Raw genomic sequence first — 40,494 nt, forward strand, 5'->3', positions numbered from 1 at the left:
CCCCACTGATTATTAGTTGAACCAATCGGGCATTTACGGACAGTTGATCTCCCACCTAACTTCCTTGCCCAGCCAATTTTAAGGTGAGAGTTTTACTGCCCGTTTATGCGGGATAAATATGCATAACGCATCAAAAGACCTGACAAAAGAAAGGGGAACTACATGAGTACGCAGATGTTAACTTTAACTTCTATCTCTATTTACATGCTCGGGATGTTAGTAATCGGCTATTTCGCCTACAAACGAACGTCCAACTTAACAGATTATATGCTTGGCGGGCGTACACTAGGCCCCGCAGTAACAGCATTAAGTGCTGGAGCATCCGATATGAGTGGTTGGCTTTTAATGGGATTACCCGGTGCAATGTTTAGCGTTGGATTAAGTAGTAGTTGGATTGCGATCGGCCTAACACTAGGCGCATACGCAAACTGGCTTTATGTTGCTCCTCGCTTACGTACCTACTCAGAAATTGCAAACAACTCTATTACTATTCCAGAATTTTTGGAACACCGTTTCCACGACAAATCTCATATGCTACGCTTAGTATCCGGACTTGTTATTATGATTTTCTTTACTTTTTATGTAGCTTCAGGATTAGTTTCAGGCGCTGTATTATTTGAAAATTCATTTGGCATGAACTATCATGTTGGATTATTCATTGTAGCAGGCGTTGTTGTCGCTTACACATTATTTGGTGGTTTCTTAGCAGTAAGTTGGACAGACTTCGTGCAAGGAATCATTATGGTAGTTGCTCTTATTCTTGTTCCTACCGTTACAATTATGAATGTAAATGGACTTGGTCCTGCATTTAGTACAATTAAATCGATTGATCCAACATTATTAGATATTTTTAAAGGCACTTCTGTATTAGGAATTATTTCATTATTCGCATGGGGCCTTGGTTATGTTGGACAACCTCATATTATCGTACGCTTTATGGCGATTTCTTCTGTAAAAGAAATTAAAAGTGCACGACGAATTGGTATGAGCTGGATGATTTTCTCTGTTGTCGGAGCTATGTTTACCGGTCTGATCGGTATTGCATACTATTCACAACAAGAGTTGACATTATCTAATCCAGAGACAATTTTCCTTGAACTTGGGAAAATTTTATTCCATCCACTTATTACTGGATTTTTATTAGCGGCCATTCTAGCAGCGATTATGAGTACAATTTCATCTCAGCTACTCGTTACTTCTAGTGCTGTAACTGAAGATTTATATCGTACATTCTTTAAACGTTCTGCATCTGATAAAGAACTTGTATTTGTCGGTCGTATGGCTGTACTTGTTATTGCATTAGTTGGGTGCGCATTAGCGCTTAAACAAAATGATACGATTTTAGCTCTTGTTGGATACGCTTGGGCTGGATTTGGTTCTTCATTCGGACCTGCTATTTTATTAAGCTTATATTGGAAACGTATGACGAAGTGGGGCGCACTTGCCGGTATGATTTCTGGTGCCGCTACTGTTATTATCTGGACTCAGTTTGAATTCTTAACAAAATTCTTATACGAAATGATTCCTGGTTTCACTATTAGTTTACTAGTAATCATAGTTGTTAGTTTACTAACACAACCTTCAAAAGAAGTTGAAGAGCAATTTGAGGATTTCGAAAAACAACATCGTCATAATTTATAAAAAAAGCTCTGCTGTTATCGTAACAGCAGAGCTTTTTACAGTTCGACAATCTTCTTATCAAATTTAACAAATTCTTTATGTTTCGTTAAATTTAACATAACACTACTCCTTTATAGTATGAATATCAGCACTTATACAGAAAGGGGACTCCAATATGTTAGCAGCTTTCCAGCAACAACAAACACGAAAATTTTCACCTATCACAAATACTTCTGCGTCTTGTTTAAACATGCAACCTAACCCGCCTAAAATTTCAATTGCTCCTTCTGTTATTTCAGTCATCGGTGTTCATATGGAAAAGCATAAATTAAAAATAAAAACGGGACAAAATATTGTTTTATCAGCTTCCATTTTGCCAATACAAGCAACAAATAAAGAGCTTATTTGGTCAAATATGAATTCTGATATCATCACCATATATCCAAAAGGTGACACCGTGACGATTACTGGAAAAAGTGCAGGTAGAGCAGTCGTAATTGTCACAACTGCTGAAGGCAAATTCCGTGACCTATGTGTCATTCATGTACAACCTTATATGACAAATCCAAAGTAAAAGAGTGGCTTCGTAGCCACTCTTTTACTTGATTTCAATATTTGAGTTTTTACTTTTTACAAGATTAATAAATTGTTCTTTATTTCTTGGAGAAATAATTTCTGTTTTATGTGTATCGTAAACAATTTCAAGTCGATCGAATGATAGAGCATGAGCTGCTATTGGATTTTTCGTATTTGAAATTTGTTTTATATCTCGTATAAAAATACGTTTTTTAATAAAACCTGACCTAATGATAATCATTTCCTCTTCCACAATATATTTGGTTGAAAACCACCCAAAAATAAATACTATGGCTAACGGAATCGTAAAAAATAAAAGAAAATATTCTCTCTCTGCAAATATAGGAGCAAAACACGCTCCTATGACAACAAAAAAAATCGGATATAACCATACATCTTTTTTTGATGGAAATTCCACTAAACTTTCCCCCTCTTGATTTAAGTCAATGAATCTCCTCCTCTTCCCTATTACAATGAAAACAATATTAGAAAAGGAGGACGTATTATGACTGAACGAAAGTACGCCTTATTTGCTGGTACCTCTCTTCTTGTTATGGCATTCATTGCATTTTTTTCTTACGGTTTTGTTCATGGAAATCTCGTTATACAAGGAGATGCGAGTACAACATTCCATAATATCCAAACTTCAAATTCACTTTTCAAAGCAGAAATCTTCGGGTGGATTACCATTTTTATTACTGATATTGTCGCCGCATGGGCTCTTTATTTCTTTCTAAAACCAATTCATACTAGCCTCTCATTACTAGCAGCTTAGCTTCGTCTTATGTATACAGCTATACTTGGGATTGCTATATTCAATCTAATATTGGCATTGTTGCTTTCAAAAAATACAATTGCGAATCCAGAAACATATACGATGTTGTTTCTCAGTGCATTCGAATACATTTGGTCTGTAGGATTGATTATTTTTGGATTGCATCTTTTCGTTTTAGGATATGTAACTTTTCTCTCTAAACAGATACCAAAGTTTATTAGTATACTGCTGTTCATTGCTGCTACCGGTTATATGCTAATTCACGTCATGAATACAATGTTTACACAATACGATACAATGATTTCAATCATACAATCACTATTCCAATTACCTATGATTGCAGGTGAATTAGGACTTGCGATATGGCTACTATTGAAAGGTGGTAAACACTCTAATTAAGCCGTTTCTTAATTCTACTTAATGATTCTGGTGTCATGCCAAGATAGCTTGCTAGCTGATATTGTGGAACGCGATTAATTAAATACGGGCGTTTTCGTAACAATGTTTTATATCGTTCTTCTGGTGTCGATGAGATAAATACAGCAAGTTCATCTTGTACTTCACCGAAATTGTACTCGATCATTTTACGCGTCATTTCTTCTAATTGTGAATACTTATTATACATGTCCTTTTCACTATGTAGATCACCAACAACTACAATACAATCTTCTAAACACGTTAACGTATATGATGAAGATTTATCTTGTTTATGATGGTTGAAATTCGAAATTGCCTGTTCTTCTGTATAAAAATTTGATGTAACTTCTTTCCCTGCTTCATCTATACTATGTTGCCTAACGCATCCTTTTAATACAAAATAACATTTTAACGGAACATTTCCTTGTCTTAGGAGCACTGTTCCTTTTTTATATTCTTCAATTTGTAATTCACTGAGGATCATTTGCTGCTCTTCTTCACTTAATGTTGTAAGATTCTTCATATACTTCTTTAATATCTCTGCCATTTCCCTCCCCCTTCTACGCCCGTATTTCTATAAAACAAAAAGAGAAGTATCACAACTTCCCTTTTCTCCCCTAACACTATAATTCCTGTGTATACACCGGCTCGTTTACGACATTTTTTGATGTTCGCTTTTGTTGCTGTAATAAGAAAACAGATACACCAAACAATACGAGCATGCTACCGATAATTTGCATTGCGTTTAATTTTTCTCCAAGTAAGAAGAACGCAAGTATAGATGCTCCAACAGGTTCTCCTAAAATACTCATTGAAATTGTCGTTGCATTTACATAATTTAATAGCCAGTTATTAATTACATGTGACACTGTCGGCACAACCGCAAGTAAAAGAAAAACGGTCCAATCCCACTTCGTATAACCTGTAAAGGGTACTTGCAATATGACATTATAAATCCCCATAAAAAGACCTGCGAATGCAAAGACTGTAAAGCTATAAATCCAGTGTGATACTTTCTTTACTGTCGTTTGCCCGATAAATAAATAACCGACAACTGCTATTACACTTAGAAAGGATAATATGTCTCCATAAATTGCTTGCTTACTTAAACCTAAATCTCCCCAACCAATGCACATTACGCCTAGAATAGCGATTCCCATCGTTGCAATGGCTGAATATGTTGTTCTTTCTTTAAACAGAAAAAAACCTCCAACTAAAGATACGATCGGTTGAAGTGCCAAAATAATTGTTGAACTAGCAACTGTTGTATGCTTTAAAGATTCAAACCATAAAAGAAAATGAAGTGCTAAAAAGAAACCAGATCCAATTAAAAAGCCCCAATCTTTCATTTGGATCCTATTAAATTCCTCTCTTTTTTTCCATACGATAGGCAGCATAATAAGTACGATAATCCATAAGCGGTACATACTTAATATTGAAGATGGTGCTGAGGACATCTTTACAAAAACTGCTGCAAAGGAAATGGCAATTATAGAAATAGCTAATGGTAGTGCGATTGATTTTTCTTGTTTCAAACCCTGTCTCCCCTCTCACCTGTCAAAAATCCCACTTCATTATATCCGTTTTCTTTCATAACTTAAATACTAATTTTTTAGATTCTTCGTACCATTATGGTAAAATAGAAATTAAGGCACCAATTAGTGAATAATTATTTCCTTTTTCACTACAAGCGTCGCTCTTACAATCGTTACAGTAAATTTTTATTTAGGGGGATCTACATGAGTCAAACAATAGGGAGAATTGAAGAAATTTCATTTTATAGCGCATCGCTTCAAGAAGACGTTACTCTTCTCGTTTATTTACCAGTAAATTACACACCACTGCACAAACATACAGTTGTAATTGCACAAGATGGTAGAGATTATTTTCAGCTCGGTAAAGCGCACCGTGTAATTGAGCGCCTTCGTGAAACTGAAGAAATTGACCGTACAATTATTGTCGGTATTCCATATAAAAATGTACATGATCGTAAAGAAAAATATTTCCCAAATGAAGTAAAAAATGCTGCATATATTCGTTTCCTTGCTCATGAACTTGCACCGTATATTGATGAAAATTATCCAACGTATCAAATGGGAAAAGGTCGTGTTTTAATTGGTGATTCTCTTGGCGGAACAGTTTCCTTTATGACTGCACTTATGTATCCGCATACATTCGGTAAAGTCGTTATGCAATCACCATTTGTGGATGAGACAGTGATGAACTTAGCAAAAGACTTCAAAGATCCACAAGCATTAGAACTGTATCACGTCATTGGCACAGAAGAAACGGCTGTAAAACGTACTGATGGACAAGTATCTGATTTCGTAGAACCGAACCGTGAGTTAAATACGCTTCTTATAAATAGAAATTTCATCACGCATTACGAGGAGTTTGAAGGTAATCATACTTGGAAATATTGGCAAACTGATTTACCGAAAGCCTTCTCTCATATTCTATCAATGAAATAATAGAGAGCAGTATTCAGAATAATTTGATATAATAGATAAAGAGATTTATTTATCTCAAAATCTAACTAGACTTACAAAGGGAGGAATTGGAACATGAAATTAGGCATTGTAATTTTTCCATCTAAAATGATTCAAGATAAAGCGAACGGATTGCGTAAGCGTTATGACCCGCACTACGCATTAGTTCCGCCACATATTACATTGAAAACACCCTTTGAGACGCAAGATGAACAATTAGAATCGATTGTAAACGAGCTACATACAATCGCAGGTAAAACGAACCCTTTCACCCTTCATGTTGGGAAAGTTGGTTCATTCGCACCTGTTAATAACGTCCTTTATTTTAAAGTAGAAAAAACACCTGAACTTACTTTCTTAAATGAAGAAATGCATGGCGGGTTATTCACGCAAGAACGCGAATATGCTTTCGTACCTCACTTAACAATCGGACAAGGCTTATCAGATGCAGAGCATGCTGATGTATTAGGTCGATTACGTATGAAAGATTTCTATTATGAACAACCAATTGATCGTTTCCATCTTCTATATCAATTAGAAAATGGAACATGGACTGTACACGAAACATTCCACCTTGGAAAGGAGAACAACTAATTTGCACGCACAGATTGTACAAACGGACGAACAACTAAGAGATGCATTCTCTGTACGTAAACAAGTGTTTGTAAATGAACAACGTGTCTCTGCTGAAGAAGAGTACGATGAGTTTGAAGAAACTTCAACACACGTTGTTATATATGACAATGATGTTCCAGTTGGTGCTGGACGTTTTCGCACCCTTGATGGTATCGGAAAAATGGAACGCATTTGCGTGCTAGGTTCCCATCGAAAAAAAGGCATCGGAAAAATTGTTATGGATGCGCTTGAAGCGTATGCAAAAGAAAATTCGCTACCAAAATTGAAACTTCATGCTCAAACACATGCTGAAGATTTCTATAAAAAACTTGGATATGTAACGAGTTCTGATGTATTTATGGAAGCAAATATCCCGCACGTCGTAATGATAAAAGAATTGTAATTTGAAAGCAGGAGGTGACCCCTCCTGTTTTTTACATTGCTATTTTCTTTTTCTTCCGCTAAAGTTAAATGTTGATGCTATAGTTTTGAAGGTGAACATATGACACAAGAAAAATTTTCACAAAAATCGTTAACACACGCTGATATTCCGCGTGCGACATATCATATTCCGAAAACATCTACCCATTTAATTATGGAAGAAGATGTAGATGCGGCTTATTTCCGCGCTCTCGAACAACAAAATGTTTTTTTAAACGAAAAACAATTAGAAGCCGTGCGCACAACCGAAGGTCCTGTTCTCACACTAGCTGGTGCTGGAAGCGGGAAAACATCTGTTTTAACAACTCGCGTTGGTTATTTAGTAAATGTAAAACAAGTTCATCCACGAAATATTTTATTACTTACATTTACACAAAAAGCGGCTGAAGAAATCCGAAGTCGTGTTGCGAAGTTACCAGGTATGAATCATGCAGCAAGTAGCTACGTTGTTGCTGGTACATTCCACTCTGTTTTCTTAAAATTGCTTCGTAGTCAAGGGTATAATCAGCAAATTTTAGCAAATGAAAAACATAAACAAATTATGATAAAGAAAATCTTAAAAGAATTGCGTTTAAAAGACGATTACGATGCGGAAACGATGCTTGCGATGATTTCACTTGAGAAAAACAAATTAAATCGTCCGAAAGATGTAAAAGCGAAAACACCAGTGGAGCAAGAATTTAAAGAAGTATATGAACGTTTTGAAGAAGTAAAACAACGATACAATTATATTGATTTCGATGACATCTTATTAGAAACATATTATATGTTAGAAAATAATGCTCCTTTACTAACTCAATTACAACAACGTTTTCACTACATTGAAGTAGATGAGTTTCAAGATACATCGTATGCACAATATGAAATTGTAAAATTGTTAGCCACGCCAAGAAATAATTTGTTCATCGCAGGTGATGATGATCAAGCTATCTATGGCTGGCGAGGGGCAAGTCACCAAATTATTTTATCTTTTCCAAAAGAATTTGATAACACAACAATCATTGCACTAAATACGAATTATCGATCCAATCCCTTTATCGTCGGGCTTGGAAATGAAGTTATAAAATTAAATCAAGAACGTTTTGATAAAGAGCTATACTCCGTTCGTGAGGAAGGTGTACAACCTTTTTATGCAAGACCTGCTACAACTCTTGATGAAGCAAATCAAATTTTACAGCTCATTCAAGAAAAAGTAGATAGCGGTGAACGAAACTATAAAGATTTTTGTTTACTGTATCGCACACATTCTGTAAGTCGTTCGTTACTTGATCAACTTACCATTCATAAAATCCCGTTTATTAAACACGGGGCAAGCCAATCATTTTATGAACATTCTTTAATTAAGCCTGTATTAGATCATTTACGACTCGTGATTGAGCCGTTTCGACTAGAATCACTTTCAAACATATTACCGACGATGTATATCGGACGTGATGATTGTATTTCATTTATTGAACGTGAACAATGGAAATATGGTGAAGGCCGTTTTCCTTCTCTTCTTCATTTCTTACTATTAAATCCGATCTTAAAACCTTTTCAAGTGAAAAAGGTAAATGAACGTATTGATTTTATTAAATTTATTAAAGAGTTAGAACCGAAAAAAGCATTAAAAGAAATCATTCATGGTAAAGGAAAATATTTAGAGTACTTACAAAGTAACGATCGTTCTTCCTTTACGATGCATAAAGACATACAAGAAGAAATGTTGGAAGAATTAATGGAGTCTGCAACTCGTTTCACCGATATTCCAGCTTATTTACAATTTATTGACGAAGCGATTCAAGGTCAAAAAGAAATGGAAGCATTAAAAACAATGCCGCAAAAAGATGCCGTTTCACTTATGTCAATTCATAACGCAAAAGGCCTTGAATTTCCATGTGTCTTTTTACTTGGAGCGAGTGATGGGATCCTGCCGCATACTTCTTCTTTAAAAGATGCAAATGATCGTGTTACGGAAACTTCTGAAGCATTAGAAGAAGAACGCCGATTACTTTATGTCGCCATTACACGTGCGAAAGAAGAACTGTACATTTCTTCTCCGCAATTTTTCAGAGGAAAGAAATTAGATATATCTCGTTTTTTATATACTGTGCGAAAAGACTTACCTGAAAAGACATCCACTAAATAAGGATGTCTTTTTTTTTATAATGTGTTATGTACATCCCTCCTATATAAATTCCTTGTTTTTATCATAAGAATTAACGTAATATCAGCCATATCCCACTCATATTGTAATAGTGTATGTCAGAACTCACGAGAAGGAGTGAACATAATGAGCTGCAATTGTAATGAAGATCATCAACATGAGTGTGATTTCAACTGTGTATCGAATGTCGTTCGTTTTATACATGAACTGCAAGAATGTGCAACAACAACATGTGGATCTGGTTGCGAAGTTCCATTTTTAGGTGCACATAACAATGCATCAGTAGCTAATACACGTCCTTTTATTTTATACACAAAAACTGGAGAGCCTTTTGAAGCATTTGCACCATCTTCAAGCCTTACTAGCTGCCGATCTCCAATTTTCCGCGTAGAAAGTATAGATGATGATGACTGTGCTGTATTGCGTGTATTAACTGTAGTTTTAGGTGATGGTACCGCTGTACCACCTGGTGACGACCCAATCTGTACGTTTTTAGCTGTACCAAATGCAAGACTAATATCAACCTCCACTTGTCTGACTGTTGATTTAAGTTGTTTCTGCGCGATTCAATGCTTACGCGATGTTTCTATATAAAACTAAATACTGATTTAAGCATGGATTGGGTGGCAGAATTATCTGCCACCCAATCCATGCTTAAAGAGTATTATTATGTAAATTTCTTAAAATTGGGAACTTGTCTAGAACATAGAACCTGTCCTTTTCATTAACTGAAAGTAGAAACAGATAAAGGAGTGAAAAACATGTTCTCTTCTGATTGCGAATTTACTAAAATTGATTGTGAGGCGAAGCCAGCTAGTACACTACCTGCCTTTGGTTTTGCTTTCAATGCTTCTGCACCTCAGTTCGCTTCACTATTTACACCACTATTATTACCTAGCGTAAGTCCAAATCCAAATATTACTGTTCCTGTAATCAACGATACAGTAAGTGTCGGAGATGGCATTCGAATTCTACGAGCTGGTATTTATCAAATCAGTTATACATTAACAATTAGTCTTGATAACGTACCTACTGCACCAGAAGCTGGTCGTTTCTTCTTATCATTAGGTACACCAGCTAACATTATTCCTGGATCAGGTACAGCCGTTCGTTCTAACGTTATTGGTACTGGTGAAGTAGACGTATCCAGTGGGGTTATTCTTATTAACTTAAATCCTGGTGACTTAATTCAAATTGTACCAGTTGAGTTGATTGGAACTGTAGACATTCGTGCTGCAGCATTAACAGTTGCACAAATTAGCTAGTAAAAAGCGGTATTTCTAATACAGAAATACCGCTTTTTATATATAATAAAAAACACTCACAGTAGCATGAGTGTTTCATTCTTCATATTGTTTTATTGTGTTCTTCTTTTTCCCACAATTGCATCCCTTTTTCTTCACAAATCCTTGTTGTTGTAATTGTTCTTGATATGCCTGTTGTTGTGCTTGGTGTTGTTGCTGTATATGATACCACTGCTGCAGGTCATATGAATTCTGCCTTGGATTATTGCTCACAGCAAACATCTCCTCTACTGTCAATTCTGTCTATTTACTATATGAACAACTCTTTATTTCCGTTCCCTCATTCTTTTAAACTCCGCTTTTTCTCGTATTATGAAAATATATTATTCTCCCATAAAATATCCTGTAATTGTTTCAATGATTGCTGCTGCTCCTGCAATGGCTAATAATGCAAGTAACGGCTCCGCAACGATAGGAATCCAATTATATAAAACTAATAAAAAAGCACTAACCCATACACCTGTACACCAATAACAGCTTAATAATTCGCCAATCCACTTTCTTAATCCATTACCTTTTACTTTTGTAAACGTTGATACACTTCCATCCGGCTCCGTAATCTCTAATTCATCAATAAATGGTCTTCGCAAAAAGGCTGTTATTTTATCATATACAATTAAACGAGTGAGCCTAAAAGCAGCTAACGCAAAAATAAAAAATAAAAGCCAGCTTGTAAACAGCATAATTCCACCTTCCCTTATCCTCTTTCGCCTATTTAAAAAAAAAGGTCTTGAGATTGTGACCAAATCTCCTCGACTCCAATATCTTATTAATGTAAATACAAACAAGAAGATAAGGAGTGACATTAATGAGTTGTAACGAAAATAAACACCATGGCTCTTCTCATTGTGTAGTTGACGTTGTAAAATTCATCAATGAATTACAAGATTGTTCTACAACAACATGTGGATCTGGTTGTGAAATCCCATTCTTAGGTGCACATAATACTGCATCAGTAGCAAATACACGCCCTTTTATTTTATACACAAAAACTGGAGAACCTTTTGAAGCATTTGCACCATCAGCAAGCCTTACTAGCTGCCGATCTCCAATTTTCCGTGTGGAAAGCGTAGATGATGATAGCTGTGCTGTGCTACGTGTATTAACTGTAGTATTAGGTGACGGTACTCCGGTACCACCTGGTGACGATCCAATTTGTACGTTTTTAGCTGTACCAAATGCAAGATTAATATCTACAACTACTTGCCTTACTGTTGATTTAAGCTGTTTCTGTGCGATTCAATGCTTACGCGACGTTTCTATCGTAAAGTAAACTAAAAAACTATTGGGGTGGTAGAAGCTTTCTACCACCTTTACATATTTAAAAGCCGGCCATACTAATCGATTGGATATCATCTATAGACAACCTAATATCTCTCATACTATTTTGCGGCATAATAGATACAATGCCATTACGATACGATATGATCGATCCAATATAAGAAACTGTAGCTGTTTTTATTCTGCACCTTACTTTCGGAATGTAATGAGGGCGGTTTAGTAAAAAATGAATTTTTTCATCATTATTCATATCCTTAAATGATTTATTATACGGGACAGTTCTTACTGGTTCTGGTTCTTGCTCTTCTTGTTCTGCATGTTCTTCTTTTTCCTCTTCTTCTATTTTTTCTTCCACTTGCTGCTCTTCTTGTTGTTCTTGCTCTAATACCTCTTCCACAGCACTGCTTACAATATTTTCTTGTCTATTACTTTGCTCTTTTTGATCTTCATTTTCAAAGTTTGTCAGGATAATCCTTTTTATTTTCGGTGCAGCAAGTTCTAAACTTACTTGCGCAATATATAACAACGGTTTTCCAACTGTTGAACTTTTATTTTTATTCTTCACACTCGTCCCTCCCACTTCCATACGTAGCTGAATAAATCGTGTACTATTATAGTTATATTCATCACGTGGTAAGAACTTTCGTTAAAAATCGTTCTTTCTCAGAACAAATAAAGAGGACAATCTCAGCATTTAGAGATTGTCCTTTAAAAATTAATATTATATTTATCCTAGGATATGATACCCTGAATCAACGTGAATGTTTTCTCCTGTTACTCCACGTGCTAAATCACTGAATAGGAATACTGCTGTATCGCCAACTTCTTCTGGAGTTGTTGTACGACGAAGTGGTGCGCGCTCTTCAATTTCTCTTAAGATTGAGTTGAAATCGCCTACACCTTTTGCAGATAACGTACGAATTGGTCCTGCAGAAATAGCGTTGACGCGAATACCATGTTGACCTAAATCGTTCGCTAAATATTTCACGCTCGCTTCTAATGAAGCTTTCGCAACACCCATAACGTTATAATTTTTCACAACGCGCTCGCCGCCAAGGTATGTTAATGTTAAAATATTTCCGCCTTCTGTCATTACTTTCTTCGCTTCTCTTGCTACAGCTGTTAAAGAGAATGCACTAATATTTTGTGCAAGTAAAAATCCATCGCGAGAAGTATCTACAAATTCACCTTTTAAGTCATCGCGATTTGCAAAAGCAATACAATGTGCTACACCGTGAATAGTACCTACTTCTTGTTTAATTGTTTCAAAGCAAGCTGTAAGTTCCTCATCATTCGTTACATCACAAGGTAATACAAGTGATTCTTGTCCTTCTAATGTGTCCGCTAATTCACGAACATTTCTTTCTAAACGTTCTCCTGCATATGTGAATATTAATTTTGCACCTGCATTATGCAAAGAGCGAGCAATTCCCCATGCAATACTTCTTTGGTTCGCAACGCCCATAACAACAAATGTTTTCCCTTGTAATAGTTCCATGATATATCCTCCCAGAAATACTTATACTTGTTATTAGTACCTGATACTATAATTATAGTAACATAAAACCGCTTAAAGGCAAACAAAAAAGTCATTAACAGAAATTTGTTAATGACTTTTGGTTTCTATAAAAAACCGCTCTAATCCTTCTTCCCAAGACGGCATTTGTAAAAAACCATTTAATCGTAGCATGTTATGTTGAAAGATAGAATATTTTGGCCTCGCAGCTGCAGCCCCGAATTCTTCCGTTGAAACAGGTAATACATTCACTTTCATATTTGTATACGAAAATATCTTTTGTGCAAATTCAAACCAAGAGCATGAGCCTCTGTTTGATACGTGGTATGTACCGTATAAAGAAGTATGAATGAGCTTATTAATAACCATATTTAAATCCGCCACATACGTAGGCGAGCCAACTTGATCCGCTACAACAGATATTTCATCTCTTTCTTTTCCTAATCTCATCATCGTTTTCACGAAATTATTTCCATATTTACCATATAGCCACGATGTGCGAACGATAAAATATTTATTATGTAACTCTTTGACGAACTGCTCCCCCGCATACTTAGAGGCTCCATATATATTTATCGGCGCTGGACTATGAAATTCGTCGTATCCATCTGGTCTGGTACCTTGAAATACATAATCAGTACTAATATAAACTAGCTTCGCTCCTACTAATTGTGAAGCAACCGCTACATTTCGAGCTCCAATTGCATTTATTCTATATGCAAGATCCTGTTCTTTCTCCGCATGATCTACTTTCGTATAGGCAGCACAATGAATAATTATATGTGGTTTTATTTCTTGTACCACTTGTTGTATTCGGGATATATTTGTCACATCTAATAACTTTTTATCAAATGGATATATATCATATTCTTCAGAATCTAACTCTTCAAATAGTTGCTTTCCTAATTGACCGTTTGCTCCTGTTATGATAACCCTCTCTTTCATTTAACATGCCCCTTACTGGTCTTTTAGTGGTTTCCACCATTCCTTATTCTTTTCATACCATTTCACCGTCTCTTGTAATCCTTGTTCAAACGTATATTTCGGTTCCCAATCAAATTCATTCTTCATTTTCTCTGCATCAATCGCATAACGACGATCGTGCCCTAAACGATCTGTAACATATTCAATGTCTTTTTTTGTTTTTCCTAAAAGAGTAATAATTTGTTCCACAACTTCTACATTTGTTTTTTCATTATTTCCACCTATATTATATACTTCTCCTACACGTCCCTTATGCAGAACAACGTCAATCGCACTGCAATGATCCGTTACATGTAACCAATCTCTTACATTTAAACCATCACCATATAACGGTAGTTTTTTTCCTTCCAGTGCATTCGTAACCATTAACGGAATTAATTTTTCTGGATACTGGTACGGCCCATAATTGTTAGAACAACGCGTTACTATAACCGGTAATTGATATGTTTTATAGTAAGATAAAGCTATCATGTCCGCGCTCGCCTTACTTGAAGAATATGGACTATTTGGAGCTAACGGCGTTATCTCTGTGAACTTCCCTGTTTTCCCTAAAGAGCCATACACTTCATCCGTTGATACTTGCACAAGTTTTATATGCGAATATTTTTTAACTAGTTCTAATAAAGTGACCGTCCCAATTACATTTGTATCATAAAAAGGAATCGGATTTTCAATACTACGGTCTACATGTGATTCAGCTGCAAAATTTACAATCACTTGTACGTCTCGCTCTTTTATAACGTGTTCTAATAGCTCTCCATTTTGAATTTCTCCTTTTACAAAAGAGTAATTCGGGTGATCTTGAAGAGATTTTACGTTATTTAAATTTCCACTATATGTTAATGCATCGTAATTAATAATTTTATATGTTTCATAACTTTGTAGCATGTAATGAACGAAATTACTTCCAATAAATCCAGCCCCACCTGTTACTAATATATTCATAAACAACGCTCCTACTTAAAAACTATCTTCATATTCCTCTAGTAATGGTAATATCTGATCCTTACCAGACAAGATAGGATCGGTTACTGGCCAAGGAATTGCTAACTCTTTATCTTCCCAAAGTAATCCTGAGTCATGCTCTGCGCTATAATATTCATCTACTTTATACATAACGATAGTATGCGGGACAAGCGTGCAAAATCCATGTGCAAACCCTTTTGGCACTAGTAATTGCCGATGGTTATCTGCACTTAAAATATACCCTTTCCATTGTTTAAATGTTGGTGATTTTTTTCGTAAATCAACGATAACATCATAAATTGCCCCTTGCATAACTTGAATGAGTTTCGTTTGTGCTTTCGGTTTTTTTTGAAAGTGTAGTCCCCGAATCGTTCCTGCCTTAGCCGAATAAGATACGTTATCCTGTATAAACGAATACGTAATCCCTAATGTTTCTAGCACCTGCTTATTATAGCTCTCTGAAAAAAAGCCACGCTCGTCTCCAAATAACCTCGGTTCTAACAATTTCGCATCGGTAAAATTTGTTTCTACAACTTTCATATTCTCACCTATTCTCCGTTAAACTGTTTCCCAAAGTTAATATCCCGCGCTAACGTATTTGCCTTTTGAAGAGAAGCATGAGTTCCCGCATCAGTCCACCAGCCGCTCATTTCATTGTAAGAAAGTACCCCTCGTTTTAAATACCAATTATTTATATCTGTAATTTCAAGTTCTCCCCTTGCGGAAGGTTTTAACTCTTTTATATAAGAAAAGACTTTCGAATCATACAAATAAATTCCCGTAACAGCATAAGAACTTTTCGGCTCTTTCGGCTTTTCTTCAATTTCAACTATTTTTCGGTTTTGAATATGTGCTACGCCAAATCTTTCGGGATCTTCTACAGATTGCAATAGCACTTTCGCACCTTCTTTTTGATTTGTAAACTCTTCAACATACGGAAAAATATCATCTGAAAAAATATTATCCCCTAATATAACTACCATTCGATCATTCCCGACGAAATCTTCACAAAGCCCTAACGCCTGTGCGATCCCGCCCGCTTTATCTTGCACACGATACGTAAAGGACACGCCAAATTCATGACCACTCCCTAAAAAGCTAACAACATCCCCCATATGCTCTTTACCTGTAATAATCATAATATCTGTAATATCGCATTGTTTTAGCTTATATACCGCATGATAAATCATCGGATACCGACCAACAGGAAGTAAATGTTTATTCGTTACTTTCGTTATTGGATATAATCTCGATCCAGTACCACCTGCTAAAATAATTCCTTTCACCCTGCATCTCTCCTTTATGATGGAGATAATATATCTTTGTAATGTTCTACAAACACTTTCCGGTACTTCTCATATGTATCCGCATCAAACTCATCCCCGTTGTAATGAATACACCATAAATTTGCTTGATTTGGGATACCGATTAAATAACCAGCTTTTTGAAACTCTAAAGACTGTGACACATCATAAAAGTGAAACCCTTGAAACAAATCTTCTCGCCACGGAATATCATACTGCGTTGCCATTAATAAACCATCAATTGCCTGAACTGACAAAAATGGTTGATTTCCATAAAAAACCTGATTTAAATTTAATAATTGATAATTCTGTCTTCTATACTCAATCACTTGCCCTACTAAATTTTCCCCTTCCCACCATATCCCATTATTCGGTAAAAACTGAGCCCCAGCGACTCCTATTAAACCAAGCTTTTCATTTTCTTTAAAAAGAGATATAAGTGTATAAAACATATCTCGATTAATAAGATACGTATCTTGATGTATATATACTTTGTATTTCGCTGGATATGAAAGGGCTCGGTTATATGCACTTGCCATACTTTTTGCATCTCGTATCGGAAAAATTTGCACGACATAACCAGGGGGAACAAAAATGTTTCTTATTTGGCTCTCACATTGTTTGAAAAGCTCTTCATTATTTACACAAACAACGACTACTATTGTATGATCTTTCATTTTTGTCCCCCCTTTATTCTTCCTTATTTACATCTGACATATAGTGTTCCACAAATATTTTCCGATGCTTTTCATAGTTCGTCATATTCACATCAAAATGATAATGGATACACCAAGCATCCCGCTGTACAGGTACACCGACTGTATATCCTGCTTTTTTAAATTCAAATGATTGAGATACATCATAAAAGTCAAATCCGTCAAATAAGTCTTCTCGCCACGGAACATCATATTGTGTCGCCATTAATAAACCGTCAATACATTCTACAGGAATAAATGTTTTTGATTCGTGATACGGTTGTTCTAAACTTGCCATATAAAACAAATCATTCATATAACCAATGACCTTTCCTACAATCCCATGCCCTTCGTTCCATACACCAGTTGGAGGAACATATTGCGCTCCAACCATCCCAATCATACCAAGGTGTTCATGTTCCTCAAATAGTTGAAGTAATCCGTATAAAAAGGCTCTATTTATAATAAAAACATCTTGATGTAAATACACTTTATACTTCGCTGGATGCGAAATGGCTTGATTGTATCCACTCGTCATACTTTTCGCATTTCGAATCGGCATAAATTGGACAATATACCCTGGAGGTACTAACAATTGCAATATATGTCGCACGCAGTTTGCATACAATTTCCGATCATTTATACATGTAACAAATAATATTGTTTTGTCTGCACCACTCATAATTGTGATTTTTCAGCTTCAATAATATACTGAAATACAACTGTCTCAGCCATGAAGCCACTTCCAAGACGATATTTTTTACAAATTCCATATAACTCCTCAATGAGCGGCTCATACATTTTATGATCAATATATACACGATCTACTTTACTAATTGAATATCCTGCTTTTAAAAACATTCTTAGCATTTCATTAAATGTAAAGAAACGAATATGCGTTTTATCTAATAAACCATATTCTGTATACGTCCAATTTCCAGCAAGTAAAGGCGCTAATACTGAAATATGAGCAACGTTCGGTATACTAGCTAAAATCACACCATTTTGCTTTATATATGGCTTAACCTTTTCAATCACAGCCCACGGATTAAATAAATGCTCTAATACATCTCCAAATATGACGCAATCAAATTGCCCTTCCTCATAAGGAAGATCCATCGTTTCTATATCACCTAATATCACGTGATCCAATCTCTCTCTTGCCTTTTCTGCCGCCTCTGGAAATGCCTCCACTCCTGACACACGTGTACCATTTTCTTTAATAGCCGCTCCCAATGCACCACTCGAGCAACCAATATCAAGAACCTCTTTCCATTCCTTTTTTATATGCTTTAATAAATTCGGATTCGCTGCATTATAATAATGTTCAGATTTTTCTTCATATAAAGAGCTGTTTTCCCGATTCATTTCACACACTCCTTATGCAATTTGAATTTGAAATATAAATCTCATATGAATTCTATAAAGTGGCACTTTAATCAGTGATTATTTTGTTCCCCCCACTGATTATTAGTTTTCATCAATCGAACGTTTACGAGCAGTAGGACTTCCCACCTAACTTCTTTGCTCCAACCTAATTTTGAGGTGGGAGCTTTACTGCTCACAAATAACGGTATAAAAGGTGTTACCTGTATTGGTTACATGACTGATACTCTAATATATAACCAATCTATTAGAGTTAGAATAACGATAAATCATTTCTAAAAAAACGAAACCTATTACACTTTATATTGTTTATCAAAAACTCCACGAAAATATTTACGGTTATATTCAATTGCAGCATTATTCGGAACATAAGAAGCTGCTAATTCATTGTAATAATACGCTTTATCCTGCTCCCCTAACCTGCTATAACAAATACACATTTGTAAATAGGGTAACCATGTGTAGCTAGCTGGACTATGGAAAGGACTCTCCGTTGCCATTGGTACTTCCGTTGCAAGTTTAAACCAGAATATCGCTTCATTATATTTTTCTTGTTCCATATATATATATCCTATTCTTGTACAATTCTCTCCCCTAGGGACATCATACCGAAACGACTTCACACAAGATTCGATTGCCTTCTCCCACATTCCGAGCTTCGCATAGCAATCTCCTAACTTACCACATGCATAAATTTTTTCTTCATACCATCCTTCGTCTTGATTAAGAAATGTTTCATAAAGAAGAATTGCATCATCATATTTTTGATTATCTGTAGATTCATTTGCGTAATAAAATAAATCCCTCGAACTCAACTCTTCTCCTGCAGCTACAGTGTTTTGAAAAATTTTCAAATTACGATCTGTTACTTTTTTTTCTTTTTTATGTGTAATAGCAACTTTACTACTAAAAGTCTCACCAGCAATAGCTAAATACTCGTGAACCTTTCCAAACCATTGAAATTGTTTTTCACGCTTTACAAGACGATTTCTTTTTGTACAATATAAAGGTTTCCCGTTAGAATCCATCGTAAGATGATAAGGCATCGAAACAGCATCAAATTTAGGATCTAATTCTCTTTTTAAGAGTTTCAATGCTTCTTGAGCATCTTCTAATAATACGTCATCTGCATCTAGCCACAATATATACTCTTGCGTCGCTTTTGAAAAAGAAAAATTTCTTGCTGCCGCAAAATCATCAATCCACTGGAAATCATATATGTTAGAAGTGTATTTCTCTACGATTTCTTTCGTTCGATCGACGGAACCTGTATCAACTACTATAATTTCATCCACAATTTTCTCAACTGTATCTAAACAACGAGCTATTGTCTCCTCCTCATCCCGAACAATCATACATAAACTAATTGTAATCCCTTGCTTGTTCAACATAATCACCCTCTTCCAAATCAATCATATGTTATACATATACTAAACTTTCCATTTTTTTAAATTGTTCAAGCAGTTTAAGATTTCTTTTCAATAATTCAAATGTCCGTGTCATTTTCTTTCGGTTTTGCATCTACTATATAATGAACGCTTTATGGAGGTGAATTTATGTCAAATAATAATTATTCAGATGGATTAAATCCCGATGAATCTTTATCAGCTAGTGCATTTGACCCTAATCTTGTAGGACCAACATTACCACCGATACCGCCGTTTACCCTTCCGACTGGACCTACCGGGCCTACCGGGCCTACTGGACCTACTGGACCTACCGGGCCTACTGGACCATCCGGACTAGGGCTTCCAGCAGGATTGTATGCATTTAACTCCGGTGGGATTTCATTAGATTTTGGAATTAATGATCCAGTACCATTTAATACTGTTGGATCTCAGTTTGGCACAGCAATTTCTCAATTAGATCCTGATACTTTCGTAATTAGTGAAACTGGATTCTATAAAATCACTGTTATCGTATATACTGCGGCAATAAGTCTATTAGGAGGACTTACAATCCAAGTAAATGGGGTATCTGTTCCAGGTACTGGGGCCACTTTAATCTCAGTTGGAGCACCTATCGTTGTTCAAGCAATTACGCAAATTACGACAACTCCATCATTAGTTGAAGTAATTGTTACAGGGCTTGGGCTATCATTAGCTCTTGGTACGAACGCATCCATTATTATTGAAAAAGTTGCTTAATTTTTTACTTAGCAGTAAAACTGATATCAGTTTTACTGCTTTTTCAATTTCAAATTCAATCATGAAACATTCGCTATCTACATAATCATATTGTTGTATGACATTTTGCAGGAGGCACAAATATGGAAAGTAAATCTGCTGTTCAGCTTTATCTCGAATTGCTAAAGAAAACAATTTTATTTGAAATATGGTTAGAATATGAGGCATACTTACCCGCATCTCTACATATTTCGAAAGAACTAGAATTCGAACCAGTTACAGTCCCCCTCCCTTTATTCATTAAACAATATGCCGAAAACCATAACTTAAAAATTGTAAAACCAAATGTTTCAAAAAGTGAACGTCATGATGGAATGGATTGGCCAAGAGCAGCACATAGCATGATCGGTCGAGAACGTATGAACCAATTACAAGAGGCAATGGAAACCGTTGTTCGTGAAAATATAGAAGGAGATTTTATTGAAACAGGTGTATGGCGCGGAGGATCATGCATTTTTATGAATGGTTTTTTACAAGCAAACAACATTACGAATCGTAATGTTTGGGTCGCAGATTCATTTGAAGGTTTGCCAGCACCGAATCTAGAACAATATCCAAAAGATTACGGTGATTATTTACACACATTTGATTACTTGCGCGTCTCTTTAGAACAAGTACAAGAGAATTTTAAAAAATATGATTTACTAAATAATCAAGTAAAATTTTTAAAAGGTTGGTTTAAAGATACTTTACCAACAGCACCAATTGAAAAAATAGCAATTGCACGGCTTGATGGTGATATGTACGAATCCACCATGGATGGTCTCGTGAATTTATATGATAAAGTTTCTAAAGGTGGCTATATAATTATCGATGACTACGGGCTACCGCCATGCGCTGAAGCTGTGACAGACTTTAGAAATCAACGAAATTTAAAAGCCCCTATTACTAAAATTGATGTATTTGGCGTTTATTGGAGAAAAGAATAAAAAAGATTTAATCTATAGGAGATTCCATTTTCACTCATCCTTCTCTCACTTCTAACCCAATAAAGTATTTTTTCGGAATCTCCTTACATATAACAATCGTTTTCCTGTGTTCTCTCACTACAAATTGAAAATTTTATTAATAGAGTTACTGCAAACAACTGGATAAAACAGATACTGTTTACTGCATCTTTTTACACAAGAAAGGGGCATATTCATGAGCGAACTTGACAAAGAAATAACTTTACTCCCCCCTCCTGAACTCGTCCAATATGTAGGTGGCGACTTCAAAAAGGTTGGAAAAGAGTTCCTAAAGCATTTTATTCAAATTGGCGCTTTAAAATCAAACGAAAAAGTATTAGATGTAGGCTGCGGCGTCGGCCGAATGGCTGTACCATTAATGAATTACTTAACTGCTGATGGAGCGTATTATGGATTTGATTTGTTTAAAGATGGGATTACTTGGTGTCAAAATAACATTTCAACTATGCGTAATAATTTTCATTTTGAACATGTTGACATATACAATCAATTCTATAATCCAGAGGGTAAAGAAGATGCCTCTCAATATCGTTTCCCCTATGAGGACGGGACATTCGATTTTATCTTTTTAACTTCTGTATTTACGCATCTTCTCCCAAAAGAATTAGAACATTACGTATCTGAAATTGTACGTGTATTAAAAAAAGATGGGAGATGTTTCATTACATTCTTTCTAATAAATCCTGAATCATCCTATTATTTAAATGCAGGACAAAGTACATTAGGTTTTTATGATCGAATTGAAAATTGCTATGTTGTAAATAAAGATATTCCCAACTTCGCAGTTGCTTATCCTGAGACAGATATTTACAATCTATTGAATAAGTACGGCCTAGAAGTAATCAATAAGCCGCATTATGGTTTATGGTGCGGCAGACATGAATATACAAGTTACCAAGATATTGTTCTTACAAAAAAAAGCTTCTGAAAGGAAGTTATGTATGACGAGTGAAAAGGATCTACCTCTCGTTTCTATCCTTATTCCCACTTATAATCGACCCCATTATTTCAAAATCGCTCTAGAAAGTGCATTGGCACAAACTTATTCAAATATTGAAATCATCATCGGTGATGATAGTACAAATGATGAAACAGAAACTTTAATACACGAACAATACTTACCAAATTATAAAAATATAACATACATTCGAAATCTACCTACTCTAGGACAATTTCACAATGACCTTATGCTCATAGAAAAATCAAATGGTGAGTATATAAATTTTTTAATGGACGATGACGTGTTTTATAAGCATAAAATACAAAAAATGATGGCCTATTTTGAGCAAGATTTCAATAAAAATCTTGCTCTTGTTACTTCTTATCGAGTACGTATTGATGATCATGGAAATCTAATCGGTGATGCCCATCCAACACAAAGGTTATATAGTGAAGACACCCCTTTAAACGGGATATTTTTAGGCAATTGGATGTTAAAGGGCGGGCACAACATTATCGGTGAGCCTACAACTACTTTGTTCCGAAAAGAATTGCTCACTGAGCCTTTTGGCACCCTTAAAGAGCGACAATATTCTTGTAGTGTTGATATGGCCTCATGGATTTCTTTGCTTTCTAAAGGAAATGCAATATACATTTCTGAGCCTTTAAGTCAATTTCGCTACCATGCAGGACAACAAATACACAATAAGCTCCTTCAAGGTTGTGAGGATTTCACACACCTCGTTATAACAGCAAAAGAATATGGCTTTTTACAAAATACTACGGACTATAGAGCAGCTCTATTTAGTGCTTACCAATGGTGTAAAAGTTCCTTAAAATACTATCTTCATCAATTAGATATTTTTCCTGACGCACATGTACGCCTTTCCCATTGTTTGGATATAATTATTAAAGAGTTAAAGAATTGAACTACCCTGCAAAATCAAAAGTGTATGGACTATATGTGAATCATTCGTATAGTTCATACATTCTTTCTCATACTATAAAATCCATTACTATAAAGAGCAGTAGAAAGGAATACCTACATTGAAAGATCCAAATTCTCAATATCAAATAGACTACGTATTACTATTCATTTTATTTGCCATTGGGATTGTTAGTTGTTGTGCTATTGCAAGTGCACAAGCCTCTTTACCGCCATTTTTACAAAACGTCAATTTTGTACTAAAGCAAATCCAATGGTACTTCATTGGATTTATAGCCATTGGTGTTATTATGATTATTGATTTCGATCGTTATCAAAAAATTGCTTGGTATTTGTATAGCTTTGCAATGGTACTACTTATTGGACTAGAACTTCAAGTACCAGGTGCTGTTACAATTAAAGGCGCTACCGCTTGGTACAGGCTCCCAGGTATCGGAAATTTTCAGCCTTCTGAAATTATGAAATTGTTTTTAATTATCGTCATTGGACGAATTATAGCAAATCATAATGAGAAATATTTTTCTCGAACAATGCGTGACGATTTTTTATTACTTGGAAAAATATTTGCGACAAGCTTGCCACCACTACTACTTATTGCAAAAGAACCAGATTTAGGAAACACAATGGTCATTTCAGCGATGCTTGCAGCAATGATACTAGTTTCTGGCATACGATGGCGTTTTATTTTCGGATTAGTTTCAGGTACTTTCGTGGCTGGATCTACATTAATATATATTTTTTTTACTCACACAGATTTCTTTAAAGCACACATTTTAAAAGAATATCAATTAAATCGCTTCTACGGATGGTTAGCACCTTACAAATATGATGCGCAAGGCTATCAATTAAGACAAGCATTCTTAGCGACTGGATCCGGAGAAATGCAAGGAAAAGGGTGGGAAAATGGACAAGTATATTTTCCGGAACCACATACAGATTTTATTTTCACTAATGTCGCTGAACAATTTGGATTTCTAGGCGCAAGTGTCATTATTTCACTTTTTTTCTTACTCATTTTTCGAATGATTCATATCGCTTTAGAAAGTAATGACCCTTTCGGTAGTTACATTTGCGCTGGTACAATCGGAATGTTTACTTTCCAAGTATTCCAAAATATCGGGATGACAATCGGATTACTTCCCATTACAGGGATAACATTACCTCTTATGAGCTACGGAGGAAGTTCACTGCTTACATACATGATTGCGATTGGATTCATTTTAAATGTTCGCTCAAGAACGAAAATCTTTATGTTTAAATGAACAACAGAAAAACGCTATATTTTTATCTCTATCTTTTTTTAGATATACTAATGAAAAATACGATGGAGGTTTAAATATGAAATATGACATTATAGGAGATATTCATGGATGCTTCCAAGAGTTTCAAAATTTAACAGAGAAGCTAGGATATAACTGGAGTAGCGGTCTACCGGTTCACCCTGACCAACGTAAACTTGCATTCGTTGGCGATATTACAGACCGTGGTCCTCATTCATTACGTATGATCGAAATTGTATGGGAACTTGTCATACATAAAAAAGAAGCTTATTACGCTCCTGGAAATCACTGTGATAAACTATATCGATTTTTCCTTGGACGTAATGTAACAATCGCTCACGGACTTGAAACAACTGTTGCTGAATATGAGGCACTTCCTTCTCATAAGCAAAACATTATAAAAGAAAAGTTTATCACTCTTTATGAGCAATCACCGCTCTACCACATACTAGATAAAAAAAGAGTAATCGTATGTCACGCTGGGATTCAGCAAGATTACATAGGAAGACGAGATAAAAAAGTACAAACCTTTGTATTATATGGCGATATTACAGGAGAAAAGCATGCCGATGGCTCACCTGTCCGTCGCGATTGGGCGCAAGAATACAAGGGGCAAGCTTGGATTGTATATGGACATACACCAGTAAAAGAACCTCGATTCGTCAATCAGACAGTCAATATTGATACTGGTGCTGTATTTGGAGGCAAATTAACCGGATTACGTTATCCTGAAATGGAGACTATCTCTGTCCCTTCTTCGTTACCTTTTGTCGCTGAGAAATTCCGTCCAATTTCATAACTACCTTACTTAGCGAGAGATTACTGTATTATTTAGGCAGATTTCATATAAAACTAGGTAAAGTAATTAAAAAAAGATGCAATAAAGTGCATCTTTTTTTAATTACCCTACATATAATGTCGCAGGAGGTGACAGAATGAAGAAAAAATCTTCTAAACAAAAAAGAAAATTTCCCCCTTTATATCTGCCCATGTACGGAATTAACAACTGGTGTAGTATTCGGGCTGCAGCGATAGAAGAGCTGGAAGAACAAGAGTCATCAAAAAAAAGCAAAGTAAAACCAACATATGTCTCTTTAGAAAATGCTGTGATGAGCCGCATAATCGATCGTAAAAAAATAAAGATGCAACAAAAAAATAAACAGCTCTCAAATCAAGATGAACAGGTACTACATTCTAACCAAACAGAAGAAAAGGCGGAAGAAAATATTTCTGCAGCAATAAATAAAAAAGTGGAACCAGAAATTCCAGCTGCTATTATAAACAAAGTAAAAAAAATAAAAGAAGCATTAGCTTCATCGAATGATATACAAACTGAAAAACCACTCATAATTGAGACACCTACACCTGAAAATACAAAAGTTAAAAGGGGCGGCCGATATGCATATGCGGAAGGGCTTCACTCTCATGCGGAGGGCATGGCAGCACATGCGGAAGGCTTATTAACACACGCAAAAGGTTCTTTCTCTCATGCAGAAGGATCAAACTCAAAAGCAACTGGACATAGTTCGCATAGTGAGGGAAGTGAAACGACAGCAGGCGGTGCTTATTCTCATGCGGAGGGTAAACAGACGATTGCTTTAGGCGAAGCAGCACACGCAGAAGGAACCGCAACTATCGCTAACGGATCCTCTTCTCATGCGGAAGGTCATCATACATCAACAGCTCATTTTGCAGGTAGCCATATTATGGGGCGCTTCGGCACTGCAGAAGAAGCTTATTCTTGGTTTATTGCAAATGGTGTAAACGACACCGACCATAATATCGGTGCTAAATGGCTTGCCCATAATGGAGAAATGTACATTGAGGGCGCGTCTTACAATGCAAGCGGAACGGATTTTGCACAAATGTTTGAAACAGAAGACCATAAACCTATTGATATCGGTTATTTCGTTACATTTAGTAGCGAAGAAAAAATTCGGATAGCTACTTCACACGATTCATTCATTTTAGGAATATCTAGTGCAACCCCTGCACTTATAGGAAATAGCGGGGCTTTAAGTTGGCAAAAACGTTATAAAACAGATAACTTTGGAAAACGCCAATATGTATGGACGGAAACAGAAGAAATACAACCTCTTTTAAATACAGAATGGGATCCAGCTTGTAAATATGTAGCCAGAAAAGATCGCGCCGAGTGGCTTCCTGTCGGATTAATTGGGCAAATGTTAGTACGTGATGACGGCACTTGCGAAACGCATGGATATTGTCGTCCAAATGACAATGGCATTGCTACAAAAGCCGAAAGTGGATTTTTCGTTATAAAGCGTACGGGTGAAAACCAAATTTTAATATTATTCCGCTAAGAAAAAAGGGAACAAAATTCTTTATAATATAAGAATTTTGTTCCCTTTTTAAGCATTCCTAAGTAACTCTTGCATATCGCTTGGAATCTTTATAGTGAAAGACATTTCTTTCTCTAAAATAGGATGATAAAACGTCAAAGATTTACTATGAAGTGCTTGCCGTTTCATTTCATCCCTTCTTCCTCCATATAAGTTATCACCGAGTAATGGATGTCCTATATGAGCCATATGCACACGAATTTGATGCGTTCTTCCTGTCTCAAGCTCCAGCGCTACATGTGTCTTATCATATGTACTATCAATTACTTTAAAATGAGTAACTGCCCTTTGTCCATCCTCACAAACCGTTCGCTCAATAATGCTATCAGATTTCCGACCAATTGGTGCATCAATCATTCCTTCTCGTTCTACCATCTCACCATGAACAATTGCTTCATAAGTTCGTTTCACAGCTTTTTGTTGATGCTGCTTCGATAAAAGATGATGCACGAAACGATTTTTTGCAATAAGCATAAGCCCTGAAGTATCACGATCTAACCGTGTTACAATGTGCACTGTACTTGCCAGATGCTGCTTATCATAATGAGATAAAATCGCATTGGCAACACTCCCTGTCGGATGTTCTCTAGACGGAATCGTTGACATGTTCGCCTCTTTATTAATAATAAGAACCGCATCATCTTCATATACAATGCATAAAGGGATATCTTCTGCCATCATCCCTTCACTTCTTTCCTCCACTGGAAAAAAGACACGTAATTCTTCACCAGCGCGCAACTGATGACGAACACTCGCATGTTGACTATTTACTTCAATTGCCCCGCCGTGAAACTTTATATCCGTTAAAGCGGCTTTAGAAATACCTTTCGTTTTCAAAAATTCCCTAACTAAAGTTCCCTCTTCAGCCAGCCCTATATCCCATTTCAATCTAAATCTGTTCAAATATATAACCCTTTCTATTTATCTGCAACAAACGAGTCACGAACTCGTTTCCAGAACGGGAACGGGCGGAAACGAACAAATCGTACTTTCTCGTTTGCGACGCGATACTGGATTGATTTCACATCTTGATGAACCATCGTTAAATGATCCACTGTAATTTGTAAGTTCATTCCTGCAGCCGGCTTTAACACACATGTATGATGCTTCGGCAATACGAGTGGCGATCCTACAGTACGAAACACACGATTGTTAATGGACGCCATTTCTGCAATTTGAATCGCTTCAATAGATGGGTGAATAATTGCTCCGCCAAGCGCTTTATTATACGCAGTACTTCCTGAAGGAGTAGAAATACAAAGGCCGTCCCCGCGGAATGTTTCAAAATATTCTCCGCGTATTTCTACTTCTGTTACTAATGTACCTTCTGCACTTTTTACAGTCGCCTCATTCATCGCTAAATACTGTGACTCTTTACTTCCATTCACATAGCGAATAATAACTTCTAAAAGCGGATATTCCACCACTTGGAATGGTGTTTTTGCAATCGCAATTACTAATTTCTCTACTTCTGTCGGTAACCAATCTGCATAGAAACCTAAATGTCCTGTATGTACACCAACAAATGCTGTTTCATCCAATCGATTATAATAACGATGAAACGCATACAAAAGCGTTCCATCTCCCCCAACAGAAATTACAATATCGGGTTCCTTTTCATCCATTATAAATCCAAAATCTAGCAAGTACTCTTTCATCGTGCTTGCCAGTGTATCTGATGATTGATCTCCCTTTGACATAATTGTAAATTTCATCGCCCAACACCCTTTAGTTTATGATTCGGAATCTTTCGTTTCTTGCTTTCTTGAAAAAGCCTTTTGCGCTTCTTGAATTTCAAGACGAATAGAAGACATTTCTTCATCTAATAAAAACGCCGCTTCAGCTGCACGTTGCAAGCGTATTTTAATATCTTCAGGAAAACGTCCACTATATTTATAATTTAAAGAATGCTCAATTGTTGCCCAAAAGTTCATTGCTAGCGTGCGTATTTGGATTTCTACCAATACTTTTTGTTCACCCTGAATCGTTTGAACAGGATAACTAATGACAACATGATAAGAACGATAACCGCTATCTTTCTTTTGCGTGACATAATCACGTTCTTCCACGATTTCAAAGTCATTTCGTTTTCGAAGATATTCTACAACAGGCTTAATCTCATCAACAAATTGACACATCATTCTAAGCCCAGCAATATCCTGCATATCTTCTCTCAATCGGTCTAGCGGTACATTTCTCTTCTCCGCTTTATCAATAATACTTGCAACCGACTTTACCCTTCCTGTTACAAACTCAATTGGAGAATGCTCTGTTAACATTGCAAATTGAGTACGCATTCCTTTTAGTTTCACTTTCAGCTCTGCCACCGCTTGGTGGTAAGGTGCTAAAAATTCTTCCCAATTTCGATTCATTTCAACCACCACCAAAATCAATCCATTTGCTTATAGAAATACTTTTTCTACAGCAGTTACTAGTTCTTCTCCGTAATTTGCATTACCTTCAATATTTTCAACTAAATATTCTACTTCTTCTTTTAATCCTTCTAATTCCATTTCAATGTCATTCACGCGGACGAACATGACCACATCATTATTCATCGCTTCATGCATTGCTTCCCAGCATGTGTGCGGAATACTTACATAAATGAAAGATGATTCGTTTTCTAAGATATATAAAAATGATAAATTGTCTGAGTCTACAAGTACGTGATTACGCGCACTTAACTCCTTTACCTCTATTTCACTATTTTCCGCACAAAAAATAAGAGCATTCTCTCTCTTTTCTACGCTCTTAACTTGGATTTTATTTTGCATGCTCTAACTCCTCCATCTCAACTTCCTGTCTTACTTAACAGTATTATTGTATCATAACATGGACGCAAACAAATAAAACATTGAACCAAATTTATGAAAAAGCGATAATGTGTAAAGAATTATTTTTCAAAAGGAGATCATACAATGACACAAGAAATTGAAATTGAATTCAAAAATATCGTTACAAAAGAAGAATTCGATACATTATGTAAATCGTTTTCTATTGAAGCATTTACGAAACAAGTGAATCACTACTTTGAAACACCTGACTTCTCTTTAAAAGAAGCTGGCTCTGCACTTCGTATTCGTCATAAAGGAGAAACTTATACGTTAACGTTGAAACAACCTGCAGAAATCGGCTTATTAGAAACGCATCAAGTCGTAACAGAAGACGAAGCAAAAATGATGATGGAAACAAACACAATCATTCAAGGAGCAGTAGTAGATCAACTACACAAATTACAAATTCCTGTTTCTGCTTTAACATATATGGGTAGTTTAACAACAGAAAGAGCCGAAACATTATTTAAAGGTGGAACGCTTGTCTTTGATCATAGTTTCTATTACAATCACGATGATTATGAAATTGAATTTGAAGTGCAAGATGAAGAAACAGGAAAAGCTGCATTTATTCATTTATTAACGCAACATAACATACCTGTTCGTCATACAAATAACAAAGTAAAACGCTTTTTCCTTGCCAAACAAAACAAAGCACGCTAAAGTGAAAATTCCACTAGTGAATATGTTTCGCTAGTGGATATACCTCACTAAAAAAATTTACATCCGTAGAATAAGCAAAGAATGTTTGAGAAGGCTGTTTATTTGCCCTCTCGAACATTCCATTGCTACAATAGATATACATTTCATGGAAAAAGGAGTTTATAAAGGATGAGCAAGCAACCGATGACACCATTTGAAGCAATTGGCGGTGAACAATGCATTGCAATATTAGTAGATACATTTTATTCCTATGTCAGTAAACACCCTGACTTATCTCCCATCTTCCCGGAAGATTTAACAGAAACCGCTAGGAAGCAGAAGCAATTTTTAACACAATATTTAGGTGGTCCTAATTTGTACACTGAAGAACATGGTCATCCTATGTTAAGAGCACGCCATCTTCCGTTTGAGATTACTCCAAAACGAGCAGAGGCTTGGCTATCATGTATGGAGCAAGCAATGGACGATACTGGAGTGCATGGTCATATAAGAGAGTTTGTTTTTGAACGTTTAGCATTAACCGCTCAGCATATGGTTAATACTCCAAACGAAACAGGTGAAGTGTAATGGATAAGCAGGAAGCAAAGCATATAAATATGCCATCTCCTTCCGCATGCGAGCATAAGTCTGTAGAAGCATATTTATTTATTGATCCACTTTGTAAAGATTGCTGGGAAATTGAGCCTTTTATTATTAAACTATGGCTTGAATACGGGAAATACTTCTCTATTCGTCATATCGTAACAGGAAAAGTGGATGGAACGAACGCTTCCTCACACAAATGGAATAAACCTGCTAATATTCGATTTGTGTGGGAAAAGACAACAAGTTTACAAGGTTTTTCATGTGATGGAAAGGTACATATGCAAGAAGCATCGTCAACACCATATTTAGTTTCGATGGCAATTAAGGCAGCGGAGTTACAGGGCCGAAAAGCAGGTTCGAAGTTTTTGCGAAAACTCCAAGAATACATTTTCCTTGAAAATGTATCAAACCCTGACTGCGAACTATTACTTGCATGTGCGAAAGATAGCAATATTGATGTAGAAGAATTTAAAAAAGATCTACATTCTGCTAGTGCAAAAAAAGCTTTCCAATGTGACTTGAAATTCACGAATGAGATGCATATTACAGAAATACCCTCCCTCGTCTTTTTTCATGCGAATTCAGATGAAGAAGGTATTAAAATCGCTGGAAATTATTCCTACGATGTATACGTACAATTATTAAAAGAACTTGTAAAATGTGAAATTGAGCCAGAACTATTACCACCTTTAGAAGTGTTACTAGAAGCAACACAATTTATATCTTCAAAAGAAGTAGCATTTATTTATGACTGTTCGCAACAAGAAATTGAGCGCGAACTTAAAAAATTACAACTGAAACGAAAAGTACAAATGATTGAAGTAAAATGCGAACGTTATTGGAAATGGATAGCAAAAGAAAAAGACCTGGTGTAAACACCAGGTCTTTTTCTTTACGGCTTATAAAAATATTAAAGGGGATGGGAGAAATTTTCACGTTCAAACAAAGGGGTATATGTTTGTATGTGAATTCGTTCACGCTTATTATATTACAAGATTCGACGCCAGATGACAACCCCTTTTGTCGAATTTCACACTTTTGTCACATTCTAAACGTTTTCATTTTTGAATAAGCTATAAAAAAGGTCATTTAGGGGGTTTATTTATGAAAAAATCTTATATTGCTCTTCTCTTTCTAGCTGTCATCGTTTCTTTTTTCTTGTACATCCTCTCTCTACTACAAGCTTTTCCTAAAATTATTGCCTTACCTCTTTTATTCGGAATCATCGTGATCACTCTCTCTTATTTCAATCATAAAAAACGATTCAAAGGGTTTTAATTTCAAAAATCAGCCGTAAAACTGTCCTTTCAGTTAGAAAAAACAAAGAAATTCACCTTGTTTTTTCGACAAATATCGACATTTAATCTATTCAACAAAAAAGACGAGGGTACAATCCCTCGTCTTTTTTCATTACTTTTCTTCAAATAATAATGCTTCTAACTCATTTAATTTCTCTTCAAATACTTGTAATGCCTCTTTTACTGGTTCAGGAGATGCCATATCTACTCCTGCTTTTTTCAGCACTTCAATTGGATAATCAGAGCTTCCTGCTTTTAAGAACTCGTTAATATAACGTTCTACTGCTGGTTGTCCTTCTTCTAAAATCTGTTTAGATAGAGCTGTCGCTGCACTAAATCCTGTTGCGTATTGATATACGTAATAGTTGTAGTAGAAGTGCGGAATACGAGACCATTCTAAACCAATCTCTTCGTCGATTACTAAAGCCTCACCGAAATATTTCTTATTTAAGTCGTAGTAGATTTCCGTTAGCATATCTGGCGTAACTGCATGTCCTTCTTGTACTTTCTTATGAATAATATGTTCAAACTCTGCAAACATCGTTTGACGGAATACAGTACCACGGAATCCTTCTAAATAATGATTTAATAAATATAGACGCTCTTTCTTATCTTCTGTCGTTTTTAGTAAATAATCATTTAGAAGCGCTTCATTACAAGTTGATGCCACTTCTGCTACGAAGATGGAATAATCACCATATACGTGCGGTTGTGTTTTTCTTGTATAGTAACTATGCACCGAATGACCAAACTCATGAGCAAGTGTAAATAAATTATTTACATTATCATGCCAGTTCATTAAAATATACGGATTTGTTCCATATGCACCAGATGAATATGCCCCGCTTCGTTTTCCTTTATTCTCATACACATCTACCCAGCGATTTTCATATGCTTCCTTCAAAATATCAACATATTCATCACCAAGTACGTTTAAAGATTTTAATAAAAGGTCTTGCGCTTCTTCGTATTTCACATTCATTTTCACTTCTGGTACAAGTGGTGTATATAAATCATACATATGAAGCTCATCAAGTCCTAATGCACGCTTACGAATATCGATGTAACGGTGTAATAAATGTAAATTGTCATTTACCGTTTCAACGAGTTGATCGTATACTGCTTCCGGAATATTATTATTGCTCAGTGCAGCTTGGCGAGCAGAATCATATTTACGAACACGTGCATTGAAATTATTACGTTTTACTGCTCCGCTTAACGTACTTGCGAATGTGTTTTTAAATTTCCCATACGTTTCATATACAGCTTTAAACGCATCTTCGCGAACACGAGGATCATCACTTTCTAAAAACTGAATGTAACGACCATGTGTAATTTCTATTTCTTCTCCGTCTTCACCTTTAATAGATGGGAATTTTAAATCCGCGTTATTCAACATACCGAATGTATTGCTTGATGAACTCATTACTTCAGATGCTTCCGCTAATAAAGCTTCCTCAGCTTCTGATAATACGTGCGGGCGTTGACGTGTAATTTCTTCTAATGCATGTTCATATACACTTAAATCTCTATTTTCCTTCAAGAATGTTTGCAGTGTATCTTCTGAAATCAATAAAATTTCAGGCACAATATACGCTGTGCTACTAGATACTTGTGAATATAAATTTGTTGCGCGATCATTTAATGCTTGATATACAGAGTTTGTTGTATCTTGATCGTAACGCATATGAGCATATGTATATAGCTTACCTAATCGCATTGAAATTTCATCTTCATATTGCAATGCCTCAAGTAAATTGTCCGCAGAGTCACCAAGTTTCCCTTTAAATTCAGTTAACTTCGGTAATAGCTCTTTAATAGCCTGGAATTCTTTTTCCCATTCTGCATCCGTTTGGAAAATATCTTCTAATCGCCACGTACTTGCTTCTTCAATCTCGTTGCGATCTGGTAATGCTTTCGCTTTGTTTTGTTCAGACATCCTTTAAGCCCTCCTTTAAATATCTCTACTTAAGTACAATTCGTTTTTTTCTTATGTAATTCCTTCACAATCATTCTTTATTATATCCCCTTTTCCTCCTCTCATGTTAAAATTTGCCTCAAATAAAGATAGCGCATGTATTAAGCAAATCTCATCATGTTTCATAATTTCCTCCTCTGTTTTTAACATCACTACACCCCTTATTTTTCGGTACGTATAAGTTCCCACTTTATGCAATACACCTATATAGCATAAAAATGTCATATATTCATTAACTGCCACTTTCCATGTTTGCTGTGAAAAGTACGGAAGTATCCGCCTTTTCGTATACCTTTTTACATAACTACACACGTATTGAAGAGAAATACACTCTCCTACTGCAAGCTCCCCTATACACTTCATATATAGAAAAGCTTGCCATATAAATGGGTTTGTTTGAAAAGCAAATCCAGAAGGAAGTGGAACACCAATTTCAGAAGGAAAGCTCGCTGGGGTACATTTAAATTGATATAAGAGGCGTAATAATGACTTATAATTATAATTCCAAATCGGCAGGGCATTTTGGCGAAAGTATTTCTTTCTCTTCTTCCACTCTTCCCTTAGTATCTCTTTCTCGAAAGGAACCGGAGAAAAAAGCATTTCAAAAGTAGTTTTATCGGTTGGTAAATATACAGTATGCGTGAAAAAGATGTTTGTAGAAAATGGAGTGACAAATGCACATTTCATAAATGATTTTTCTTTCGAACAGAAGAAAATAAGAAATGGTTGAGGATAAGATTGTAAGGAGAAAGCCATAAGTGAGGAGAATTTCATCCAATATGCAGATTGCTTTTTCAATTGATTTCCACCAGCGATCCAAATGACCTGTATACCAGCTTGCCAATACGAATATGTTCTTTTATACAGCTGCTCTATAGCGAGGTTTGCGCATTGGTATTCAATTGCAATTTTTCTGCCCGCCCTCTCTACAAAAACATCTGGTCGTTGCTTAATTTCTGGAAGGTAGTACTCTATATCCACCTGAAAGTTTTGATGTTTGAACCATCTATATAACAATTCTTTACCGTGCATATGATACGTTGATTCCGCTTCATAAAAGGCAAGACATGAATCCACTTTTTTATGAGCAAAATGCCAACTTTTTTGTTTTCCTAATTTCATTTGCACTTCCTTTCCACAAGCTACACAAAAGAATCGTTCCTGTTGGCGCATACGGCGCAAAAGCTCTTCATTACAATTATAGAGTAAATGAATTTTTTCTCCGGTTTCTCTTTTAGCGATAAATATCGTAATCACACCCTTTCAGCTCCTTATATTCTACAATTTGTTACAAATTCCTTTTAAAAAAGAGATGTCCCAATTTCGGACATCTCTTTTTATAATAAAGGTGATAATAACCGATACGTTGATTCAACAATTCGTCTATGAAGACGTCTTTTATGAAAATGATCAACATGAATTTCACTTGATTCTTCTAAGTCATCTTTAAAGTCTTGAACAAGTCTTTTAATGCTATCTGTATCATATAAAAAGGCATTTACTTCAAAATTCAAATGAAAACTTCTCATATCCATATTAGCTGTCCCAATTGAAGCTAAATCAGAATCAACGATGACAATTTTACTATGAAGAAAACCTTTTTCGTATTCATATATCTTTACTCCTGCGTCTAAAAGCTCTGGGAAGTACGATCTCGATGCGTAAAAGACAGTACGCTTATCAGGTTTACTCGGCATTAATAAACGAACATCAATACCAGCAAGTGCAGCAACCTTTAATGCGGATAAAATATCATCATCCGGAATAAAATACGGCGTTGCAATCCAAATAGATTTCCGAGCAGAAGCGATCATTGCGAAATATAAATGCTTAATCGTTTCCCACTTATTATCAGGGCCACCTGCGACTAACTGCACTCCTCCCCAATGATCACCCTCAACTGCTTTTGCTTGTAAATATTCAGGGGCTAGCACAGCCTCTCCAGTCATATAAAACCAATCTTGAAGGAAAATAAGCTGTAAACTTTGAACCGCTTCACCACGTAAATACAAATGCGTGTCTCGCCAGAAGCCAAAATATTTATTTTTCCCTAAATACTCATCACCGATATTTAATCCGCCTACAAACCCTTCGTTCCCATCAATCACAACAATTTTCCTATGATTTCGATAATTAATCTTATCGTTTAAAATCGGAAAGCGCACAGGAAAGAACGGAATCATTTCTACACCTGCATCGTTTAATTCATCAATATACGATTTCGATAACTTAAAACTTCCAACCGCATCATATAAAAAGCGAACAACAACGCCCTCTTTTGATTTTTGTATTAAAATATCTTTAATTTCTGTTCCTAATTTATCATCACGCACAATGTAATATTCCATATGAATGTGATGTTTCGCTCGTTTTAGCCCATCTAAAATAGCCCGAAACGTTTCATCTCCATTTGTTAATGTTCTTGTTTCAGTTTGAAATGAAATATTTAAAGCACCTAATCGATCTGCTAAACGAAATAATAGCTCCTGATGTTTGTGATTGCGCAAAATTCGTTCTTCATGATCTTCATGCCCTTTATATTGTAAAAATGCCTGTTCATCGAGTAATGCCTTCTTTTGAAACATTCTTTTTCTCCGAAAATTTTGTCCAAATAATAAATAAGCAAAGAAGCCAAATACCGGAAAAATACCTAACACAATTAACCATGTAAGTGTTTTAGATGGATGCCGATTTTCTAAGAAAATAACACAACCAATCAAAAATGCAGATACTGTAAACAAAATACTAATAATACCTAAAATCGAAACATCTTTTATCCCAATCACATCTGAATAAAATGCTACATCAATAAACATACGTAACGAAACAAATAATGCGAACAATAGCAGGACAAAGAAGATCAGCTTTAACGTATTTTTCATCTCTTACCTCCTAACTAAGAAAGCTTTCCTATTCTTCATATAAAAAGCCGATTTCATACTACAGAAATCGGCCTACGTTTTAGCAGGAAAATTATTGCGAATCGTTTCAAGCGCATGCTCTTTCACAATTTGTTTCCCATACTCACTTACACGATGAATTGTTAAAGTTGATTCTTCTCCATATTCTAAAATAATACTTAAAATACGATCGATTTCTTCTTCATCATGTAGCACTTCATCGAATTCCACATATACATAATAGCGGTCCTCAAATGAATGCAGCTCATCTTTTATATCTTCAAAGATAAGACGATGACTTAATGAAATGACATCTTCAAAATCATTAAATTTAATTAAAAAGCCAAACGTACCATCTTCATTAAAGTTTGTTCCTGTTTGTTCTTCTACCTCTTCGACTAATTCTTGTTGAAATAATGATTCGATGCCTTCATCTAGAGGAATATCTATAATTTTGTCTACCCCTATCGGTAGTTCCAGCTTTTGTCCATCCTTTGAAAGCTCTGCTTTCGTGACAAGTACTTCAATCCCTTTATCGACTGCTTGCACTTGAATCCATAACGGCCCATCAATAAAGAAATCGTCATGATCACGAGCTTCGTCCATCATCTCCCAAAAGAGCTCTTCACTTCGTTCGCGATCATACCAAATTTCTTCACGATTAAACCCTCTGTCCTCTATATCAATGTACGTAATAAAAAATTTCATCGTATGATCATTAATTCTTTCAATATCCAAAATACAACTCTCCCTTCCTGCTTAGAATTGTTATGAAGGGATTCCCCACTCATATGACAAATCAATAGATTCTTGTACTCTCATTTTATGATAAGATTCTCCAGAAGGGAAATAAAATCGATTTATTTTACAAAAATAGTTATATGCCTACCTTACTCGATCCTCTACATAAATATATTATTATAGCGATTTCTTATTCACAAAAAATTTGGACATACATTTCCACATTCCCCCGTACACTGTAATAAAGTGAAACTTCTATTGGAAGAGATTATTTAACAACAACTTTCTTCATCACATACATATAGTTCGCTTATTAAAACATCATAAATGGAGGCAGACGAATGGACTTAGAGTTTTTAACATCCGTACTAATGATTGTCGGTATCGATGTTGTATTAGGTGGTGACAATGCAATCGTCATCGCACTAGCCAGCCGAAATTTACCTGAATCAAAACGAAATAAAGCTATTTTGATTGGTACTCTTTTAGCAATCGTACTAAGAATTGTCCTTACTATACTAGCTGTCTATTTACTCGACATTCCATTTCTACAATTGATTGGCGGGGTTTTACTTACATTAATTGCGGTCAATTTATTAACTGATGATAACAACGACCTTTCTGCTATTCAAGGAAAAACAACTTTATTCCAAGCTGTGCGGACAATTGTTTTCGCGGATCTCGTTATGGGGTTTGATAATGTTATTGCCATTGCAGGTGCAGCTCACGGGAGATTTTTACTCGTCATAATCGGCTTACTCATTTCTATCCCTATTATTATTTGGGGCAGTAAACTTATTTTAATACTTATGGAACGATTTCCATTCCTCATTTATTGCGGTGCAGCGATTCTTGCCTATACTGCAGGGAAAATGGTTACACATGAAGACAGACTTGCAACCTTTTTTCATAACAACCCAAGTTTCACTGCAAGCCTTCCTTATTTGTTCATTTTCACTATTTTATGCATCGGCTTTATCGTAAAACAAGTTCGATTACGCAATGTGAAACATTAAAAAAAACCTTCTACTATATAATAGGTAGAAGGTTTTCATATTATTATAATTAATTTACAAGACGTTGTGCTTCACGTAATTGGAACGTTCTTACTGTACGTGGTAAGAAACGGCGAATTTCGTCTTCGTTGTAACCAACTTGAAGGCGTTTCTCGTCAATCATAATTGGACGACGTAAAATCCCTGGATAGTCACGAATCATCTTATATAAATCTTGAAGTGGTAAAGATTCTAAGTTTACATTCAATTCTTGGAAAACTTTCGAACGAGTAGAAATAATCTCATCCGTTCCGCTTTCTGTCATACGTAAAATCTCTTTAATTTCCTCAATCGTTAATGGATCTGAGAAAATATTACGTTCTGTATAAGGAATATGATTTTCCTCTAGCCATAATTTCGCCTTTCTACAAGACGTACAGCTTGGAGAACTATATAATGTTACCATACAAAGCTCACTCTCCTTAAAGAGTACAAATTCTGTACTAAATACAGTTTTAATTTCTAACTTCAGCAATTTTTCGCGATAACTTGTCTTATTGAAAAGTACAAAACTCGCATTTCATGTAAGCAACAACTTATAATAAACAACAATTACTTTTAATAAGTAACTTCTATAATCATTATACAATAGATTTTGCAAGAAATATACAGTAAATTTCCTGCTAGTTGAGAAAACTCTTCCGTGTATTCCACTGCTATGTAACATGATTACGCTCACTTCAGCTGTACTTTAACAATAACTTTCAATCCCTTTAATACTCACTTCCCATAGATTTTTCATATAATATATAGTTATTTATCTATAATCTTCCCTATGAAAAAGAGAACGTTTTCTTACTTTTTCTTGATAATTCAATTAAGAAATGTAAGACTATGTAAATGAGAATAAAAAGGAACATCTGTTCTAATCTTAACAAACATTCTCCCTCTTGTCTACACGATTTCTAAAGTAAACTAAAAATTTTTCTGACATTTCTTTCTTTTTCATTTTTTATCTCATACAATAAACATACAGACAGGCAAAGGGGGAGTTTGCAAATGATTGCTTTTTTTATTGATTTTATTACGGTTGCTGCCCTCATCATCGGAATAACAGCATTGATTGGTGTTATTACAAATAGCATCGGCGAAAAGCTCTTTGGTGGAAAAGAAAAAATGAAGTTTGTTAACAAAAGTTTGGATGTACAATCCGGCTGGAATCAAGTTGGCGGAAAAGGCATTTATAAGAAACGCACGTATTAAAAAAAAAGCAGGTAGTTGAACTGCACCCCAATTGTTAGAC

The 40,494-nt window shown here is 35.6% G+C and carries 46 protein-coding genes and 1 pseudogene; 23 read left to right on the plus strand and 24 right to left on the minus strand.

Going from position 1 to position 40,494, the window contains the following annotated elements; all coding sequences use genetic code 11:
- Positions 1-162 precede the first annotated feature (162 nt).
- Together putP and RT27_RS22950 are read left to right on the plus strand one after the other, a co-directional pair.
- The gene (gene putP / locus RT27_RS22945; RefSeq protein ID WP_016082436.1) at positions 163-1,641 is read left to right on the plus strand and encodes a sodium/proline symporter PutP; all 1,479 of its coding nucleotides are present in this window, start codon (positions 163-165) and stop codon (positions 1,639-1,641) included.
- Between the two features lie 154 nt (positions 1,642-1,795).
- Entirely contained in the window at positions 1,796-2,194 is a 399-nt protein-coding gene (locus tag RT27_RS22950; protein ID WP_000878735.1) for an Ig-like domain-containing protein, read from the plus strand.
- Positions 2,195-2,218: 24 nt separating this feature from the next.
- Here RT27_RS22950 and RT27_RS22955 read toward each other — a convergent pair whose 3' ends face one another.
- On the minus strand, positions 2,219-2,614 hold the full coding sequence (locus tag RT27_RS22955; protein ID WP_043937643.1) for a PH domain-containing protein: 396 nt from the start codon (positions 2,612-2,614) through the stop codon (positions 2,219-2,221).
- An 87-nt stretch (positions 2,615-2,701) separates the two neighbouring features.
- Between RT27_RS22955 and RT27_RS22960 the strand changes: the two are divergent.
- Positions 2,702-3,370: pseudogene (locus RT27_RS22960) on the plus strand (DUF4386 domain-containing protein).
- Here the strand turns inward: RT27_RS22960 and RT27_RS22965 are convergent.
- Together RT27_RS22965 and RT27_RS22970 are read right to left on the minus strand one after the other, a co-directional pair.
- Positions 3,363-3,935 (minus strand): Crp/Fnr family transcriptional regulator, encoded by a 573-nt coding sequence (locus RT27_RS22965; RefSeq protein ID WP_016082440.1) that lies wholly within the window; start codon positions 3,933-3,935, stop codon positions 3,363-3,365. The pseudogene RT27_RS22960 and the gene RT27_RS22965 overlap by 8 nt on opposite strands.
- A 76-nt stretch (positions 3,936-4,011) precedes the next feature.
- Entirely contained in the window at positions 4,012-4,923 is a 912-nt protein-coding gene (locus tag RT27_RS22970; RefSeq protein ID WP_016082441.1) for a DMT family transporter, read from the minus strand.
- A gap of 204 nt (positions 4,924-5,127) precedes the next feature.
- Here RT27_RS22970 and RT27_RS22975 point away from each other — a divergent pair, with 204 nt between their 5' ends.
- From RT27_RS22975 to exsF, 6 genes are all read left to right on the plus strand, one after another.
- The gene (locus RT27_RS22975) at positions 5,128-5,859 is read left to right on the plus strand and encodes an alpha/beta hydrolase-fold protein (protein ID WP_043937644.1); all 732 of its coding nucleotides are present in this window, start codon (positions 5,128-5,130) and stop codon (positions 5,857-5,859) included.
- Between the two features lie 93 nt (positions 5,860-5,952).
- On the plus strand, positions 5,953-6,471 hold the full coding sequence (locus RT27_RS22980; RefSeq protein ID WP_016082443.1) for a YjcG family protein: 519 nt from the start codon (positions 5,953-5,955) through the stop codon (positions 6,469-6,471).
- 1 nt (position 6,472) lies between these two features.
- Entirely contained in the window at positions 6,473-6,895 is a 423-nt protein-coding gene (locus RT27_RS22985) for a GNAT family N-acetyltransferase (protein WP_000543305.1), read from the plus strand.
- A 99-nt stretch (positions 6,896-6,994) separates the two neighbouring features.
- Complete coding sequence (locus tag RT27_RS22990) at positions 6,995-9,061, plus strand: ATP-dependent helicase (RefSeq protein ID WP_043937645.1); 2,067 nt, start codon at positions 6,995-6,997, stop codon at positions 9,059-9,061.
- A gap of 144 nt (positions 9,062-9,205) precedes the next feature.
- A complete protein-coding gene (gene cotY / locus RT27_RS22995; RefSeq protein ID WP_016082445.1) occupies positions 9,206-9,673 on the plus strand; it encodes a spore coat protein CotY in 468 nt (155 codons plus the stop codon).
- A 167-nt stretch (positions 9,674-9,840) separates the two neighbouring features.
- Positions 9,841-10,344 (plus strand): exosporium protein ExsF, encoded by a 504-nt coding sequence (gene exsF, locus RT27_RS23000; protein ID WP_016082446.1) that lies wholly within the window; start codon positions 9,841-9,843, stop codon positions 10,342-10,344.
- 75 nt (positions 10,345-10,419) lie between these two features.
- Here the strand turns inward: exsF and RT27_RS23005 are convergent, their stop codons facing one another.
- Both RT27_RS23005 and RT27_RS23010 read right to left on the minus strand, forming a co-directional pair.
- Positions 10,420-10,605 (minus strand): hypothetical protein, encoded by a 186-nt coding sequence (locus RT27_RS23005; RefSeq protein ID WP_029948404.1) that lies wholly within the window; start codon positions 10,603-10,605, stop codon positions 10,420-10,422.
- Positions 10,606-10,706: 101 nt separating this feature from the next.
- Positions 10,707-11,066, minus strand: coding sequence for a DUF1360 domain-containing protein (locus RT27_RS23010; RefSeq protein WP_000899664.1), 360 nt, complete (start codon positions 11,064-11,066; stop codon positions 10,707-10,709).
- 125 nt (positions 11,067-11,191) lie between these two features.
- Between RT27_RS23010 and exsY the strand changes: the two genes are divergently transcribed.
- Entirely contained in the window at positions 11,192-11,656 is a 465-nt protein-coding gene (exsY, locus tag RT27_RS23015) for an exosporium assembly protein ExsY (RefSeq protein WP_001277739.1), read from the plus strand.
- Positions 11,657-11,704: 48 nt separating this feature from the next.
- On the opposite strand, the gene RT27_RS23020 is transcribed toward exsY, so the two are convergent.
- The 10 genes from RT27_RS23020 to RT27_RS23065 form a co-directional block, all read right to left on the minus strand.
- Positions 11,705-12,250 (minus strand): spore coat CotO family protein, encoded by a 546-nt coding sequence (locus tag RT27_RS23020; RefSeq protein WP_080117245.1) that lies wholly within the window; start codon positions 12,248-12,250, stop codon positions 11,705-11,707.
- Positions 12,251-12,391: 141 nt separating this feature from the next.
- A complete protein-coding gene (gene fabI / locus RT27_RS23025) occupies positions 12,392-13,162 on the minus strand; it encodes an enoyl-ACP reductase FabI (protein WP_000421885.1) in 771 nt (256 codons plus the stop codon).
- A 108-nt stretch (positions 13,163-13,270) separates the two neighbouring features.
- Positions 13,271-14,125, minus strand: coding sequence for a dTDP-4-dehydrorhamnose reductase (rfbD, locus tag RT27_RS23030; RefSeq protein ID WP_016082448.1), 855 nt, complete (start codon positions 14,123-14,125; stop codon positions 13,271-13,273).
- Positions 14,126-14,137: 12 nt separating this feature from the next.
- On the minus strand, positions 14,138-15,109 hold the full coding sequence (gene rfbB / locus RT27_RS23035) for a dTDP-glucose 4,6-dehydratase (protein ID WP_016082449.1): 972 nt from the start codon (positions 15,107-15,109) through the stop codon (positions 14,138-14,140).
- 15 nt (positions 15,110-15,124) lie between these two features.
- The gene (rfbC, locus tag RT27_RS23040) at positions 15,125-15,670 is read right to left on the minus strand and encodes a dTDP-4-dehydrorhamnose 3,5-epimerase (protein WP_043937646.1); all 546 of its coding nucleotides are present in this window, start codon (positions 15,668-15,670) and stop codon (positions 15,125-15,127) included.
- A gap of 8 nt (positions 15,671-15,678) precedes the next feature.
- Positions 15,679-16,416, minus strand: coding sequence for a sugar phosphate nucleotidyltransferase (locus RT27_RS23045; protein WP_043937647.1), 738 nt, complete (start codon positions 16,414-16,416; stop codon positions 15,679-15,681).
- Positions 16,417-16,430: 14 nt separating this feature from the next.
- Positions 16,431-17,111 carry a glycosyltransferase family protein gene (locus RT27_RS23050; protein WP_043937648.1) on the minus strand — a complete coding sequence of 227 codons (681 nt, stop codon included), beginning with the start codon at positions 17,109-17,111 and terminating at the stop codon, positions 16,431-16,433.
- Positions 17,112-17,124: 13 nt separating this feature from the next.
- On the minus strand, positions 17,125-17,811 hold the full coding sequence (locus RT27_RS23055) for a glycosyltransferase family protein (RefSeq protein ID WP_043937649.1): 687 nt from the start codon (positions 17,809-17,811) through the stop codon (positions 17,125-17,127).
- Positions 17,808-18,497 (minus strand): class I SAM-dependent methyltransferase, encoded by a 690-nt coding sequence (locus RT27_RS23060; protein ID WP_043937650.1) that lies wholly within the window; start codon positions 18,495-18,497, stop codon positions 17,808-17,810. The genes RT27_RS23055 and RT27_RS23060 overlap by 4 nt, the downstream gene beginning before the upstream one ends.
- A gap of 311 nt (positions 18,498-18,808) precedes the next feature.
- Positions 18,809-19,906, minus strand: coding sequence for a glycosyltransferase family 2 protein (locus tag RT27_RS23065; protein ID WP_043937651.1), 1,098 nt, complete (start codon positions 19,904-19,906; stop codon positions 18,809-18,811).
- 165 nt (positions 19,907-20,071) lie between these two features.
- Between RT27_RS23065 and RT27_RS23070 the strand changes: the two genes are divergently transcribed.
- The 7 genes from RT27_RS23070 to RT27_RS23100 all read left to right on the plus strand — a co-directional run bounded on the left by RT27_RS23070 (position 20,072) and on the right by RT27_RS23100 (position 27,158).
- Positions 20,072-20,662 (plus strand): exosporium leader peptide-containing protein, encoded by a 591-nt coding sequence (locus RT27_RS23070; RefSeq protein WP_043937652.1) that lies wholly within the window; start codon positions 20,072-20,074, stop codon positions 20,660-20,662.
- A gap of 122 nt (positions 20,663-20,784) precedes the next feature.
- Positions 20,785-21,630 carry a TylF/MycF family methyltransferase gene (locus RT27_RS23075; protein WP_043937653.1) on the plus strand — a complete coding sequence of 282 codons (846 nt, stop codon included), beginning with the start codon at positions 20,785-20,787 and terminating at the stop codon, positions 21,628-21,630.
- Between the two features lie 214 nt (positions 21,631-21,844).
- The gene (locus tag RT27_RS23080) at positions 21,845-22,597 is read left to right on the plus strand and encodes a class I SAM-dependent methyltransferase (protein WP_029442146.1); all 753 of its coding nucleotides are present in this window, start codon (positions 21,845-21,847) and stop codon (positions 22,595-22,597) included.
- Between the two features lie 13 nt (positions 22,598-22,610).
- Positions 22,611-23,537: a glycosyltransferase family 2 protein gene (locus RT27_RS23085; RefSeq protein ID WP_043937659.1), complete on the plus strand. Its 927-nt coding sequence runs from the start codon at positions 22,611-22,613 to the stop codon at positions 23,535-23,537.
- A gap of 118 nt (positions 23,538-23,655) precedes the next feature.
- Positions 23,656-24,816, plus strand: coding sequence for an FtsW/RodA/SpoVE family cell cycle protein (locus RT27_RS23090; RefSeq protein ID WP_000654703.1), 1,161 nt, complete (start codon positions 23,656-23,658; stop codon positions 24,814-24,816).
- A gap of 76 nt (positions 24,817-24,892) precedes the next feature.
- Entirely contained in the window at positions 24,893-25,633 is a 741-nt protein-coding gene (gene prpE, locus RT27_RS23095; protein ID WP_043937654.1) for a bis(5'-nucleosyl)-tetraphosphatase PrpE, read from the plus strand.
- A gap of 136 nt (positions 25,634-25,769) precedes the next feature.
- Entirely contained in the window at positions 25,770-27,158 is a 1,389-nt protein-coding gene (locus RT27_RS23100) for a peptidase G2 autoproteolytic cleavage domain-containing protein (protein WP_043937655.1), read from the plus strand.
- Between the two features lie 48 nt (positions 27,159-27,206).
- Here the strand turns inward: RT27_RS23100 and RT27_RS23105 are convergent, their stop codons facing one another.
- The 4 genes from RT27_RS23105 to RT27_RS23120 are packed head-to-tail and all read right to left on the minus strand — an operon-like array spanning position 27,207 to position 29,971.
- The gene (locus RT27_RS23105; protein WP_043937656.1) at positions 27,207-28,100 is read right to left on the minus strand and encodes an RluA family pseudouridine synthase; all 894 of its coding nucleotides are present in this window, start codon (positions 28,098-28,100) and stop codon (positions 27,207-27,209) included.
- Positions 28,101-28,114: 14 nt separating this feature from the next.
- On the minus strand, positions 28,115-28,912 hold the full coding sequence (locus tag RT27_RS23110; protein WP_000673190.1) for an NAD kinase: 798 nt from the start codon (positions 28,910-28,912) through the stop codon (positions 28,115-28,117).
- 18 nt (positions 28,913-28,930) lie between these two features.
- Complete coding sequence (locus RT27_RS23115; RefSeq protein WP_001081482.1) at positions 28,931-29,569, minus strand: GTP pyrophosphokinase family protein; 639 nt, start codon at positions 29,567-29,569, stop codon at positions 28,931-28,933.
- 30 nt (positions 29,570-29,599) lie between these two features.
- Positions 29,600-29,971 carry a hypothetical protein gene (locus tag RT27_RS23120; protein ID WP_001180003.1) on the minus strand — a complete coding sequence of 124 codons (372 nt, stop codon included), beginning with the start codon at positions 29,969-29,971 and terminating at the stop codon, positions 29,600-29,602.
- A 144-nt stretch (positions 29,972-30,115) separates the two neighbouring features.
- On the opposite strand from RT27_RS23120, the gene RT27_RS23125 reads away from it, so the two are divergent.
- From RT27_RS23125 to RT27_RS35345, 4 genes are all read left to right on the plus strand, one after another.
- Positions 30,116-30,694, plus strand: coding sequence for a CYTH domain-containing protein (locus tag RT27_RS23125; protein WP_000191122.1), 579 nt, complete (start codon positions 30,116-30,118; stop codon positions 30,692-30,694).
- Positions 30,695-30,862: 168 nt separating this feature from the next.
- A complete protein-coding gene (locus RT27_RS23130) occupies positions 30,863-31,261 on the plus strand; it encodes a hypothetical protein (RefSeq protein WP_000043386.1) in 399 nt (132 codons plus the stop codon).
- On the plus strand, positions 31,261-32,154 hold the full coding sequence (locus tag RT27_RS23135; RefSeq protein ID WP_043937657.1) for a ClpXP adapter SpxH family protein: 894 nt from the start codon (positions 31,261-31,263) through the stop codon (positions 32,152-32,154). Before RT27_RS23130 ends, RT27_RS23135 begins: the two co-directional genes overlap by 1 nt.
- A 229-nt stretch (positions 32,155-32,383) precedes the next feature.
- Positions 32,384-32,557, plus strand: a complete 174-nt coding sequence (locus RT27_RS35345) for a hypothetical protein (RefSeq protein ID WP_000750354.1) — start codon at positions 32,384-32,386, stop codon at positions 32,555-32,557.
- Between the two features lie 132 nt (positions 32,558-32,689).
- On the opposite strand, the gene pepF is transcribed toward RT27_RS35345, so the two are convergent.
- From pepF to mecA, 4 genes are all read right to left on the minus strand, one after another.
- Complete coding sequence (gene pepF / locus RT27_RS23140; protein WP_029442141.1) at positions 32,690-34,516, minus strand: oligoendopeptidase F; 1,827 nt, start codon at positions 34,514-34,516, stop codon at positions 32,690-32,692.
- A gap of 51 nt (positions 34,517-34,567) precedes the next feature.
- A complete protein-coding gene (locus RT27_RS23145) occupies positions 34,568-35,812 on the minus strand; it encodes a competence protein CoiA family protein (RefSeq protein WP_043937658.1) in 1,245 nt (414 codons plus the stop codon).
- A gap of 80 nt (positions 35,813-35,892) precedes the next feature.
- Entirely contained in the window at positions 35,893-37,437 is a 1,545-nt protein-coding gene (locus RT27_RS23150; protein ID WP_029442140.1) for a cardiolipin synthase, read from the minus strand.
- Between the two features lie 72 nt (positions 37,438-37,509).
- Complete coding sequence (gene mecA / locus RT27_RS23155) at positions 37,510-38,193, minus strand: adaptor protein MecA (RefSeq protein WP_016082467.1); 684 nt, start codon at positions 38,191-38,193, stop codon at positions 37,510-37,512.
- A 344-nt stretch (positions 38,194-38,537) separates the two neighbouring features.
- Between mecA and RT27_RS23160 the strand changes: the two genes are divergently transcribed.
- Positions 38,538-39,212, plus strand: coding sequence for a TerC family protein (locus RT27_RS23160; RefSeq protein WP_029442139.1), 675 nt, complete (start codon positions 38,538-38,540; stop codon positions 39,210-39,212).
- A 49-nt stretch (positions 39,213-39,261) separates the two neighbouring features.
- On the opposite strand, the gene spx is transcribed toward RT27_RS23160, so the two are convergent.
- A complete protein-coding gene (spx, locus tag RT27_RS23165) occupies positions 39,262-39,657 on the minus strand; it encodes a transcriptional regulator Spx (protein ID WP_000258267.1) in 396 nt (131 codons plus the stop codon).
- 593 nt (positions 39,658-40,250) lie between these two features.
- Here spx and RT27_RS23170 point away from each other — a divergent pair.
- Positions 40,251-40,454 carry a hypothetical protein gene (locus RT27_RS23170; RefSeq protein WP_000559971.1) on the plus strand — a complete coding sequence of 68 codons (204 nt, stop codon included), beginning with the start codon at positions 40,251-40,253 and terminating at the stop codon, positions 40,452-40,454.
- Positions 40,455-40,494 lie beyond the last annotated feature (40 nt).

The sequence above is a fragment of the Bacillus sp. L_1B0_5 genome (assembly GCF_000836715.1).
In the GTDB taxonomy this organism is placed as follows: Bacteria; Bacillota; Bacilli; order Bacillales; family Bacillaceae_G; genus Bacillus_A; species Bacillus_A thuringiensis_S.

What these genes read in the sequence shown, in the direction of transcription:
- RT27_RS22965 (WP_016082440.1), bottom strand. Translation starts at nt 3,935, where the DNA reads ATGGCAGAGATATTAAAGAAGTATATGAAGAATCTTACAACATTAAGT.
- RT27_RS23100 (WP_043937655.1), top strand. Translation starts at nt 25,770, where the DNA reads ATGAAGAAAAAATCTTCTAAACAAAAAAGAAAATTTCCCCCTTTATAT.
- RT27_RS23005 (WP_029948404.1), bottom strand. Translation starts at nt 10,605, where the DNA reads ATGTTTGCTGTGAGCAATAATCCAAGGCAGAATTCATATGACCTGCAG.
- RT27_RS23120 (WP_001180003.1), bottom strand. Translation starts at nt 29,971, where the DNA reads ATGCAAAATAAAATCCAAGTTAAGAGCGTAGAAAAGAGAGAGAATGCT.
- putP (WP_016082436.1), top strand. Translation starts at nt 163, where the DNA reads ATGAGTACGCAGATGTTAACTTTAACTTCTATCTCTATTTACATGCTC.
- RT27_RS23110 (WP_000673190.1), bottom strand. Translation starts at nt 28,912, where the DNA reads ATGAAATTTACAATTATGTCAAAGGGAGATCAATCATCAGATACACTG.
- RT27_RS23115 (WP_001081482.1), bottom strand. Translation starts at nt 29,569, where the DNA reads ATGAATCGAAATTGGGAAGAATTTTTAGCACCTTACCACCAAGCGGTG.
- exsF (WP_016082446.1), top strand. Translation starts at nt 9,841, where the DNA reads ATGTTCTCTTCTGATTGCGAATTTACTAAAATTGATTGTGAGGCGAAG.
- RT27_RS23010 (WP_000899664.1), bottom strand. Translation starts at nt 11,066, where the DNA reads ATGCTGTTTACAAGCTGGCTTTTATTTTTTATTTTTGCGTTAGCTGCT.
- prpE (WP_043937654.1), top strand. Translation starts at nt 24,893, where the DNA reads ATGAAATATGACATTATAGGAGATATTCATGGATGCTTCCAAGAGTTT.
- rfbB (WP_016082449.1), bottom strand. Translation starts at nt 15,109, where the DNA reads ATGAATATATTAGTAACAGGTGGGGCTGGATTTATTGGAAGTAATTTC.
- RT27_RS23080 (WP_029442146.1), top strand. Translation starts at nt 21,845, where the DNA reads ATGAGCGAACTTGACAAAGAAATAACTTTACTCCCCCCTCCTGAACTC.
- fabI (WP_000421885.1), bottom strand. Translation starts at nt 13,162, where the DNA reads ATGGAACTATTACAAGGGAAAACATTTGTTGTTATGGGCGTTGCGAAC.
- RT27_RS22990 (WP_043937645.1), top strand. Translation starts at nt 6,995, where the DNA reads ATGACACAAGAAAAATTTTCACAAAAATCGTTAACACACGCTGATATT.
- RT27_RS23060 (WP_043937650.1), bottom strand. Translation starts at nt 18,497, where the DNA reads ATGAATCGGGAAAACAGCTCTTTATATGAAGAAAAATCTGAACATTAT.
- RT27_RS23020 (WP_080117245.1), bottom strand. Translation starts at nt 12,250, where the DNA reads ATGGAAGTGGGAGGGACGAGTGTGAAGAATAAAAATAAAAGTTCAACA.
- RT27_RS22980 (WP_016082443.1), top strand. Translation starts at nt 5,953, where the DNA reads ATGAAATTAGGCATTGTAATTTTTCCATCTAAAATGATTCAAGATAAA.
- exsY (WP_001277739.1), top strand. Translation starts at nt 11,192, where the DNA reads ATGAGTTGTAACGAAAATAAACACCATGGCTCTTCTCATTGTGTAGTT.
- RT27_RS22975 (WP_043937644.1), top strand. Translation starts at nt 5,128, where the DNA reads ATGAGTCAAACAATAGGGAGAATTGAAGAAATTTCATTTTATAGCGCA.
- RT27_RS23130 (WP_000043386.1), top strand. Translation starts at nt 30,863, where the DNA reads ATGAGCAAGCAACCGATGACACCATTTGAAGCAATTGGCGGTGAACAA.
- RT27_RS23135 (WP_043937657.1), top strand. Translation starts at nt 31,261, where the DNA reads ATGGATAAGCAGGAAGCAAAGCATATAAATATGCCATCTCCTTCCGCA.
- cotY (WP_016082445.1), top strand. Translation starts at nt 9,206, where the DNA reads ATGAGCTGCAATTGTAATGAAGATCATCAACATGAGTGTGATTTCAAC.
- RT27_RS23065 (WP_043937651.1), bottom strand. Translation starts at nt 19,906, where the DNA reads ATGTTGAACAAGCAAGGGATTACAATTAGTTTATGTATGATTGTTCGG.
- RT27_RS23085 (WP_043937659.1), top strand. Translation starts at nt 22,611, where the DNA reads ATGACGAGTGAAAAGGATCTACCTCTCGTTTCTATCCTTATTCCCACT.
- rfbC (WP_043937646.1), bottom strand. Translation starts at nt 15,670, where the DNA reads ATGAAAGTTGTAGAAACAAATTTTACCGATGCGAAATTGTTAGAACCG.
- RT27_RS23160 (WP_029442139.1), top strand. Translation starts at nt 38,538, where the DNA reads ATGGACTTAGAGTTTTTAACATCCGTACTAATGATTGTCGGTATCGAT.
- RT27_RS23150 (WP_029442140.1), bottom strand. Translation starts at nt 37,437, where the DNA reads ATGAAAAATACGTTAAAGCTGATCTTCTTTGTCCTGCTATTGTTCGCA.
- RT27_RS23075 (WP_043937653.1), top strand. Translation starts at nt 20,785, where the DNA reads ATGGAAAGTAAATCTGCTGTTCAGCTTTATCTCGAATTGCTAAAGAAA.
- RT27_RS23055 (WP_043937649.1), bottom strand. Translation starts at nt 17,811, where the DNA reads ATGAGTGGTGCAGACAAAACAATATTATTTGTTACATGTATAAATGAT.
- RT27_RS23125 (WP_000191122.1), top strand. Translation starts at nt 30,116, where the DNA reads ATGACACAAGAAATTGAAATTGAATTCAAAAATATCGTTACAAAAGAA.
- RT27_RS23170 (WP_000559971.1), top strand. Translation starts at nt 40,251, where the DNA reads ATGATTGCTTTTTTTATTGATTTTATTACGGTTGCTGCCCTCATCATC.
- spx (WP_000258267.1), bottom strand. Translation starts at nt 39,657, where the DNA reads ATGGTAACATTATATAGTTCTCCAAGCTGTACGTCTTGTAGAAAGGCG.
- RT27_RS22950 (WP_000878735.1), top strand. Translation starts at nt 1,796, where the DNA reads ATGTTAGCAGCTTTCCAGCAACAACAAACACGAAAATTTTCACCTATC.
- RT27_RS23050 (WP_043937648.1), bottom strand. Translation starts at nt 17,111, where the DNA reads ATGAAAGATCATACAATAGTAGTCGTTGTTTGTGTAAATAATGAAGAG.
- RT27_RS35345 (WP_000750354.1), top strand. Translation starts at nt 32,384, where the DNA reads ATGAAAAAATCTTATATTGCTCTTCTCTTTCTAGCTGTCATCGTTTCT.
- pepF (WP_029442141.1), bottom strand. Translation starts at nt 34,516, where the DNA reads ATGTCTGAACAAAACAAAGCGAAAGCATTACCAGATCGCAACGAGATT.
- RT27_RS23070 (WP_043937652.1), top strand. Translation starts at nt 20,072, where the DNA reads ATGTCAAATAATAATTATTCAGATGGATTAAATCCCGATGAATCTTTA.
- rfbD (WP_016082448.1), bottom strand. Translation starts at nt 14,125, where the DNA reads ATGAAAGAGAGGGTTATCATAACAGGAGCAAACGGTCAATTAGGAAAG.